We start from the raw sequence: 57,671 nt of genomic DNA on the forward strand, positions 1-57,671 counted from the left end.
TCGCTGCTTACTTTAAAAATATTGGTGGAGCCGCATTTGCTTTCATGCTTCCCGTTTTGGCTGGATTTATCGCCAATTCAATTGCTGACCGTCCTGGCCTTGTAGCTGGTTTTGTAGCTGGCTCAATGGCTTCATCAGGGATGGCGTTCGGAAAATTAGATGCTGCTAAAATGATTCCTTCTGGTTTCTTAGGTGCATTGGTAGGTGGTTTCGTTGCTGGTGGTGTAATTCTTTTGCTCCGCAAAGTATTCTCTAAATTACCTAAATCACTTGAAGGAATCAAAGCAATTCTCCTTTACCCACTTCTTGGAACATTTATAACAGGTGTTATTATGTTGTTCATCAACATTCCTATGGCTGACTTCAATGTTGGACTTAGCAACTTCTTGAACAGCTTAAATGGTTCATCTGCCTTATTACTTGGTCTTGTTGTTGGTGGAATGATGGCGATTGACCTCGGTGGTCCGATTAATAAAGCCGCCTATATTTTTGCGACAGGAACACTTGCTTCAACAGTTGCCTCAGGTGGTTCAGTAATCATGGCCAGCGTCATGGCTGGTGGTATGGTTCCACCACTTGCAACAACAGTTGCCGTTCTTTTGTTCAAAAATAAATTTACAAAAGAAGAACGTTCATCAGGTCTGACAAATATCGTAATGGGCTTGTCCTTCATTACAGAAGGTTCGATTCCATTTGCAGCATCAGATCCAGCTCGTGCGATTCCTTCATTCTTTGTTGGTGCAGCAGTAGCAGGGGGCTTAACCGGTCTTGCAGACATCAAATTGATGGCTCCACATGGTGGAATCTTCGTTCTTGCACTTACAAATAACCCCTTCATGTATCTCCTCTTTATTTTGATTGGTGCAGTTATTTCAGGAGTATTGTTCGGCGCATTGAAAAAATCAAAATAAAAATAAATTGGCAAAATAAAAAAGTAGCGTAAGCTACTTTTTTTTTACTAATAAATTTCAGTTCAAATTTCTGAATTGAAACATAATATTTTGTAGGCGATGTAAAATAACGATTATTAATTATTTAATACATTTTGTTTTGAAATTTTGTCCTTTAATAGTAATAAATAATTGCAAATATTAAATATTAACTAAAATATTAATAAATATATTAAAAAATTTGAAAAATATTAATTTATCGCTTGCGTTTTAAGAAAATTTTAAGTAAAATATAAAACATAGTAATTTTCAGACAATTTAACGAAATGAGACTTACTTAAAATCTGGATCAATTTTTGGAGGAAATAAATGAAAAAAGCTAAAATTATTGGAATTTCAGCTGTCGCACTATCATCTGCGGTACTATTGGCTGCTTGTGGAAACAATAGTAGTTCAACAAGTAAATCTAGTGATGGCCCAACAAAATATACTTATGTTTATTCGACAGACCCAACCACAATGGATTATTTGGCTACTAACCAAGCAGTAAATTCAACCATTTATTCGAATTTTGAAGATGGTCTTATGGAAAATGACCCGGATGGAAATTATGTTGGAGCACTTGCAAAATCTTGGTCTGTCTCTGCTGATGGAAAGACTTATACCTACAAGCTACGCAGTGGTGTCAACTGGGTACAAGCGGATGGCTCAACCTATGCACCTGTAAAAGCCTCAGATTTCGTAACAGGAATGAAGCACGCTGTTTCAGCAAAATCAACAATGCTCTACTTGGTTCAACCATTGATTGAAGGCTTGGATGACTATGTCAATGGTAAAACAAAAGACTTTTCAAAAGTTGGGATTGTGGCAGATGACAAAGCGGGAACAGTAAGTTATCATTTGACGCAGCCTGCATCATATTGGAATTCATTAACAACTTATTCGATTTTATTCCCTGTCAATGCTGATTTCTTGGCAAGTAAAGGAGAAAATTTCGGAAATGTATCATCACCGGATAATATTCTCTATTCCGGTCCGTATACCTTGTCAAACTTCACTTCTAAATCTGTTATTGAGATGAAGGCTAATCCATCCTATTGGGACAAAAAGAATGTTCACGTCAAATCAGTAAAATTGAATTACAACGATGGATCGCAACCAAGCGCTCTCTTCACTCAATTTGATAAAGGAGTGTATACACAAGCAACTGTCTATCCAAATGATTCATCATATAAACAAGTTCTCAAAAATTACAAAGATGACGTGACATACGGATTGACGGGTGCAACAACCTATAACATCACCTTTAACTTAAACCGTGAATCTTACAAATTGACGAAAAAGACTGATTCAGCTGAAAAAGAATCAACTAAAAAAGCAATTCTCAACCGTGATTTCCGTGCTGCCATTAGCTATGCTTTGAACCGCGAAGATTATCTTGCGCAGGTCTCCGGCAAAACAGGAGCGGTCAATAAAGTTCGTAATAGTCTTGTTCCAACAACATTTGTCAATATTGATGGTAAGCCTTATGGAGATACAGTTAAATCTACGCTTGACAGTCTTGATTCATCAGTTTGGAAAGACACAAATATCAATACAGGAAATAATTCGGCATTTAATCCAACCGTTGCAAAAGCAGAATTTGCCAAAGCCAAAACTGCTCTTGAAAAAGAAGGTGTTAAGTTCCCAATTCATTTGGATCTCCCACAAGATCAAAGTGGTACCTTGTTGATTAACCAAGCAAAATCACTGAAAGAATCGGTTGAGTCAACACTTGGTAAAGAAAATGTAGTCATTGATTTGAATCTTGCCGATCAAGATGCGTATTATGCAGCAACTTATATGGCAACTTCAGGGGCTCAATCAGACTTTGATATTTCATCTGCTTCAGGTTGGGGACCAGACTACATTGATCCATCGACTTACTTGAATATCTATGATAGTCGACATGGAGATATGCTTCAAACACTTGGTTTAATTGGCACAGACAGCCAACCATCTAGTGCATCACAAACTGTAGCAATCAAGGCTGTAGGGCTTGAAAAATATGATTCACTACTAGATGAAGCCGCTAAATATACTGATACAAAAGATTTAGACAAACGTTACACTGCATATGCTAAAGCAGAAGCAGAATTACTCAATAGCTTCATTCAAATCCCAGTTCAAGCCGATGGTGGACTTCCAGGTCTTTCAAAAACGGTTCCGTTCACTGGTGCATATGGACAAGCAGGAGTAATGAATCGGTCAAGTGGTCGTTTTAAATTTGTAAAATTACAAGACGATGTCGTTTCACAAACGCAATACGATAAAGCACTTAAAACATTTAAGAAAGCCAATGAAAAGGCTACTACACTTGATGAAACAAAAGACTAAATAATTTGTATAATTCAGATGCCTCCTCATCCCTCTTGGAGGCATTTGAATTGTTTTTGGAAAAATAAATTTTTTCAATAATTTTGAAAATTTAATATTAAAGTTTAGAAATTGAACTTTTAGGCATATTAGAGGAATTCATTATGTTAAGATATACGCTTGGACGCATTTTTCGAGGGATTGTTTCGATTTTTCTTGTGACGACATTGACTTATATGCTCGTTTACACGTTAATTCCACGCCATATGGTGTTTAATAACGATCCTAATTATAATAAAATTGCATCCGTCCCTGATAAGAGAACTGATTATGAAAATACAGTCTATGATAAAATTGGCTATATTGAATATTTAAATACACGAGAACTTTCTCAGAAGGCTGAGAAGGTGAACTCAACGGTTACGACGAAAGTTAACAAGAAAAATAAGGCGATTTTTGAGAAGTGGGCAAAGGAAGCAGGCTCAGGTTGGAAAATCCAACAGATGCCGAATTCAAAAGCATTTTTTGCTACCCGTGAGATACCTTTGTACGAACGTGTTGGACGATTTTACGGTCAAATGATTCAAATAGACCATATTTGGAATGTTCAAGACAAATCAAATCCTGATTTGAAACGTGGTTACCAATTGACAACAAAAGGTGGATTAGCGCTTGAAGCTAGTGGAACCAAATACAAATATCAACTTTATGTGGATGGTAAATTCCCTTATATTCACCAAAATGTCGTCCATCTTTATTTGGGTGAATCTTTCCCCACCTACGATGGACAAGGAATTTTGCAAGTTATTGAACAAGGCCAAGGCGAAACAGTCTTGAGCACTGTTCAATTTCCTAAAGGTGAAATGATGTCATCTGCTAATATTCATACGGCTCAATATCAAAGTCCAAGCAAAACAGATGCACCAACAAAAGCGAAATTTGGCGATGATCCCTATTCAATGACCCAAAATAATTATGCTGATCCATCAATGATTGGGACATCATTCTTAATTGGTACCATTGCCCTGGTAATTGTCTACGCGCTTGGAATTCCCTTATCGATATTATTTGCGCGGAAAAAGGGGACTTGGATTGACGGCATTGGAAATGGAATTATTATTTTATCCATTGCCCTTCCAAGTATTGCCTTTGTCTATTTCCTTCAATTTATTGGGGGAGGAATTGGCTTACCAACGCTCTTCCCTGATTTAGGAGCGCACAATATCCTTTCTTATGTTTTACCAGTGTTTATTTTGTCTGCCTTATCTTTGGGAGGAACAATTCAATGGATTCGCCGCTTTATGATTGACCAGTCTTTGAGTGATTACGTTCGTTTTGCACGGGCAAAAGGATTATCTGAACAACAAATTTCAAATGGTCATATTATGAAAAATGCGCTTATTCCGATTGTTCAAGGAATCCCAGGGTCAATAATTGCCTCGATTGGAGGGGCTACGGTTACAGAGACAATCTTTAACGTGCCAGGGATGGGTAAACTTTTACCGGCTGCAATTTTATCACATAATAATGCCTTGGTAGTAGGGTTGACTTTTATTTTCACTTCAACAGCGGTAATTGCTTTAATTCTTGGGGACTTGTTAATGACCATAGTAGACCCTCGAATTAATCTGTCTGTAAAGCGAGGTAAAAACAAATGACAAATAAACAGATTAAAGATTTATCACAAGATATGTTTGAACTGACAAAATATGATGAACTAGAATCAGAACGAATTGATTCTCCCGTTTATTCATATTGGCGCTCTGTATTCCGCAAGTTTTTTAGTTCAAAATTGACCATCGTGATGTTAATCATCATGCTCATTATCGTCTTGTTGAGTTTTATTCAACCCATGTTTTCAGGTTATAGTTTTATGAACACGGGCAATATCAATGATTTTTCGGCACGCTATAACCCACCAAGTTTAAAATATTGGTTTGGAACGGATTCAAATGGGCAAAGCTTATTCGATGCGGTATGGGCTGGTGCTAGAACATCCATTTTGATCGGCTTTTTGGCCACAATAATTACGACTATTTTGGGTGTTGTTGTAGGTGCCATTTGGGGGAACTCGCCGAAAATTGACCGGTTCATGCTCGAGGTTTACAATGTGATCAGTAATGTCCCCACTTTATTGATTGTCATGGTTCTATCCTTCTCTTTTGGGAATGGATTTTGGAATTTACTCTTCGCGATGACCGCAACCTCGTGGCTTGGAACAGCTTACTTCATACGAGTTCAGGTTATGATTATTCGCGACCGTGAATATAATTTGGCCTCTAAGACATTAGGAACAAAAACATGGCATCTAGTGACAAAAAATACTTTGCCATTTATGGTTTCAGTCATCATGACAATGGCATCGACATCACTTCCTGGGTTTATTGGTTATGAAGTGTTCTTGAGCTTCTTGGGAATTGGATTATCAGCTGATACCCCTTCATTGGGACGGATGATTTCGCAGTATTCAAACAATATGACCAATGATTCCTATTTGTTCTGGATTCCTGTTTTCATTTTGGCACTGATCACCATGGCACTCTTCTTAGTAGGACAGTCACTCGCAGATGCATCTGATCCAAAAACCCATTTGTAAAGGAGCGGATTATGACAGAAAAGAAAAAAATTATTGAAGCTAAAAATATCTCTGTTCAATTTCGCGTTCGTAATCGCTATTTAACAGCGATTCGTGATGTTTCGGTTGACTTATACGACGGCGAAGTCCTTGCCATTGTGGGCGAATCTGGATCAGGAAAATCCGTCTTTACTAAAACTTTTACAGGAATGTTGGAAGAAAATGGGCATATTTCTGAGGGAACAATTCTTTATAATGGACAAGATTTAGCGCAAATCAAGTCTAATGATGAATGGGCCAAAATTCGTGGGGGCGAAATTGCAACAATTTTTCAGGATCCAATGACTTCACTTAATCCGATTTTGACCATTGGTAAACAAATTGTTGAAGTGATTGAAAAGCATCAAAAGATCAAAGGTGAAAAAGCCAAACAAATTGCCATTGACCTCATGAAAAAAGTGGGGATTCCTGAAGCCGAAAAACGTTTTTCGGATTATCCATTCGAATATTCTGGAGGAATGCGTCAGCGGATTGTTATTGCAATCGCATTGGCATGCAAGCCGAAAATTCTGATTTGTGATGAACCGACGACTGCACTTGATGTGACGATTCAGGCTCAGATTTTGGACTTGATTCGCACTTTGCAAGAAGAATATCAATTTACGACTATTTTTATTACGCATGACTTGGGAGTTGTAGCCAATATTGCGGATAAAGTTGCGGTTATGTATGCAGGTGAAATTGTCGAGTACGGCAGTGTAGAAGATCTTTTCTTCGACCCAAAACATCCTTATACATGGTCTTTGTTGTCTTCGCTTCCTCAATTGGGACAAAAAGGAGAAGAGCTCTTTTCAATTCCAGGCACCCCACCCTCTCTTTTTAAGAAAATTAAGGGCGATGCTTTCGCCCCACGAAATCCATTTGCGATGAAAGTGGATTATGAAGTCGCACCTCCAAAATTTCAAGTGACGTCAAGTCATTGGGCCAAAACTTGGCTTTTAGATGAACGGGCTCCGAAAATTGAAAAACCAGAAATCATTCAAAATTTGCATGAAAAAATGCAAATCGTTGTGAAAAAACAACATCAGGAGGAACTCTAAAATGACAAAAGAAGTCTTATTAGCAGTTAAGGATTTAGAGATTACTTTCGGCGCAGGAAAGAAAAAATTTGTTGCGGTCCAAGATGCGAATTTTGAAATTTACAAAGGCGAAACTTTTTCCCTTGTCGGTGAATCTGGTTCTGGAAAAACGACAATTGGTCGGGCAGTGATTGGGATAAATCCTGTTTCTGCTGGTGAAATTGAATTTGATGGCGAGGATATTTCGGGCAAAGTTTCCAAGAAATTGAAAAATAAAATCACACGGGAAATTCAAATGGTTTTCCAAGATCCAGCGGCGTCATTGAATGACAGAGCAACTGTTGATTATATCATTTCCGAAGGACTTTACAATTTTAAATTGTTTAAAGATGAAAAGGATAGAAAAGAAAAAGTAAAGAATATCATCAAAGAGGTGGGACTGTTACCAGAACATTTGTCTCGATATCCGCATGAGTTTTCTGGTGGACAACGACAGCGTATTGGTATTGCACGTGCTTTAGTTATGGATCCTAAATTGGTCATCGCTGACGAACCCATTTCTGCTCTTGATGTATCTATTCGGGCTCAGGTCCTAAATCTATTAAAGAAATTCCAAAGAGAACAGGATGTCACATATCTTTTTGTGGCACATGATTTGTCTGTTGTCCGCTATATTTCGGATCGAATTGCCGTCATATATAAAGGAAAAATTGTTGAAATGGCTCCTACAGAAGAATTATTTATGCATCCGATTCATCCCTATACCCAATCACTCCTGTCTGCAGTGCCCATTCCAGATCCGATTTTGGAGAAGGACAAGCAATTGATTGTTTATGATCCAAGTCAACACGATTACAAAACAGATCAAGCCAGTTTTATAGAAATCCTTCCAGGACATTTCGTTTGGGCGAATCAGTCAGAGCTGACCGATTACCGTGAAAAATTGAAGATCAAATGAGAAAAATGGAACGAAAGTTCTATTTTTTATTGACTTTCATTAAATATGTAAGAAATGGAACTTACTTTTTGATATAATATAGTAGAAAAAGTTTTAGGAGGATATGCGTATGCACTTTAACCTACTCGCAATTTTTGAATTATCAGTCTTTTTCTTAAATATCATTTTGTCATTAATTATTATTTTTCGAGAGAGAAAAAGTACATCGGCGACATGGTCATGGCTTTTCGTAGTCAATATTGTTCCTATTTTTGGATTTATTTTATATATTTTAATTGGTCGTGGCATCTCTCATTATCGGATTTTTAAGGACCGCAAACAGTTTCAATTGGGTTATGAAAAACAAATTGCAAACGCAACGAAGGCATATTCTGACCCCAATTTTATGGAAAAAATGCGCAAAAATCATGCGATTGGTCAATTGATTAATATGCTTTATCGCGAAGAAAATTCAATTATTTCAACCAACACCTCTGTAAAAATTTTTGATGATGGACGTGAAAAATTTGATGCTTTATTAGTTGACATTCGTGAAGCCAAAAAATCAATCCACATGGAATATTATATTTTCCGAATGGATAATTTAGGAAAAGAAATCTATCATGCGTTGATTGACGCAAGTAAACGGGGGGTTGAGGTACGTGTACTTTATGATGCATGGGGTTCTAATAAAACTAAAATTAAAGATTTTGTTGAGCTAATTAAAAATGGTGGACACGTTTCTGAATTTTTCCCCTTGATATTACCCCTTATTAACCCGCGCACAAATTACCGTTTGCACCGCAAAATTGTTGTTATTGATGGTGTAATTGGCTATACGGGTGGGTTTAATGTTGGAGATGAATATGCGACTGTGACCAAAAAATTCGGCTACTGGCGGGATAACCATTTGCGCTTGACTGGCGATATTGTTTATTCAATGCAACATCGCTTCATTTTAGACTGGAATTCGCAACATCATCAAGAAATAAAAAAGGGAGAACCCTATTTTCCTGATGCTTTAAATTTGGGTCACGTGGCGACACAATTTGTAACCTCCGGCCCAGATGATGATCAAGAACAGATTAAATTGACTTATATGAAGATGATTTCAGGAGCAGAACGCGAAATTATCATTCAAACACCATATTATATTCCATCTGATGCGCTCCATGAGACCTTAAAATTAGCTCTTTTATCTGGCGTTCAAGTCAAATTGATGATTCCAAACAAACCGGATCACCCGCTTGTCTATTGGGCGACCTACTATAATGCGGCTGACCTCGTTAAAAATGGTGCAAAAGTTTATACCTATGAGGATGGCTTTATTCACGCGAAGAACTTAATCATAGATGGTGAGTATGCATCAGTTGGCTCTGCGAATTTTGATTATCGGAGTTTACAATTATGCTTTGAAGCAAACGTGGTTGTCTACGATTACGATTTTGCACAAAAATTAAGAAATAATTATTTGGATGATGTAAAAGTCAGTAGACCGTTGACACTCGAACGCTATGAAGAGCGTTCAATGTTTGTCCGTTTCAAAGAAGGTTTGGCTCGATTAATCAGTCCAATGCTTTAACATATTAAGGAAAAATGAAATTACCAATAGCATTTATAGAAAAATATGAAAAAATATTAGGAAAAAAAGAATTTCAGGAATTTCTTGCTTCTTTTGAGGAAAAACCTGTCAGCGCATATCGCTTGAATCCGTTGAAAGATTTGTCCGTGATGGCCAATCAGGACGCTGAAGCAATTGCTGGCAGTCCTTTTGGGTATTATGGAAAAGTAGCAGGGAAATCAGCCAACCATGTGATGGGACTCGTGTACTCTCAGGAACCAGCCGCCCAGATGGTTGGGGCTATCGCAGATGCAAAGCCAGGTCTAAAAGTATTAGATTTGTGTGCAGCACCGGGTGGTAAATCAACGCAACTGTTAAGTAGTATGGACAATCAGGGCCTCCTTGTATCAAATGAAATTTCGGCCAAACGCTCAAAGATATTAGTAGAAAATATTGAACGTTTTGGGGCTAGAAATGTGATTGTCTTAAATGAAAGTGTTGAAAATTTGGCAAAAATTTTTCCAGAATTTTTTGATTTAATTATACTTGATGCACCGTGTTCAGGAGAAGGGATGTTTCGGAAAGACCCCTCAGCAATTCAATACTGGAACGAGGACTACCCTGCACAATGTTCAGTTTTGCAAAAAGAGATTATTGATGAAGCAATGAAAATGTTGGCGCCGAGTGGACAACTCGTCTACTCAACTTGCACCTGGTCACGTGAGGAAAATGAAGACAATATTTCTTATATGTTGGAAAAATATCCAAATTTGAGTCTAATCCCATTAACGCACGAATTTGGATTAGCTGAAGGAATAAATATGTCAGAAGTGGTCCGTTGCTGGCCACATCATTTTCGTGGTGAAGGTCAATTTATTGCCAAATTACAAAATAAGACAATGGTTGCACCTCATATTTCAAAGCATCGGCTTAAAAACGATAAAAACAAAGGCAAAAATGCAAATACGGTTTCGAGCGAGCAGTATAAATTATGGGAAACTTTCGCTTTTGAAAATCTAAACATTCGGTTTGAACGTCAATTGTTGCAAGTTTTTGGTGATTATCTTTATTTATTACCAGCAGGACTTCCAGATTTAGGCAGGTTAAAAATAGCTCGGAATGGACTACATTTAGGAACATTTAAGAAAAACCGGTTTGAGCCAAGTTTTGCCTTAGGCCTTGCATTAAAGCCAAGTGAAGTAAAAAATAAAACAGAAATCAGCGACGAAGAATTTGTAATGTATGTGGCAGGGAAATCGTTCAAGAGTTCGTCAGAGTGCAGTGGTTGGACACAGCTTGTCATTGCTAATAACGGTCTAGGTTTTGCTAAACTTGTCAATGGGACAGTGAAAAATTATTTCCCAAAAGGTTTACGCTTTAAAATTTAGCCTTGTAAAAAGAAAGCGAGATAAATGAATTGGATAAAAAATTGAAAATCGTAATTATCACTGGAATGTCCGGAGCAGGAAAAACAGTTGCCATCCAGTCATTTGAAGACATGGGCTATTTTACGGTGGATAACATGCCACCAAATTTGATTGAAAAATTTGTTGAGCTTTTGAATACCCCGGATAGTAAAATTGATAAATTGGCTATGGTTGTTGATATGCGGTCTCGAGTCTTCTTCGATCATCTACGAGGGATTATCACTGAACTTACAGATTTACCGAATATTGATTTCAAATTGCTTTTTCTCGATGCCAATGATTTAGAATTGGTTGCGCGCTATAAAGAAACGCGACGAAGCCATCCTTTAGCAATCGACGGTCGGGTTCTCGATGGCATTAATTTGGAACGTGAAATTTTGACAGACCTGAAAAATCTATCCGAAGTAGTAATTGATACGAGTGATCTAACCCCACGTAATTTACGAGCTCAGATTATTCAAAAATTCTCGACCCAAACAACATCTACTTTCCGAGTTGAGATTATGTCTTTCGGTTTTAAATATGGTTTGCCTCTTGATGCCGACTTAGTTTTTGATGTGCGCTTTTTACCAAATCCTTATTATCTTCCTGAACTGCGTAACTTGAATGGTACTGATAAATCGGTTTATGATTATGTCATGGAACATCCGAAATCGGAATCCTTCTATCAAAATTTGAAAACTATGCTCACTCCTATTTTACCTGACTATCAAAAAGAAGGAAAATCAGTATTGACCATTGCCTTTGGCTGCACCGGAGGACAACACCGTTCTGTTGCTTTTGCTGAACGTCTTGCTAAAGAGTTTACGCAAAACTGGCACGTAAATATTAGTCATCGTGACAAAGATCGAAGGAAAGAAACGGTGAATCGTTCATGAGCAAACCAAAAATAGTTGTTATAGGTGGTGGAACTGGTATTCCAGTTGTTTTAAGAGCACTCAGAAATGAAGAAGTTGACTTAACTGCCATCGTAACTGTCGCGGATGATGGGGGCTCGTCCGGACGTATCCGCTCTGCGGTAAACATTGCCCCCCCTGGAGATTTACGCAATGTTTTAATTGCTATGTCAGACATGCCTAGATTCAATGAAAATATTCTACAATATCGTTTTGATGAATCAGACGGTGAATTTGCAGGTCACCCTTTGGGGAACCTGATTATTGCCGCGGTGGCTGAAATGCAGGGGTCAACTTATAGAGCGATTCAAACCTTATCCCAATTTTTCCATACTGATGGTAAAATATATCCCTCATCTGATATGACTTTAACCTTGCATGCAGTTTTTAAGGATGGTCATGAAGTTGCAGGGGAGAGTCATATCGCTGATTATAAAGGGCAAATAGACCATGTTTATTTGACTGAAACAAACACAGGCCAAAGTCCAGTTGCCTCAAGAAATGTAGTCAAATCAATTATGGAAGCAGACACGATTGTCTTGGGACCGGGCTCTTTATTCACTTCCATTTTGCCTAATATCGTCATCCCTGAAATTTGTGAAGCTCTGTGGAAAACGAAAGCACGAATTGTCTACGTTTGCAATATTATGACCCAACGTGGCGAGACAGAACATTTTACTGATGCTGATCACGTGCGCGTCATACATGAACACATTGGAACACCTATTATCGATACCGTGTTGGTGAATAGTGAGCGTGTACCAGAAGAATATATGAATACAAATAAATTCGATGAGTATTTGGTTCAAGTTGAACATGATTTTCATGCATTGCAGGCACAAAATGTCAATGTCATTTCGAATAATTTCTTAAAATTACGTGATGGAGGCGCATTCCATGATGGCGATGCTGTAGCCAAAGAAATTGTGGCAATTGCGAATCGAACAGAATTTGAATTATAAGAGTTGTTTACATTAGAAAGAGTTTAATCATGAGTTTCACAAGTGATGTCAAAAAAGAATTGACAGCAAATTTTTCGACAACAGGTGCTTTACTTGCCCTTGTCAGAATGAACGGTTCAATTGGTATTTTTGGCAAATTGACCCTTTCCATCACAACTGAAAATGCTGGTACAGCAAAATATATTTACAAAATGTTACAAGATCTGTACGAAATCCGGGCAGAAATCCATGTTCATCAAAAAACGACCCTTTCTAAAAACCGTGTATATACAGTCTTTTTGGAAGAAAATGTCAATGATTTGTTGGATGAATTGTCACTGGCAGACTCCCTATTGTTGGACAATGGGGTTCCCCCTTTTGTCATGAATGATAGGTTAATTCAACGGGATTACCTTCGTGGCGCATTTCTTTCATCTGGTTCATTGCATAATCCAGAGAAAGGTGAATATCAACTTTCAATTGCCAATGTTTATCAAGAACATGCTGAAGACTTGCAAAAAATATTTCAAAATTTTGAACTTAATGCCAAGATTATTGAGCGTAAGAATCGCTACATTCTTTATTTGACTAAGGCAGAAGACATCATGGATTTCTTGACTTTAATTGGTGCAATGCAAGCACGATTGAAATTTGAAGATGCCAAAATGATAAGAGAAATGCGCGGATTAGCTAATCGTCAATCCAATTTTGAGTCCGCAAATATTAGCAAAACGGTGTTAGCAGCTCAAGAAGCAATTGATGCCATCCATTTTCTCAATGCCAAGAAGGAAATGGTACAGTTGGCTCCTCAACTGACTGAAATTGCTCGGCTTCGCGTTGATTATCCAGAGGCATCAATTAGAGAATTAGGCGAATTACTCGACCCACCATTAGGAAAATCTGGTGTTAATCATCGACTCCGCAAAATTATTGAACTCGCTCAGGCATTAGAAGCAGCAGATAAAAAATCAATTTAGTTAACTTTAGGCTTGGATTTAGGGAGAATTAAGGGACATCAACTATAATATAATTATTCCAAAATAAATTTTTCATAAATACTCCTAAATAAAGAAATCCGTCGCGAGAACGGATTTTTTTTTGCTCGATTATAGGGGGGAAGAAGTTCACCTCTTATTTGAACCCCTGCAAGAAATAGCGGCTGATTAAATCGGTTCTTTTAAACAGTGTATCGGCCGTTAAACCCTTCATTCCTTCGATAAATATGTTCATAATAAACATAAAATCGTCAAAAGAATAAGTCGGCGCAATCTTTCCTTCCAATTGTCCTTTTTTAAATAATTCTTCATAAACTTGCATTTGAAGTTTAATCGTGTCCGCATCGAAAAAGTCAGGGCTCATCGTATATTGCGTCATCAAATTCTCGGAAAAAGTTGGTGAGTAATGTTCTAATTGTTTGAGTTTCATCTGCGTGATGGCTTGATATGTCGATTCAAAATCTAATTCTGAACCAATGATTTCATTAATATCTTCAGCCATATGCTCAAATGCCTTGACAATGACAATGTTCATCAGATGATTTTTATTCTTAAAATATTTAAAAAGTGTAACTTTCGAAACAACTGCATTTGCGGCAATTTCATCAATGGTAATGTCTTTAATTTCCTTGTCATTCAGCAATTGAAAAGTCACTTCTAAGATTGCTTTTTTCTTTTTTTCTGTTTGATTCATTTTTGTACCCACTTATAAAATTTTACCTATTAAAATTATAACTTTTTATTTGAACTAATTCAAACAAAAGAGTACAATGTGAACTATAAAAAGATATTAAGTTCAATTATCCTTTTAGCAAGTTGTTATTACTGACAGAACGAGATCTAAGGACAAAAAGTTCTGTATGGGGAGGGAAATATCATGGTAAATATTGTGGAAGTAAAAGCACTCCAAAAGAATTTTGGAAAATTTCAGGCCTTGAAAAATGTGACATTTGAGCTTCATTCGGGCGAGGTTTTGGGTTATGTCGGACCAAACGGAGCAGGGAAATCAACAACCATTAGGACACTTCTTGGTTTAATAAAAGCAACTTCTGGGCAAGCAGAAATATTTGGCAAAGATGTTTGGAAAGAGGCCATAGAGATTCATAAAAACATTGCTTACGTACCTGGGGATGTCTATCTTTGGCCCAACCTTACGGGTGGTGAAATCATTGATCTGTTTTTGGAGATGCACGGTGAATTTGATTCAGAAAAACGTGATGAGTTAATAAAAAAATTCGAGTTTGACCCAAAGAAAAAAGCACGTTCATATTCAAAAGGGAACCGTCAAAAAGTAGCATTGATTGCTGCACTGGCAAGTAAAGCCGATTTGTATATTTTTGATGAACCAACAAGTGGTCTGGACCCATTGATGGAAGCTGTTTTCCAAGAAGAAGTTGAACGTTTGAAAAAAGAAGGAAAAGCGATTCTCCTGTCGAGTCACATTTTATCTGAAGTCGAACGACTATGTGATAAAATTGCGATCATTCGTGCGGGTGAGATTGTTGAATATGGTACTCTGGAAGAAATGCGTCATTTGACCCGTTATGAATTTAAAGTTGAAACAACGACACCACCGCTCGGATTGCAAATGGTAGAAGCTGTTCACGATTTGAAGGTTAATGGAAATAAAGCAGTTTTCCAAGCTGATTCTGATAAAATTCAAGATATTCTCCAAGCTTTGTCGGATTACACGGTGGTCAAATTAGACAGCACACCACAGACCTTGGAAGAACTCTTCATGCATCACTATGCTCAAGAAAATGCATCACGTTAAGAGCTGAGGGAGAATTAAAATGAATAAACCATTTAATCATACATTGATGATGATGCGGACACTCTTCAAAAGGGATTGGATAAAATATCTCATTTGGGTCATTGCTCTCCTTGCCTATGCAGCTTCAGGCGCAGGTAAATTTGAACTGGCAATGAATTCAAAAGCAACCGCTGCCTCCATGTATAGTTTGTTTGAGAATCCGGCATTGGTTGCGCTCTTTGGTCCTACAGCCGTGAAACATGCCACGGATTTCACAGCAGCATCGGCTTTTGGTGGTATCATGCCTCTGATGACCGTCGTTGTATTCGCAGTTGTTTCTATTATCTACGTCGTCAATCGGACCAGAAAAGAAGAAGATGAAGGAATAGCTGAGCTACTGCGGAGTTTTCAAATCGGTAAATTAGCAAATACGACAGCAGTCGTTATTGAATTACTTCTACTCCATATTATAATGAGTTTAGCATTAGCCGGTTCTCTTGCTGCTCAACATGTTGCTGGAATGCCGCTGTCGAGTAATCTCCTCTTTTCCTTTTCAATCGGTGCGCAAGGCTTTTTGTGGGGAATCGTGGCTCTTGTCATGATGAATATTTTCCCAGATGCTGGTGGTGCGAAAGGGGCTTCGATTGGAATTTTAGGGACTTTGTACATCCTCAGAATGTACTCAGATATTAAAGCTGAATCTTTGAGTTGGCTCAATCCATTGTCTTGGTCTTACTTGACTGATGCGTATGTCAAAGATAATTGGCTCCCAGTCATCCTGACCCTCTTATTGGCTGCAATATTGCTAGCTCTTTCATACCTAATCGAAATTAATCGAGACGTAACCGCAGGTTATTTACCTGAAGGTAATGGAAAAGCTCATGCTGGTTTCTTACTCAAAACATTTACAGGATTTACATTACGTCAACAAAGAACAGCCACTATTGGTTGGTTGCTTGGAATCTTTGTCATGGGAATCACCTATGGTTCCATGATTGGGCAAATTGGCAATCTTATTGGATCTGCTGGTTCTAACAATTATATGTCACGGGCCATGGGCATTACAGAACACGCGACAGGAAATGTAATGACGCAGGATTTCTTGATGACGGTCTATTTGGTCATCTCACTTTTATCCGTCTGTTTTGCAGTTACCTCCTTGCAGAGAATTGTTTCTGAAGAAAGACACAATCGACTTGAACAACTCTATTCAATGCCTCTTTCTCGGACAAAATTATACCTGACATATACTGTGATTGCGTGGGTGCTTGGCGCTTTGGCTCAATTCATTGGAATCCTAGGAATCTATCTTGTTCAAATGGGAAACAAAAATGCGTTGAGTTTTGGCACGCTGTTGAGCGGTGGAATGGTATCTGCTATTGGAACTTTATTTATTCTAGGTTTGCTAGGCTTACTTATCGCATATCTTCCACGTCTGTCGAGTTTAATTTGGGCCTACATCGGCTTTAGTTTCTTTATTGGTGTCATCGGGAATATGCTCAATTTGAGCAACAATATCATGAATTTGGATATCTATCACAATTTGACAAAAGTAACGACCAAGACGGTACACGCATTGAGTAAAACAGCAACAGGTTATGACTTAAATGTTCATGTTAATTCACAGATTGTTGCGAATTGGTCATCATTCTGGATGATTCTCATTTTGTCACTCGTATTTGTAATCATTGGCTTAATTGGGTATCGTCGCCGCGACATCATCAGTGGCTAGTGAATAAAAAATTCATCTCAAGAGCCTAAATTAGTTCAGGATATTGAATTTGAATACAAAAAAACAGGTCTGTTCTACAAGTCGGAAATTATTTTTTCGACTGACAGAACAGAGCTGTTTTATTTTCCCAAAAATAATAAATAATGTATAAAAAGTTATTAGAAAATTGATAATTAATTTAAAATTGTGTTAAAATTTGAATAGATAAAAAAATAGAAAAGGATTGAGGATGGCAGACGAAAAAGCAGAAATTTATACCAATCGAGAAATTTCTTGGTTACAGTTTAATGAGCGAGTGCTAGAAGAAGCAGAACGTGTTAGTACACCGACTTTTGAACGGTTGCGTTTTTTATCCATTTACATGAATAACTTGGATGAATTTTATCGCGTTCGGGTTGGTCGGCTAAATGACCAATTAATTTTGGACAACGAAAGCTATGATACCCAAACAAAAACGAATGTCACGGTACAGTTTCGGACCGTTTTGAGAAAAACTAAGCGTCTGATCCCACGATTTGATCTGGCTTATGACAAATTGAATCAGGAACTCGCTAATTATGGGATTTCCCAGATTCAAGAAACAGAAAAATTATCAGATAAAGATGAGAACTTTCTTAAAAATATTTTCAAGTATAAAGTAGCTCCCCAAATGATGCCTTTCATTGTCGAAAAGAATCACCCCTTACCATTTTTCGAAAATGAAAAACAAGTTTTAGGAGTGACGCTTAAGACAAAAAAAGGAAATACTCGTTTTGGCTTTCTTCCAATTCCAGAAGATGTTGACAAAATTGTACGTATTCCTTCCAATCCAAAACGATTTATGCTCATCGAAGACCTCATCTTCAGATATGCCAATCGTATTTTTCACAAGTTTATAGTTGAAGGAAAAATGGTTTTTTCAGTCGTTAGAAATGCAGACATCGATGAGAGTGATGGTCTGTATGATTATGATCCTGATTTTTCAGAAACGATGTCCAAAATCGTTGAAGTTCGTAATTTTAGAGCGCCTGTCATGGTTAAATTTAGAGGCAATTCAGCTCCCAAAATGCTCAATTATCTAGCCCGTAATTTTGCACTTCGAAAGACTCAGTTTTTTAAATACAGTACCCCACTCGAATTTGACTACCTAGATGAATTAGAAAACTTATTTACTAAAAAGATGCACAAGAAGGCCTTTTATCCACCTGTAAAACCGGCCAATACTAAGTCTTTGGATGAATCGAAAGATATAATTGACCAATTACTTGAAAAAGATGTTCTTATGTCCTATCCATTTGAAAGTTTTTCGCCCATGGTTCGCTTACTCGAGCAGGCTTCAAAAGATGAGCGCGTCAGCCATTTATCGATGACCCTTTATCGTGTATCTAAACATTCAAAAATTGTGGCTGCTTTAATTGCGGCAAGTAAAAAGGGGAAGGACGTGACGGTCATCATCGAATTGAGGGCCCGCTTCGATGAAGAAAATAATATTGATTTGTCCGAAAAGTTAAATAAGGCAGGAATTAATGTCATTTACGGGCTACCCGGTTACAAGGTGCATTCAAAACTCCTTCTCATAGAGTTAAAAGACTACCGTTCAGTCTGCTTGATTGGAACGGGTAATTTTAATGAAACGACAGCCCGCTTTTATACAGATGTGGCACTAATGACCTCTGATAACAAAATTACTGCTGATGTCAAAAATGTGTTTACTCATATTGAAATTGGATCATTTGTTCAACAAAGTCGAGCCTTACTTGTTTCACCACTTTTAATGAAACCCAAATTAATTGAACTTATGGATGAAGAAATTGAAGCTGCTAAAAAGCACCTCCCTGCGAGGATCATCTTAAAAATGAATTCATTAACCGAAAAGGAGATGATGAATAAACTTGTTGAAGCCTCGAAAGCAGGAGTTAAAGTTGATTTAATCGTTCGTGGCATTTGCTGTCTAATTCCGGGCGTAAAGGGTGAGACAGAAAATATAAGGGTTCGTTCAATCGTTGGTCGCTATTTAGAACATTCACGAATTTTTGCTTTTGGTGATGGTCAACGGGAACGGAAATACTATATCTCTTCTGCCGACTTGATGACACGAAATTTGACTGGTCGTGTTGAAGCGGCATCACCTATTTATGACGAGGAGGGTAAAAAGAAGTTACAATTGATTTTGGATTTATGTTTGCAAGATAATGTCAATGCACGCATTCAAAATGCAAAAGGAAAATATGTTCCTGTTCGAGTAGGGAAACGAACAAAACTCGTCGACAGTCAAGCACGGCTGAATGAATTAGCTCATGCTGAAACTGTTGGCAAATGGATTAAAAAAATAGTCAATCAAAAATAAGTGAGGGAAAAAATGAAACGAATTGGCATACTAACAAGTGGCGGAGACTGCGCAGGACTTAATCCAGCAATATATGCAGTGGCTAAAGCCATTTATCGTAAAATAGATGATGTGGAAATCATTGGCATATTGGATGGTTACACTGGCTTAATAGATTTAAATACCAAGGTCCTGAAACCGAAAGACTTTGAGGGACTATTGACAAAAGGGGGGACGTTTTTACGATCGATTCGCCAATCCTTCAAGACGATTGATGTCAAAGACGAAAACGGTATTTCTAAAGCAGACAAAATTGTTAAGAATTATAATAAACTTGACCTTGATGCGCTCGTTGTCTTGGGGGGGAATGGGACACATAAAATTGCCAACCTCCTTTCTGAAAGAGGTTTAAATATCGTTGGTCTGCCCAAAACAATTGACAATGACATTTTCGGTACCGAAGAAACCTTTGGCTACGATACCGCAGTTCAAGTGGGCGCTGATTATATTGATCGAATCCAAACTACAGCTGCATCGCATTCACGTGTCTTTGTGGTCGAAATCATGGGAAATAAAGTAGGTTGGTTGGCCTTATCGGTTGGCGTTTCCGCGGGTGCCGATGCAATCATTCTGCCTGAAATACCCTATTCTGCGGAGAAATTGAATGACGCATTAAAAAAGACACTTAAAGAAAAAAATTATGCCATTGTCGTTGTCAGTGAGGGTGCATTTGCAAAAGAAGAGCGTAAGATGAAAAATAAAGAACGTTTGTCTGAGCGCAAGTTGGCAGGTTTTAATTCTATTGCAGATAAAGTAGGAGATGATATTGCGAAAGGACTTGGTATTGAAATTCGAACGGCTATACCGGGACACGTTTTGCGAGGTGGTGAGCCTTCAGCGCGTGACCGCAATTATACCATGCAACTCGGTGCCGTTGCCGCAGGTCTTATAGCCGATGAAGTATACGGTGTTACAGTAGCCAAGGTGAATGGGCGAATTTCGTTTAATCAACTCAGTGAAATTGCTGGGAAAGCAAAACCCGTTCCAGAAGATGACAGTCTTTTGCTCGCTGCGAGAAGTATCGGAATATCGTTTGCTGATTAATAAAATAAAAAAAATAGCCTTAAGGCTATTTTTTTAGTTGGTGATAACGATTGTACCAAATGTCAACATATTCTTTTGAAAAAGGACCTTTTTCGTTATTAATCCAATCCACAAGAATTTTTACATTCTCTTTTAAAATGTAATCTATTTCCTTTGGATAAGACATTTGTTTACGATGACGCTCATATTCTTCAACGTCGAGTAATTTTTTCTCGCCGTCTTTAAAAACTTTAATGTCAAGATCGTAATCAATGTACTTTAATGCTTCGTTATCAAGGATGAAGGGACTCGCTAAATTACAGTAGTAGCTGACGCCTTCCTCACGAATCATAGCAATGATGTTAAACCAAAACTTTTTGTGGAAGTAAACGATTGCAGGTTCGCGCGTAACCCAACGACGTTCGTCGGATTCAGTCACGAGCGTATGATCATTTACGCCAATAATAGAATTTTCATTCGTTTTCAGGACCATCGTGTCACGCCATGTACGATGGAGACTGCCATCATGTTTATAGCTTTGAATCGTGATAAAGTCGCCTTCTTTTGGAATTTTCAAGGCTTTCTCGCTTTCTCAATTCAAAGTTCTCACTCATCATTGTACCACTTTTTTCTTAATTTTAATAGTTCAAATGACATTATTTTCTAATTTATTTCAAATAATGTGAGCGCTGACAAAAACTCTTTTTTCAGGTGAGATTGACGAAATTTAAGCCAAGCAGATTCGTTTTTGATTGCATTGTAACGCTTCCTCAGGTGGTACATTTCTGGGATTTGATAAGTGGGATAGGTATGAAAGAACCGATCTACCATTTGCCATTCATAAGTGTAACCTAAAGGGCGAGCATGATAAATGATGCCCTTAATTTTTCTTGGCTCGTAGCGATGGTGTATGTGCCCAAAAACAACATCGGAAATATTTGGAAACCTCATAAAAATCTCATGGAATCGATCTGAACCCAAGAAAGCATTAAATTTTTCAAACTTTTCGTATCGCGTATTTATGATAAATTGATGATGTGGTACAAAGTGCATACTCACTATAATCCGTTTTGCATGTGTCAAGCCTGACAATACGTCATTGAGCTGCTGACAGATTTTTTCAGTTGTCAGAATATCGTCCAACGCACGATGGATTTTTCGGTCAAAATAAAAATTTTTCTTAAAGTTTTCCAATTTTTTCTGGCTCATTTTACCCTTTAAAAAAGAATAGTCATACCATCCAGCAAAACTGACGAACGCGGTTTGTCCAAACCAAAAAATCTGAAAATCATTCGCTTCGATTTCATTCTCAGTTAGTCCTACCATATCGTGGTTACCCAAATTTGAAGTAACCACAATTCCTGTTTCTGCTGACAACTCAACAAGATAGGGCACGGTTAGGCCATAGAAGTCATTGGACATATCCCCGGCAAAGTGGAGGTGGGTAACTTTTTCCTTGAGTAAAATTTTCTTAAAGAGGTCTAATTCTGGGGGGGTGAACTGATTAATATCCATGTGGAAATCAGAAATTATTGCAAGTTTTTGTGAATCATTCATAAAAAAATTATAACTGTTTCATGGAATTATAACAAGCTATTCAATTCTAGTTTAGATAAACTAGAGCAATTCATTTTGTCAGATAAAATGATAAAATAGGGACATGAATAATCTTAAAGCAGCCATTCAAGAATTGGCACGGGAATTAAATATTCAAAAAATCGGCTTTACCACGGCAGATAATTTCGAATACTTGCGCAAATCATTGGTTGAACAGAAAGAAGCTGGGCACACCAGTGGTTTTGAACATCAAAATTTGGACGAGCGTTTGCATCCAAAACTAGCTGTCGAAGATGCCAAAACTATTATCTCAATCGCTATTGCATACCCTAATAAGCCCTTGGGGCGTCCCGAAAAGACAGAATATCGGCGGGGCCAATTTTCACGTGGGTCTTGGGGAGAAGATTATCATGATGTCTTAGGCCGTAAACTAGATGCTCTAGCCAGAGGAATTGAAAAAATTGCTGGTGACTTTAACTATAAGGCAATGGTTGATACAGGAGCCCTTGTCGATGTTGCAGTAGCTGCACGAAGCGGTATCGGTTTTATTGGAAAAAACGGATTACTCATCAGTAAAGAATATGGCTCATGGATGTTTCTGGGTGAACTAGTCACCAATTTGGAAATTGAACCCGATCAACCAGTTGATTACGGCTGTGGGGAATGTACCCGCTGTGTTGACTTTTGTCCAACAAAAGCTTTGCTTGGAGATGGACGCCTTAATGCTCAACGTTGTTTGAGTTATCAAACACAGGCCAAAGGAAAAATGCCAGAAGAATATCGCGACAAAATCAAAACAGTGATTTATGGTTGTGATATTTGTCAAATGGTTTGCCCTTATAATAAAGGAATTGATAGTCATTTTCATCCTGAAATGGAACCCGACCCTGAATTGACTAACCCAGAATTGCTCCCCCTCCTTGATTTATCAAATAAGCAATTTGTTAATAAATTTGGCGCAATGGCAGGTTCTTGGAGAGGAAAAAATCCAATTCAGCGCAATGCCGTTTATGCGCTAGCCAATGCAAATGATAAATCGGCACTCCCAAAACTTAAAGAAATTGTGGAGCAAGACGTCAGAGAATATATGGTCGATGCAGCAGAATGGGCTATTGAACGATTAGAAAATGGCAAAAAAAGAATTCGTCCACGGAAATAAGAATCGTTATACGAAGCCCATCAATCTGTTTAAGTAAAGCTTGTTTTTTACTATTTTTATTAAAAAAACCTTCTAAGAAAATAAAGCATCAGGTTCGAAAAAACACCTTATACAAAGACAGTAGCGCGTTAATCTACTGTCTTTTTTAGTCATAATATGGTAAAATGGAGTTTATGGAACTATCTGAAATTAGAAATCTATTGGAAAAACATCATCAAAAAGTAGAGGATTTCCGCAATGCTTTGGACCTTGATCGGCTCGAAGAAGAAATCGCTCTTTTTGACAATGATATGGCCGATCCCAATTTTTGGAATGACTCAACTGCAGCTCAAAAAGTAATCGATGAATCAAACATCTTGAAAGCAAAATACGACAATTTTATGCACATGTCTGACCTTTATGAAGAGGCTGAAGCCATGCTTGAAATGCTTCAAGAAGAACCAGATGAAGAAATGCAAGAAGAACTTGAAGCAAATGTCGTTGAACTTGAAGAAGTCATCGAGAAATACGAACTTGAAATTTTGCTCAATCAACCTTATGACCACATGAATGCCATTGTGGAAATTCATCCAGGTTCTGGTGGAACAGAGGCACAGGACTGGGGATCAATGCTGATGCGGATGTATACACGTTGGGGTGAAGCACATGGATATAAAGTTGAAATCTTGGATTATCAGGACGGCGACGTTGCTGGTCTCAAATCGGTAACAATTCGCTTCAATGGTCACAATGCCTACGGCTTTTTACGTGGTGAAAAAGGCGTTCACCGTTTGGTTCGAATTTCTCCTTTTGATTCGGCAAACCGTCGTCATACCTCATTTACATCGGTTGATGTCATGCCTGAATTGGATAAGACTATCGAAGTCAACATTAGCAAGTCAGACCTCAAACGGGATGTCTTTCACGCTGGTGGAGCAGGTGGACAAAACGTCAATAAGGTAACCACAGGGGTTCGTTATACGCATATTCCAACAGGAATTGTCGTTCAATCAACTATTGACCGGACACAATACGGAAATGATGAAATTGCCCTTAATATGTTAAAATCTAAATTGGTTCAACTTGAAATGGACAAAAAACAAGCCGAAGTTGATGAATTACGTGGAGACCAATCAGAAATTTCTTGGGGAAGTCAAATACGTTCCTACGTTTTCATGCCTTATCAATTAGTTAAAGATACCAGAACTGGCTTTGAATCTGGTCAGATTGATAATGTGATGGATGGTGATATTGACGGCTTCATCAATGCATATTTGCGTTGGAAAACACTCTAATGTGTGTGAATTCAAGTGCAGAATGAAACACTTCTTTAACTAAATTGTTATAATAAAGAAATCAGTGATATGAATTGACTTACTTTATCGCTGCTTTTTTGATATAATTGTAACGTCCGTACTCAGCGAAGTATGGAGAATTTAGAGTAAACTCGACGAGTTTGCAAACGAATAAAACATTTTACTTGTCCCATTATTGATGGGAATGAGTAAAAATATTTGCATAGGAAAGGTACTCATGAGTATTATTAAACTAAGCAATGTGACAAAAAAATATTCAAATGGAACGACCGCTTTACGTAATATTTCCCTCGAAATTGAACCGGGTGAATTTACGTATATTGTTGGTCCATCTGGAGCTGGTAAATCAACTTTTATCAAGTTGCTTTACCGCGAACTGAAGATTGATAAAGGTTCAGGTCACGTTGCAAAATATGATTTAAGCAAGCTGAAAGGGCGCGAAGTTCCAATGCTTCGGCGTTCTGTCGGAGTTGTTTTCCAAGACTATAAATTGTTGCCTAAAAAGACAGTATTTGAAAATATTGCTTACGCAATGGAAGTTATTGGAAAAAATCCACGCGAAATCAAAAAACGGGTCAGTGAAGTTCTCGATTTGGTCGGTTTAAAACACAAAATTCGTTCGTTCCCTAATGAACTCTCGGGTGGGGAACAACAACGTGTAGCAATTGCTCGTTCAATTGCTAATGCCCCTAAAGTCCTAATTGCCGATGAACCAACTGGTAATTTGGACCCAGAAAATTCTTGGGAAATTATGAATTTGCTCGAAAAGATTAATCTTCAAGGCACAACGATTCTCATGGCAACACACAATAGCCAAATCGTAAATACGTTGAAACACCGTGTTATTGCGATTGAAAATGGACGTATTGTTCGTGACCAAGAGGAAGGAGATTATGGCTATGATGATTAGAAATTTCTTTAGACATATCGGTGAATCTCTTAAGAACATAAAACGTAACGGCTGGATGACCATTGCTGCCGTTTCATCAGTTATGATTACACTTGTCCTTGTTGGTGCATTTTTGTCAATTATCATGAATGTATCAAAATTGGCTACAGATATAGAAAATAATGTCCGTATCGTGGCATACATGAATTTGGACGTACACGACCAGGAACAAAAGGTGACTGATCCAAAAGATTCTTCCAAGCAGATAACGAATGCCGATTATAAAAAAGTTTATAACCAGTTGACGAAATTGTCGGATGTGAAGACCATTAAATTTTCTAGTAAGCAAGAACAATTGAATCAATTAACTGAATCGATTCCAACTTATAAATTATTTAAAGGGGATGCTAATCCGCTTTATGATGCCTACATCATCGAAGCAGATTCTCCAAACAAAGTTAAATCCATTGCGGCTCAAGTTCAAAAAATTTCTAGCATAAACAAAGTCAATTATGGTGGTTCAAGCACGACCAAAATCTTTGCTTTTGCAAAATCTATTCGACTTTGGGGAATTGGTTTGGCTGCACTTTTGCTTTTCATGGCTATCTTTTTGATCCAGAATACCATTCGTATTACGATCATGTCCCGTCAACGTGAGATTCAAATTATGCGTCTGGTTGGGGCTAAGAACGGCTATATTCGTTGGCCATTCTTCCTTGAAGGTGCATGGGTTGGCCTATTGGGTTCAATCATACCAAGTCTCTTGTTAGCATGGGGTTATAAAATTGCTTATAACAGCTTGCTTCCAAGTCTTCGACCACAACAATTGTACCTTTACTCACCAAGTTCATTTATTCCTCAAATTACAGGAATTATGGTTGTCATTGGTGTCTTGATTGGTTCATTTGGAGCCTTGCTCTCGATGCGCCGATTCTTGAGAATATAAAAGAAAAAAGCTTGCCTAGCGAGCTTTTTTTGTAATAAAAAAATCTCCTTTGGGAGATTTTTTATTAAATATTATAGTCATCATCTGACATTGATTCAACTTCGCCGAGGAGATAGGAGTTTCCAACTTGACTGAAGAAATCGTGATTTGATGAAGAAGTAGAGATTCCATTCATCACGACAGGATTAACGTCTGCGGCCGTATCTGGAAAGAGCGGATCTTGACCTAAATTCATCAATGCTTTGTTAGCGTTATAGCGGAGGAAAGTTTTGACTTCCTCGGTCCAACCGATTTCATCATAGAGCAATTCAGCATAGCGTTCTTCATTTTCGTACAATTCATAAAGTAAATCATACATCCAACTTCTAAACTCGTCTTGTTCAGCTTCTGAAAGTTCGTTGAACCCGAGTTGGAACTTATATCCAATGTAAGTGCCATGGACTGACTCATCACGTAAAATCAATTTAATGATTTCGGCTGCATTAATCATTTTGTTGTTTCCGAGGTACCAAAGCGGTGTGTAAAAACCAGAGTAGAAAAGGAAGCTTTCCAAGAAAACAGAAGCCACTTTTTTTTGCAAGGGTGTGCCATCTTGGTAGTAATGGTTGAGGATTTCAGCTTTTTTCTGCATGTATTCATTGTTATCAACCCAGTCAAACAGCTCGTCAATTTCGGCTTTTGAAAGCAGAGTTGAAAAGACGGTTGAATATGACTTCGCATGTACTGATTCCATGAAGATAATGTTGTTGAAACACGCACGTTCTTGCATGGTTCGTGCATCGTCAAGCATAGCCACATTTCCGTCTTGAGATTGAAGTGTATCAAGTAAGGTTAAGCCTGCAAAGACTTTGCTGTAAGTGTGGCGTTCCAAATCAGTCAATTTACCGCGCCAGTCATCAAGGTCATTTGAGACAGGAACACGTGTATCCAGCCAAAATTGGCTCGTTAATTTTTCCCAAGTGTATTTGTCAATGGAATCTTCAATTGAATTCCAGTTAATTGCAGCGTAATTTGCTGCACCACGTTTTGTATCGTAATTCATTAATATTTTCCTTCTCTTTGAAAGGCATCATCTTTTGTCATCGCAAACAAAGATTTACTCAGACTTCTAAGTTAGATGACACATGATTCACATTGATTTGCGCCCACTTCATCTTCGTCATCAGTAAAGGTACGGACGTAATAAATGGTTTTGATCCCTTTTTTGTAAGCATAGTTACGTAAAATAGAAAGGTCACGCGTTGTCATTTTATTCGTTGAAACTTTCCATTCATAGAGGCCTTCAGGCAAGGTAGAACGCATGAAGAGAGTCAATGAGAGACCTTGGTCAACGTGTTCTGTTGCCGCTGCATAAACATCGATTACGGCACGCATATCAGTATCGTAGGCTGATTTGTAGTAAGGAATTGTATCAGTAGCAAGTCCAGCAGCTGGGTAGTAAATTTTTCCAACTTTCTTTTCTTGACGTTCTTCGATACGATTTACAATTGGGTGAATTGAAGAAGAACAATCATTAATGTATGAAATTGAACCATTTGGTGCAACGGCCATTCGATAAGAATTATAAACCCCATTTTCCATTACAGAAGTCTTCAAAGCAGCCCAATCTTCAGGTGTTGGAACTTTGATGTCAGCAAACAAGGCTTTAATTTTATCAGAGGTCACATCAAAATAATCGTGCGTTAGGTATTTGTCAAAGTATGAACCATCCGCATAGGCAGAGCGTTCAAATCCAGCAAAACTTGCATTTTTTTCAATAGCCAATTCATTTGAAGCAACCAAAGTATAGTAGTTCAATAACATGAAATAAACACTCGTGAATTCAACGGCTTCTTTTGAATCATAATGAATATGATTATTGGCAAGGAAACTGTGTAAGCCCATTGCACCAAGTCCTATAGCATGCATTTGACCATTTCCCTTGCGGACTGTTGGTACAGTGTCCAAATTCGTTGTTTCAGAAATGAATGTCAAGGCGCGAACCATTGATTCAATAGATGTTCCAAAATCAGCACCAGATGTCATCATGTTCATGATGTTTGTTGAACCCAAGTTGCAGGCAACGTCTGTTCCGAGGACTTCATAAGTTTGGTCATCACTGAGGACTGAAGGCGTTTGAACTTGTAAAATTTCAGAACACAGGTTTGACATAGAAATAATACCATCTACAGGATTGGCTTTATTCGCTGTATCAATATTGATGACATAAGGATAACCAGATTCTTGTTGAAGTTTTGAAATTTCTTGTTCAACTGTACGAGCATCCAATTTTTTCTTACGAATCTTTGGATTAGCCACCATATTGTCGTATTCAGCGGTAATATCCACTTCAACATAGGGTTTGTTATAAACACGTTCTACAGTATAAGGTTCGAAGGTGTACATGGGTTCGCCTTTACGAACCAATTCGTAAAATTTATCAGGTACGGTTACTCCGAGTGACAAAGTTTTTACGCGAATTTTTTCATCCGCATTTTCTTTTTTTGTAGAAAGAAATTCCAAAATGTCGGGGTGGAAAATTGAAAGGTAAACGACACCTGCCCCTTGACGTTGCCCCAATTGATTGGCATAGGAAAAAGCATCTTCAAATAATTTCATGACCGGAACGACACCAGCCGCTACACCATCATAACCTTTAATTGGAGCACCAGCTCCACGCAAGTTTGACAAATTAAGGCCAACACCACCACCATTTTTAGAAAGTTGGAGGGCAGAATTAATTGTTCGGCCGATAGAATTCATATCATCTGAAATCTGTAACAAGAAACATGAAACAAATTCACCACGACGTTGACGACCAGCATTCAAGAATGTAGGTGTTGCAGGTTGGTAGCGGCGGTTGATCATTGAAAAAGCTAGATCGCGCGCTAAATTCTCGCTGCCATCTGCCATGTACAAGGCATTCATCAAAACCCGATCTTCAAAATCTTCAAGGTACATTTCGCCTTCGTTGTCTTTCATCGCATACTGATTGTAAAATTTGTATGCCGCCATGAAAGAATCAAAACGGAAGCCAAAAGCACCCAGCTCTTTGCGTAATCCCGTGATAAATTCTGGACTGTATTTACGGATAAAAGCTTCTTCAAGATAGGTATTTTCAAGTAACCATTCGATTTTGTCCATGTAAGTTTCCGCATGAAAACTGTTAGGTCGTACGTTTTCTTTAAAAAAGGCTTTGATTGCCTCACGGTCTTTTGCTAATGGAATTGAGCCATTAACGGGAATATTTATTTCGTTATTGAGTTCGAAATAAGTGACATCATTAAGTTCTTTGAGAGACATAGCTGCCTTTCTATCTATGTGAAATTATTTTCTAATTCATTTAGAAAATGCACTAGGAGAGCCGAAATCTATGCTCTCCTAGAATAATATTGTTCCAATGTTCGGACTTCATGGATTAATGCGGTGAAGTTCTAATTTTTGCTCCGGCATCCAATTTTTGAATTAGTGTTTGCACAAATTCGACATCCTTTGGAGTGCCATTAAATTCAAAATCATATAATATAGGAATTTGATATTTAGCGGATAATTCTTTAGCAGTATAAATGTAGATGCCTGCAAAATTTTTATTGCCTGTGCCAATGATACCTTTACAGAAAGCGGCATTTAAGCCCCATGCCATAAACTCAAAGACAGGATCGACGACGTCTTGACTCTGTCTAACAGTGGGGGTCTCTTCAGCATATGATGGTGTGATGAGAAGAAACGGTTCTGTTAGCTCAATGTCGGGTTCGTCAGCCGTAATTTCGACGGCAGTTACATTTTGAAGTTTGCTTATAAAGCGACGGGTTTGGCCCGTAAGACTAAAATAAACAATTTTCATAATTAAACCAATTTAGCGAGTTCGGAAGGACGGAAACCTGAAAAAGAAATTTCGTCTTTTTTGATAACCGGTGCTGCACGGTATCCCATGTCTAAAACAGTTTGGATAAATTCGGGTTTTTCATCAATGTTAATTTCATCAAATTCAACATCATGTTCATTTAACCATTTTTTTACCATTTTGCATTGCATGCAATTGTTTTTTGAATAAACAGTGACCATAAGTTCCTCCAGAAATAATTAATGTGATTTATTGTTAATGCGCATCCGGTAGTTTTATCTATCCTAAGATAAAAACATCTGGCGTGACCTCATGCGTTGGAGTCTAAAATAAGGGGCGACAGTTTCGGCGTATGTAAAATAAATTGTACTTTTATTTTAGTATAAAAAAAAACCTAAGTCAAGGTTTTTTTTCTACATCTAGTGTTTTTTATGTATTATTTTTAATTCAAACACTATATCTTGTGTTGTTTACTAAGGTTTAAGCCCCATGGTACGACACTTTCAACGTGTTTTCTAATGCGTGAAATATTTGAAGCGTGGCGTGAAATGATAATTGTTGCCAGGGCCAAAACAATGAGGGTAAAAATCAAATCGTAATGGTGCAAAATAAAGGAGAAAGCAGGGAAAATAGCAACACCAACAAGTGCGACTATTGCAGCGCTTATGCTTGAAAGTGAAATCATACTAAATAAATAAAGCATAATCACGAAAACGACTACCAAAAGTAACAAGAAGAGTGGATTGTAGCCTAATAAAACCCCAGCCGAAGTTGCCACGGCCTTGCCGCCATGGAAATGATCGAAGATGGAGAAAGTATGTCCCAAAACGGCACATAAACCAAAGACGAGCACCGGGAGAGCAGTATTGTGAAAAAGACTTGGCAGTAAAACGGCGACGGTTCCTTTCAATAAATCAAAGAAGAAGACGACAAGGCCAGCTTTTTTTCCAAGAATTCGGAAGGTATTGGTTGTTCCTGTATTTCCTGAGCCGAACTCATGTAGATTTTTCTTGAAAAAGATTTTGCCAATCCATAATCCGGCAGGAATAGACCCTAATAGGTAGGAAACGATAAGTAAAAGTACTGTTGTCATTTTTTGTCCTAATATCTGCTATCGAAATCACAAAGGTGATGTTGATAGTATTCTAAATTCTAAGTTTGCTCCTAATTATAGCATAAATATTGGAGAAAGCGGTGAAAAATCTTGGATGGTCTCAATCATAATCTTAAATTTCACAAAGTTTAAGGTTTATGACTAAACTTTGTTAATTATAAAAATTAAGAATAAAATGTGAGACAGAATCAATAGGTTCAAACTTGTAAAATGTGGCCGCCACAACCGCTGGAACATTTGCTTCAGATGGCACAGCTAGTGCCACACTAGTTTATACTTTGACGGCTGCTCAATATGCAGGCTTGACTCAAAAAGGAGATACGATTCAATCGCAAGTGACGGGGCTTGATAGGACGGATTCTACGACATTGACCATTGCCCCAACTTTTGCCAACGAAACTGAAACCATCCCACCAATCAATACTCCTATAAAGTTCAATTATCCTGCTAAAACCAATGTGACCAAAAAGGGAGAAACAACCAAGGAAAGGTCAGAAGAGAAATTTTACGCCCCTAAAAATATAACTTCATACAGTCGCGTCTCACACGCTAACCATCACCTCTTGCCAAAAACGGGAACAGCTGATTCGACAGATTTAATCGCAATCGGTACGAGTTTGATTAGCCTTGCAGGAACGGTTTTACTTGGTCGAAAGAGAAAAAGGAGATAGGGACAACAGAACGAAACAAAAAGCGAAACTTTTCCGCTTTTTGTTTCGTTTAATTAATTAAATTCAGACAATAGCTTCATTCAACTAAAAACATACTAAGAAAATAAATTAAACTTACTGGGAAACAGGGACAAACACATCGATAAAGAAAGTTCGATCATTAAGAATACTTAAGTTATCCAATGAGTTACAAATATAGAGAAGAAAGGAGAGAAAGGAGTAGAACTCAGTGGACAATATTTATTGAACTAAATAAGAGAGCTACAATTTTTCATTCGTTTAAAAAGTCTGCTTTGACAAACGTTTTTAAAGAGGTTAAAATAGAAAGGATGATAAATTTTTCCAACTGGTCGAGGCTTTTTGCTTAACGGGTTTGAAATAATCTATGGAGAACTTAATGGTTGTAGATATAAATAATTATGATGATAATGCTATCCAAATCCTTGAAGGATTAGATGCGGTAAGAAAACGTCCGGGTATGTATATTGGATCGACGGATGGAACAGGTTTGCACCATTTAGTCTGGGAAATCGTAGACAATGCAGTTGATGAGGCCTTGTCAGGCTTTGGTTCAAAAATTGCAGTGTCAATCAATAAAGATGGATCTTTGACGGTCGAAGATGAAGGACGTGGGATGCCTGTTGGAATGCATAAAACGGGTAAACCAACAATTGAGGTCATCTTCACGATTCTCCATGCAGGAGGAAAATTTGGCCAAGGAGGCTATAAAACGTCTGGCGGATTACACGGGGTTGGATCTTCTGTGGTCAATGCCCTTTCAGAATGGCTTGAAGTGGAGGTGACGCGTGATGGAGTTGTTTACCGTCAACGTTTCATCAACGGGGGACACCCAGCCACAGGGCTTGAAAAAGTCGGTAAAGCTGCCAAGTCGAAAACGGGAACAAAAGTCACTTTTAAACCAGATCGCACAATTTTTTCGACCGTTGAGTTCAAATATCAAACCATTTATGAGCGGTTGAATGAATCAGCCTTTCTACTGAAAAACGTAACTTTAAGTTTAAATGATGAAAGAAGTAGCGAAAGTGCTGAATTTCATTATGAAAATGGGGTACAAGATTTTGTTGCTTATTTAAATGAAGACAAAGATACATTAACACCGATTCTCGATTTTGAAGGGCAACAAGACGGTTTTGATGTTGAAGTGGCCCTCCAATACAATGATGGTTATTCTGAAAATATTTTGTCCTTTGTCAATAATGTTCGTACGAAAGATGGTGGCTCACACGAGGCTGGTCTGAAAACAGCATTGACTAAAGCAATGAACGAATATGCACGTCGGGTCGGTTTGTTAAAAGATAAAGATAAAAATCTCGAAGGCTCTGATTATCGTGAGGGATTGACCGCCGTCTTGTCTTTGCTGATTCCTGAGGAACATTTGCAATTTGAGGGCCAAACAAAAGATAAACTGGGTTCTCCCTTAGCCCGACCGATTGTCGATGCTGTCGTTTCTGAGAAACTGACCTATTATTTATTAGAAAATGGCGATTTAGCTCAAAATTTGATACGCAAAGCTTTGAAAGCTCGTGAAGCGCGTGAGGCCGCACGTAAAGCACGCGATGATTCTCGTTCTGGCAAAAAATCGAAGAAGGTTAAAGGATTATTATCCGGAAAATTGACACCTGCGCAGACTAAAAATCCCAATAAAAACGAACTCTATCTGGTCGAAGGAGATTCTGCTGGAGGTTCCGCAAAACAGGGCCGTGATCGGAAGTTTCAAGCCATTCTTCCATTACGCGGTAAAGTAATCAATACTGAAAAAGCCAAAATGCAAGACATTTTGAAAAATGAAGAAATCAATACGATGATCTATACTATTGGTGCTGGTGTCGGTGCTGACTTTACGCTTGAAGACCGAAATTACGACAAAGTGATTATCATGACCGATGCTGATGACGATGGTTCACACATTCAAGTTTTACTTTTGACTTTCTTTTATCGGTATATGAAACCTCTTGTCGAAGCTGGTCACGTCTACATCGCTTTGCCACCACTGTATAAAATGAGTGAGGGCAAAGGAAAAAAAGAAAAAACGGAATATGCATGGACCAATGGCGAATTAGAAGAAATGCGTAAACATTTCGGTCGTGGTGCAACATTACAGCGTTATAAAGGACTTGGAGAAATGAACGCGGACCAATTATGGGAAACGACAATGAATCCTGAAACAAGAACACTCATCCAAGTGACGATTGACGATGCCGCACAGACTGAAAAACGGGTTTCCGTTTTAATGGGAGATAAGGTTCCACCGCGACGTAAATGGATTGAAAATAATGTAAAATTCACATTGGAAGAAGATGGGATTTTTTAGTCTCATTGGCGGCGTTATTTCGTCAGTCCTGACAGAAAAGGAAAAATATGATTCAGAAATATGTTGTTTTTGATTTTGAGACCACTGGTTTATCTGCTCAAAAAAATGAAATTATTCAAATTGGGGCGGTCAAATATGATGAAGAAAATAATGAAATATCCCGTTTCAATCAACTTATTAAGCCTCAGCGCTCTTATGTTTCAGCTGATATTTCACGCCTGACAGGGATTTATAGTCGCGATCTGCTCAATCAACCGGTCATCAATGATGTTTTACCTGACTTTTTAAACTTTATTCAAGGACATTTGCTGGTTGCTCATAATGCACCTTTTGATGTTGGCTTTCTATACCAAGCCATTATTGACTGTCAAATTCGTGATGCGGAGCGATTTGAGGTTTATGATACATTGACTGAGGCTCGCCGTTTAATGAAAGCTAAATCGTATAAATTGGAAAATCTGAAGGATTTTCTGGGAATTTCAGTCCGCAGTCATGATGCTTTGAACGATTGCCTAGTCACTGGATTACTATATCAGCATTTGCAGAAAATTGAACATCCGCAAAAAGCATTGGTTACTAGCGATGAAGCGGAAGATGAACAATTGAGTCTTTTCACAAGTTTTCAAGATGAAGGAATCACAGAAACCCTAAGGCGAAAATTAGGCTTACCTTTAACGAAGGATTTGGTCTATTATAAGCAGGCGACAGATAAAAGCTGGCAGGTACTTGATGTCATCGGAATTTCCATAAGTCAAGAGTATTCAGCTGGTTTCAGCCTTTGCTTGACCTTATTTGACAATGAAAAAGTGAATATACATTCTGATTTCTTTGTCCAAATGCAAAAGAAAAATTTTGTGACCGATATCTCTGAAGTTTTATAAAAATAAGAAAAGAATGCTATTGAATGATTGTTAAAAGAAAAAAATTCGCGGAGCTGAGTCCACTTGAACTATACAAATTGTTACAATTACGACAAGAAGTATTTATTCTTGAACAAGAATGTTTTTATCAAGATTTGGATGATAAAGATCAAGCAGCCGAACATCTGTGGCTGGAAAATGAAGCGGGACAAATTTTGGCTGAATGTCGACTGATTGCAAAAGGTGTGACATTTAATGACGCCGTATCAATTGGTCGAGTGATTACAGCACCCATCGCACGTGGAAAAGGACTTGGGATCGTTATGCTTAAAGAGGCGATTAGCCAATTTGAAATTCAAAATGCTGAACTTGTAAAAATAGAGGCTCAATTTTATGCCAAGGCCTTTTATGAAAAACTAGGCTTTGAACAGATTTCAGATCTCTTTCTAGAGGATAATATTGAACATATTGTTATGCAATTAAAATTGTAATAAGCAACTTAGAAGTTAATGAGAGAAAGTTTAAGATGTCAAATATACAAAAACTTCCATTAGAGGATATTATGGGGGACCGTTTTGGACGATATAGTAAATACATCATTCAAGAGCGGGCCCTTCCTGATATTCGTGATGGCTTAAAACCTGTTCAACGGCGGATACTTTATTCGATGAACAAGGATGGGAATACATTTGATAAGGCTTATCGCAAGTCGGCTAAGTCGGTGGGAAACGTCATGGGGAATTTTCATCCCCATGGTGATTCTTCGATCTATGAGGCCATGATTCGACTGAGTCAAGATTGGAAAATGAGTGAACCTTTAATCGAAATGCATGGGAATAATGGGTCAATGGATGGCGATAGTCCCGCCGCCATGCGTTATACAGAAGCTCGATTGGCAGAGATTGCTGGCTATCTCTTAGCAGATATTGAAAAAGAGACCGTCACTACAGCATGGAATTTTGACGATACCGAAAAAGAACCAACTGTATTGCCGGCAAGTTTCCCCAACCTATTGGTTAATGGTTCAACGGGGATTTCAGCTGGATATGCCACGGATATCCCCACGCATAATTTAGCTGAAGTCATTGATGCGACCATTTATCTGATTGATCATGAAAATGCATCTTTGGAGAAATTGATGCAATATTTGCCAGGACCAGATTTTCCGACTGGTGCAATCATTCAAGGGAAAGACGAAATTCGTAAAGCCTACGAAACGGGAAAAGGACGGATTGTTGTTCGTTCTCGCGTCACTATAGAAACTCTTAAAGGAGGTCGCGAACAATTAGTGGTCACCGAAATTCCTTACGAAATTAATAAGGCGAACCTCGTAAAGAAAATTGACGATGTTCGACTAAATGCAAAAGTGCCAGGAATATCAGAAGTTCGTGACGAGTCCGATCGAGAAGGCTTGCGGATAGCCATTGACCTTAAAAAAGAAGCAGACAGCAAATTGGTTTTAAACTACCTTTTCAAAAATACGGATTTACAAGTCAATTATAATTTTAATATGGTCGCCATAGATAATATGACACCGCGCCAAGTCGGGGTATTACCGATATTAACTGCCTATGTCAGACACCGTGAAGAAGTCATTGTGAAACGCTCCAAATTTGACTTGACCAAAGCTGAAAAACGGCTACACATTGTGCTCGGACTGATTCGGATGGTCTCTCTTTTGGATGATGTTGTTGCAACAATCCGTGCATCGGAAAACAAGTCAGATGCCAAAGAAAATATCAAAGTAAGTTTTGACTTTACAGAAGAACAAGCTGAAGCCATCGTGACTTTGCAACTCTACCGCTTGACCAACACTGATATTGTTACTTTGGAAAATGAGCGGGACACACTAAACGAGCAGATTCTTGAATTAAATGCCGTTATTAATGACGAAAAAACGCTTTATAATTTGATGAAACGTGAATTGCGTGAGGTCAAGAAAAAATTTGGTAAACCAAGAAAAACTGAACTTCAAGCAGAAGTTGAAACCATCGAAATCGAGGCTCACGAATTAATTCTCGAAGAAGATACAGTCGTTTCCGTGACCAAAGCTGGTTATATCAAGCGAACATCGCCACGTTCTTTTGCGTCCTCACAAGTGGATGAAATTGGCAAACGTGATGATGATGCACTACTTTTTTATGGATCGGCCAAAACGACAGCGCATTTATTGATTTTTACCAATTTAGGAAATGTCATATATCGCCCCATCCATGAACTAACGGACACACGATGGAAGGATTTAGGGGAACATCTTTCTCAGTCATTGAATAATTTTAAGGCGGATGAAGAAATCATTGACGTGGAAGTGATTGAGGAATTTAAGGATCAAAATTTCCTCGTCGTCACAAAAAGAGGTCAAATTAAACAAATTGAACTGACAAGCTTTAGTCCGTGGCGAACTTATCGGACAAAATCTATGCCGTATGTCAAGCTTAAAATGGATGATGATGAGGTCATTTTTATTAAGCCTGTTTCATTTAACGAAGTCATGCTCATCAGCGAAAACGGATATGCTTTGCGTTTAAATTTGGATGAAATTGCGCTTGCCAGTCCAAAATCCGCAGGGTTCAAAGCCATGACGCTTAAAGAAGGAGATAAGCTTAAGTCGGCCTTTTTCACTAACTCAAACAGTTGGTACCTCTTAACGCAACGTGGCTTCATCAAACGTGTAAAAACCGAAGCTGTTCCATTAGCTGACCGTGCAAGTCGGGGGACCTTAGTCTTACGCCCGCTCAAAAATAATAACCACACTGTCTTTGCAGCTGGACGTGTTTATCAAACAAGAACAGACTTGTCGGCAGCAAGTGAAGAAGTCAATTTGTTGAGTGATATTTTAAACATTGACCAAGAGAAAATCACACAAATTTTATCAGTCATTAGTGATAAAAACAAAACGATTGAATTGGACTTGATGAGTCTGAATTTATCCGACAAAACAAGCAATGGACACCCAATTGACGATGAAATAGATCGGGTTCTTTCATGCTCAACTACAGATTAAATAAAAAACTTTCTTTTAAAAGAGAGTTTTTTATTTCGTTTCAAGAAATATTATTTCACGTATTAGGAGCTAATTCTATAATTCTGAAACATAAATACATCAAATTGTCATTTAAATTTAATGAAATAATATTTCTTAATGTGATAAAATAAAATCATAAATAAGAAATAATATTTAAGAAGGAGGAGAGATGGTTAACATAGATAATCTGATGACCGAAAAAAACAATCAAAACTCCAAACACCTTGATCAAATGAGTCTTCTTGAAAGCATTCAGGCCATGAATCTCGAGGACCAAAAGGTCGCACTGGCCGTGAAAAATGAGATTCCTACAATTGAAAAGGCGATTGAACTTGTAATTCATTCCTTAAAGGGGGGAGGCCGTTTAATTTATGTTGGGGCTGGGACGAGTGGTCGCTTGGGTATTCTGGATGCCGCAGAGTGTGTTCCAACATTTGGAATAGATTCTGATCAAGTGGTTGGGCTTATTGCTGGTGGATCAAATGCAATCATTAATGCGATAGAGGGGGCTGAAGATAGTGTTGAACTAGGGAAAATTGATTTGCAGAAAATAAATTTGAAAGCGAACGATACTGTCTTAGGTATTGCAGCAAGCGGTCGTACACCTTATGTTATAGGGGCATTAGATTACGCTAATCAAATTGGTGCTCACACGATAAGTTTGTCATGTAATAAGGGGGCGCAACTAAGTCATTCCGCAAAAGTAGCGATTGAAGTTGAATCGGGTCCTGAATTTCTGACAGGCTCAACGAGATTGAAAGCCGGGACGGCTCAAAAAATGGTTCTAAACATGATTTCGACCTTGTCAATGGTTGGGATTGGGAAAGTTTATAAAAACCTCATGGTTGACTTAAAACCTACAAATGAGAAATTAATTGAACGCAGTAAGCATATTATTATGCAAGCGACTGATTGTAATTATGATGTTGCGACACAAAATTTCTATGCAGCCAATGAAAATGTTAAAGTTGCAATTGTGATGATACTTACTGAAAAGACCAAAGCGGAGGCAGAAGAACTTCTGAATCAAACGAGAGGATTTATACGCCCAGCTATTACTAAGCAATAATGGAATGAGCTTAGTCTATTTAATTAAATCTAATAAATTATTAAAGGAGCGCATATGAACGCGATTATTCATTTCCTAGAGAAGTACTTGCAAGGTCCAATGGCAAAACTATCTCAACAACGTCACTTACAGGCAATTCGAAATGGTGTTGTTTCTGCATTACCATTTATTATTGTCGGTTCGATCTTCTTGATTATTGCGATGCCACCAGTTCCAGCAACTTGGGGAATTGCCAAATGGGCAGCTGCAAACATCACTCAAATTATGATTCCGTACCGTTTGACCATGTATATCATGACCATTTATATGACCTTTGGTATTGGGTATAATCTGGCTAAATCCTATAAAATAGATGCGCTTGCTGCGGGGCAACTTTCTGTTGCTGCTTTCTTGATGACGATTACTCCGATTGCTGATCCTAAATTGGGACAAATTTTACCAATGGCTAATCTTGGTGGTCAAGGATTATTCATGGGGATTATTACGAGTTTCTTCGCCGTTGAAGTATTACGCTTTTGTAAAGAAAAGAATTTTACAATTAAAATGCCAGAAGCAGCACCACCATTTGTTTCTCGACCTTTTGAAGCATTGATTCCAGTTGTAATTGTCATCGGAGTAATGGCACTCATTACAGTTGTCTTTAAAATCGATTTGAATGCCTTAATGATGCATTTATTTGCTCCAATCATTAAAGCAGGAAATACACCTTGGGGAATAATGATTCCAATTTTCTTAAATGGATTTCTTTGGGCTTTTGGTGTTCACGGTGCGGCGGTTGTTGGAGCAATTGCAACTCCAATTTGGCAAGTATATGTACAAGAAAATGCTGCTGCAGTAGCTGACGGTAAACCAATGCCAAATATCGCTCCTGAAACTTTTTATCAATGGTTCGTTTATATTGGTGGCTCAGGAGTTACACTCGGATTGCTTATTGCAATATTCATTGTTGCCAAATCAAAATTTGCGAAATCCATTGCAAAATTAGGTTTTATCCCGGGACTTTTCAATATTAATGAACCTGTTATGTTTGGTGCTCCTGTAGTTTTGAATCCCTTGTTAATTATTCCATTCATCATTAACCCTATGATTGGTGGACTTATGGCATATGGTGCGACGTCTCTTGGATGGGTAGGCAAGACTTATGTCACAGTTCCATGGACGATGCCAGCACCAATTGGAGCATTTTTATCAACAGGTGGAGACTGGCGTGCAATCATATTAGTATTAGTCAACTTGGCAATTGCTACAGTGATCTATATACCATTTGTTAAGATGTGGGACCAAAAATTGGTACAGCAAGAAGCTGGAGAAGATGTTACTGAAGAAGATGCATAATTTGATAAGACGGTGCTGAAATTCAGTACTGTCTTTCTTTTGGAGGGAACTAATATGAGTATTGCAGTAGGATTAATGTCAGGAACATCACTTGATGGTGTTGATGCTGCTCTTGTTGAAATAAAAGGTGAAGGAGAGACATTACAAGTAGAATTAATCGATTTTATTTGTTTGGCCTATGATGAAGGACTGAAAGATGAAATAAGAGATTGCATTGCTCTTGAAAAGTCAAATGTACAAAAAATTTGTAGTTTGAATTTTAAATTGGGGATGAAATTTGCGGATGCGGTAATTGAGGTTTGTCAAAAAGGAAAGATGCCCATTGGTTCAGTTGATTTTATTGGCTCCCACGGGCAAACAATTTGGCATCAACCAAAACAAGAAGCCAATCTTGTTTCTTCAACACTTCAAATAGGCGAACCATCTGTAGTCGCGTTTCGAACGGGAATAAAAGTCGTTTCCAATTTCCGAGTAATGGACGTGGCTGCAGGCGGACAAGGGGCCCCATTAGTCCCTTATTCGGAATGGTTACTTTATCGGGATCAAAATAAGAATCGGGTTTTTCAAAATATTGGTGGGATTGGCAATCTAACTTATCTCCCCAAAAATGGTCAACCAAACGAGATTCAAGCATTTGATACCGGGCCTGGAAATATGATTATTGATTATGCCTGTCAAAAACTCTTTGGTTTACAATTTGACGAGGACGGAAAAATTGCAGCAAGTGGAAAAATTAATCAAGACATGTTGAAAGAATGCATGTCGCACCCCTTTTTATTAAAAAATCCGCCAAAAACTACGGGACGAGAAGAATTTGGAGCACCATATGTTGACGGACTTCTGAAGAAATTTTCGAGCATACCCAAGGCCGATTTTATTAGAACAGTGACTATGTTCACTGCTCAATCAATAGTAGAAGCATATAAAGGATTCATTTTGCCAAAATCTGATATTGATCAAATCATCATTGGAGGAGGCGGAGCATATAATAAAGCACTCATAAAAATGATACAAAATGAATTAGGTACAGACATTGAGGTGATGACTCAAGAAGAATTAGGCTACTCGTCGGAAGCAAAAGAGGCGATTGCATTCGCTATACTAGCACACGTCACGCTTCATCATTTACCATCAAATCTACCTGGAGTGACGGGTGCTTTAAAACCAGTCATTCTAGGACAAATTACATCAGCATCATAAAAGAAAGAGGAAAAAGATGAGAGAATTAGGAATTTCAATCTACCCAGAACATTCAACGATTGAAAAAGATATGGCTTATATCAAATTGGCACATCAGTATGGATTTACTAAAATCTTTACCTGTTTACTTTCAGTAAATGGAGATAAAGAAGGAATACTTCAGGAATTTAAAACGATTATCTCCTACGCAAAGTCATTAAATTTTGAGGTTACCTTAGATGTTTCACCTCGGGTTTTTGATTCATTAGAGATTTCATATCATGATTTGTCTTTCTTCAATAATATGGGGGCTGATGCCATTCGATTAGATCAAGGATTCACAGGTCAAGAAGAAGCATTGATGACTTATAATCCCTTTGGCTTAAAAATTGAAATTAATATGAGTTCAGCAACTAAATATTTGGATAATTTACTTTCATATCAGCCTGATTTATCGCACCTAACAGGTTGTCATAATTTCTACCCACACCGGTACGCTGCGCTTTCTTATCCCTTTTTCATTGAATGTTCAAAGAAGTTCAAAGCACATGGTTTAAGAACAGCAGCATTTGTCAATTCTCAAGATGCGACTTTTGGTCCTTGGCCAATCATGGAGGGGCTCCCAACACTTGAGATGCATCGGAAACTTCCAATTCAAGTACAGGCCCAACATTTATTTATGACTCAATTAATCGATGTTGTCATTATTGGAAATGCATATGCTTCTGAAAAAGAGTTATCACGATTATCACAAGTTAATGCTTCAATGCCAACATTTGAAGTGGAATTGTATGATACAATAAGTTCAATCGAACGAAAAATCGTATTAGAAGAGCCACATTTTTATCGTGGAGACGTTTCTGACTATTTTATCCGCTCGACTCAATCCAGAGTAAAATATAAAATGGAAGAATTCCCACCAACGAATGTTAGTGAGATTCAACGGGGTGACATTTTAATTGAAAATGAACGATATGGGCAATATAAAGGGGAGTTACAAATTGCCTTGATGGATATGGAGAACTCAGGAAAGACAAATGTTGTCGGACATGTCAGCGAAGACATGCTCTTCTTGATTGATTATCTGAAGCCTTGGCAAAACTTCCAGTTCAAAATAAAGGAATAATAGAAAATTATGGAATATATCATTTCAGTCGATGCCGGAGGAACAAAAACGACGGCTACTTTATATGATTTAAAAGGAAAATCAGTAAAAGTAGTAACGACAGGATTTGGCAATGTGTTAATTAATTTTGAAAAAGCAGTTCAAAATATTAAAATGGCAGTTGACGAGCTTCTTGAAAATCAGAATCTCAAAAATTGTTTAGCTTTAGTTTTGGGAATTGCGGGTGTGACAACGGGCAATATGAAAGAGAGAGTTTTAAGTGAATTTGAAAAATTAACGTGTCTCAAACTCGTGATTAATGATGCTCAACTCGCTCACGCAGCTTTTTTTAAAGGTAATGATGGTCTTTTGACCATCGCGGGTACAGGATCCGTGAGCTTATTGAAAAAAGATCAGCATGAGATATTAACTGGTGGCTGGGGACATTTGCTTGGGGACGAAGGTTCAGGATATTGGATTGCAATAAAGGGAATGAAAGTCGCAATTCTTGAGAATGAAATAGGAGCAGATGATCAGCCTTTTTTACAAGCCTTACTCGATTTTTACCGATTAAATCAAATAGAAGATCTGAAAAAATTGATCTATTCTTCAACTAAAAAAGAAATTGCATCTTTTGCCATTGCGGTTGTAAAATTAGAAAATGATGGGAACACAGAAGCCCATAAAATCCTTTGTGATGCAGGAAATATGTTGGCAGAAATGACTAAGCTCGCCTTAAAAAAAGGAAATGTTGAATCAGAATTTCCGATAGCAGTAATGGGAAGTATTTTATTAAATGTTCCTACGGTAAAAGAAAACTTTTGTTTAGCTTTAAATCAAACGGAGAAATGTTTTAATATCATAAATGATGATGTTGCGCCAACCAAAGGGGGATACTATTTAGCCTTAAAAGAGTTACAAAAAAGCTAAAATAATTGTGATATAATAATGAAGACGAAAGACAGAAGGGAGGCCAAATGAATACATTTTTAATCATCAGACAACAATATCCATCATTTAGTCCAGTTGAAAAAAAAATAGCAAACTACATTTTGGATAAAGGCGATGAAGTCCTCACATTAAGTGTGCAGGAAATGTCTAAACGAACACAGACCAGTCCGGCTGCCTTGGTTCGTTTTAGTCGAGCGATTGGACTTGATGGTTTTGCTCAATTAAAACAGAAATTATCAGCCTCTTTGGCCAGCATGGATCACCCAGATGATTTTGAAGAAGTTCAACAAAATGAAGAAGTGGCCTCAATCAAAAGTAAAATACGTACGAGAATGAGCAACATGATTGAGCAGACAAACGATGTTTTAAATGATGAAAGTGTTGAAAAAGCTGCTGCCATGCTTGATCACGCATCGATGATCTTTGTTTATGGTGTTGGTGCATCGAGTTTAGTCGCACAGGATATTTTTCAAAAATTTACCAGAATCGGAAAAAATGTCTTTTTTTCACAAGATTTACATCAGTTTTCATCCTCTTTAGTTGCCTTCAAACGGAATGCTGTTTTTATAGCTATTTCAAATTCAGGAAAAACGAAAGAATTAATTACACTCGCAACAATTGCAGAAAAATTTGATATTCCAGTTATCGCTTTGACGAGTAAGGATAAGTCTCCTCTTGCAATGGCAAGTGAAATTGTCTTGAATTCAACTTCTGGTGATACTTTTGTCATGAGAACGGCTGCAACAATGTCACTGATGGCACAATTATACGTTGTTGATATTTTATTTTATAGCTATCTTTCAAACAATTACAATGAAAGCATTGCTGGGATACAAGCGACTCGAGACATTATAAAAAACCTAGAAGAATAAAAAAGAATCAGAAATAATCTGATCCTTTTTATTTTCCAAACGTGTTTACCAGACGGTCGACACCAGTTTTAATGGTTTCATAAGGCGATGCGAGATTGAGTCGTGCATGCAGCTCTCCTTCCACGCCAAATGAGCTTCCTTTATTGAGCATAACCTTTGCATCCTTAATTAATATCTGATGAAGTTGAGTATCAGTTAGGCCATAGGAGGAGAAATCTAGCCAAACTAAATAGGTTCCTTGAGGCTTCATTATTTTAATGGCTGTTTTATGGGTCAGTTCAGCCATAAGGTAGGATAAGTTGATTTGAATTTGCGCTTTCAAGGCACTCAACCAGGGTGTCCCATAACGGAAGGCAGTTTCAGTCATCATTAATCCTAGACTGTTGATTTCATGCTGATTATTTACCAAACGTTGATGCAAATATTTTTTTCTTAGGTCAAGATTTTCGATGATAGCAAACGCGCATTTTGTTCCTGCTAAATTAAATGTTTTTGTGGCAGAAGAAATGATAATGGCAAAATTCTTAAATTCAGGGGAGAGCGTATTGAAAGAGTGCTGTTCAGTGCCGTCCCAAATTAAATCTTGGTGAATTTCATCAGCGATTAAAAGCACATGGTACTTTTGACAGAGTTTTCCAATTTTGAATAATTCATCTTTTGTCCAGACGCGTCCACCAGGGTTGTGCGGGCTACATAAAATGTAAAGTTTAATTTGACCACTTTTAAACAGGTCTTCCATTTCTACAAAATCAAAGAAATAGAGGCCCTCTTTTTCAATGAGTGGGGAGCGAAAGAGTTTTCGTTCATTAAGTTCTATCGTCCTGGCAAAAGGAGGATAAGCGGGGGAATTGATTAGTATGCCGTCATTTTTTTGTGTGAATGACTGTATGGCTAGACCAATTGCTGGCACAACACCTTCGACAAGAATGATGGCTTCTTTATCAAATGTATAGTGATGTTGCTTTTCCTCCCAGTATTGTATGGCATCAAATAAAGTATGTGCGGCATAAGTGTAGCCGTATATTTGCTGATCCGCATAGGAATGAGCAGTCTCTTGTAATTCAGGAAAAGCAACAAAATCCATGTCGGCAATCCATAAAGGTATCAAATCTTGCTCGTCTTCTTGAGCTTTCGTTTTGATGGCATTCGTTTTGGAACGGTCAATTCTAGTCATAAAATCAAATTCGGTCATTTCGTCTCCTTTTTTACTATTATAAACGATTCACTTTCTTATTCAAGCAGCTTTTGTTTTTTTTTTGATGATGAAAGCTCAAATGGAATGTAAAAACATTGTATTCTGATAATAGAATACAGAAAGCTTGAAAGAGATAGACTTAAGCATGAAAGGTGTGTGTGAGTACAAATTTCATATTTGACAAGAAAAAGTGTTGATTTTTCACTTGTTAGAGACAGATATTTGCTATAATAAGGAATGAAAAAAATTGTTTTTAAGCATTACTTTTCAACCAAATTAGGTGAGATGCTTATGCTATCAGATCGGGAAAGACTTTATTTGTTAGAATTTGTGGACCGAAAACATTTGGAAAAAATAATTGGTCGCCTTGGGGTTGAAATTTCCGCAGTGGAAGAAAAAATACCATTACAGGATCAAGTAGAAAAAGAAGTGAACGCCTATTTTTTAGGTCAATTGAAGACTTTCACTCTGCCAATTGGATTCATTGGTACAGAATTTCAAAAAGCGGTTTGGAATCAAGTCTGCCAAATTAAGTATGGTCAAACTTCGACTTATCAACAAATTGCCTACAAAATGGGTAATGCTCATGCTGCACGTGCCATCGGTGCTGCGAATGGTCGAAATCATTTTGCGATCATTGTGCCATGCCACAGATTGTTGCATGCGGATGGAAGTTTAGCCGATTATGCTGGAGGTTTGTGGCGAAAAAAATGGCTTTTGGAGCATGAAGCAGACGATCCACAAGCAAACAAAGGAGATTAAATGGACATTAAACTTTCCGTTGAACGAAATGAGGCAGGTCGAATTATCGAAGTTTTTTTTGATGATACACATGAAAAAATGACTTATGATCAACTCAATGCATTGAAAGAAGAAGAGTACTTACTGACTAAAGGGACACGTTTTCAGCGCCAAGTCTGGCTTGAGTTGCGGAAAATTCCGCGTGGGCAGACCATTACCTATCAAGAAATGGCACAACGAGTGGGATCGCCAAAATCACAACAAGCGGTTGGACAAGCTCTGGCACGTAATCCGTTACCAATTATCCTCCCTTGTCATCGTGTGACGCGCAAGGATGGAAGCCTTGGCGGGTTTATGGGGCAAGATAACCGACAAGATATAAAAATGGAAATTTTGTCTTATGAGCAAGAACATTTTGGATCGACGCTCACTTTATTCGCAGACCAGCCATAAGCTAGGAAAAGACTAGCTTTAAAAGCTCAAAGTGTGCTATAATTAAACTTATGAAAAAATTAATTTCGGGTCTTTTGATTCTCGTCGGAATCACTCTGGATCAACTTTTTAAGAATTGGATTGTAGCGAATTTTTCACTCGGACAAGTGAAGACATTCATTCCCAATGTGCTTAGCTTGACCTATCTGAAAAATGACGGTGCTGCTTGGTCATCATTTTCTGGTCAACAGTGGTTTTTCATGCTGTTAACACCCCTTGTTTTGATTGTTGCAGCATATTTTTTATGGAAATATGCCGATAAAAACTGGTATTATTGGGGGCTGACACTTATTATCTCTGGTGCACTAGGGAATTTTATTGACCGAATAAGACAAGGTTATGTAGTGGATATGTTCCAAACAGAATTTATGAATTTTCCAATTTTTAATATCGCCGATGCCCTATTATCAGTTGGTTTTGTCATTTTGTTTATCGCCATCCTAACAGATGAAAGTGAAAAAGGGTCAAAAGCGCAAAAATAATCCTGTCAGTACTGACAGGTTTTGATTTCTCGCCGAAATAGAATTAAATAAAGGAAATAGATTTGCAAATCATTATTAACGAAGAAAACAATATGCAAAGGCTTGATAAAGCTTTAGCGACACAAACAGACCTTTCTAGGACATTGCTGACAGAATTAATTCGTACGGATAAAGTCACAGTAAATGGCCAAATTAAAAAAGCGAAATATAAAGCAAAAACTGGGGACCTTATCGAGTTTGAAGTTCCTGAAGCAGAAGTTTTAGACCTCCAAGCAGAAAATATCCCACTTGAAATTGTTTATCAAGATGCTGATGTGGCTGTGGTCAATAAACCACAAGGAATGGTTGTTCATCCTGCGGCAGGACATGCTTCTGGCACGATGGTTAACGCATTGATGTATCACATTAAAGATTTGTCAGGGATTAACGGCACCATTCGTCCTGGTATCGTTCATCGCATTGATAAAGATACTTCTGGTTTGCTGATGGTTGCTAAAAATGATCAAGCTCACGAAAGCTTAGCTGCTCAATTAAAAGCAAAGACCAACAAGCGCCGTTATATTGCCCTCGTGCATGGCGTGATTCCAAGTGATCGGGGAACAATTGAGGCGCCAATTGGTCGTAGTCCAAAAGATCGCAAAAAACAAGCAGTGGTTGCAGACGGACGACCTGCCATCACACATTTTGAAGTTCTTGAACGATTTGACCGCTACACCCTACTTGCGCTTGAATTAGAAACAGGTCGAACGCATCAAATTCGCGTGCATTTGGCTTATATTGGTCATCCAGTTGCCGGGGATCCACTGTACGGACCAAAAAACACACTCACACCAAACAAAGGTCAATTTCTACATGCAGAAACCCTCGGTTTTGAACATCCAAAAACTAAGGAACATTTAGAATTTCATGCTGAATTGCCAACAATTTTTCAAAATGCTATTAAAGAATTACGAAAAAATAACTAATATAAAAGAACTCCCAGGAGTTCTTTTTTGATGGGTTGATATAGGAGCAGTTATACCAATTTATTTATGTTAACTATACCAATTATATATATTCATTGTTGACAAAGCGGACAACTTATTATATAATGCTTTTTGTAAACAAAATACAACTTGATAAATGAACTATACCGATTATGGTATAAGAGGAGAAAAAAGAGATGTGTGGTATTGTTGGTGTTGTTGGTTCACGAAACGCAACAGATATTTTAATGCAAGGACTTGAAAAACTTGAATATCGCGGCTATGATTCAGCAGGAATTTTTGTAACAGGAAAAAATAAAAAATCGAAATTGGTTAAATCGGTAGGTCGCATTGAGACACTTCGTGAGAAAATTGGTATTGATGTGGCTGGCACAACAGGAATTGGTCATACTCGATGGGCAACTCATGGTAAACCAACTGAAGATAATGCTCACCCACATGCTTCAACTTCGGGTAGATTTGTTCTGGTGCATAATGGCGTAATCGAAAATTTCGTTGAATTACACAACGAATATTTGACTGATGATATTTTCAAAGGTCAAACTGATACCGAAATTGCGGTTCATTTGATTGCTCTATTTGTTGAAAAAGATGGGTTGACCACACTTGATGCTTTCAAAAAAGCATTGGGCTTAATCCAAGGGTCATATGCTTTCGCATTGATGGATGCCAATGAGCCCGATACAATATACGTGGCAAAAAACAAATCACCACTGCTTATCGGTTTGGGAGACGGCTATAATATGGTCTGTTCTGATGCCATGGCCATGATTCGTGAAACTTCGGAATTCATGGAAATCCATGATCAAGAACTGGTTATTCTCAAAAATGACTCTGTCCTAGTGACAGATTATGCTGGTAATAAAATTGAACGTGATTCATACACGGCTGAGCTTGATCTTTCCGATATTGGAAAAGGAACATACCCTTTCTATATGCTCAAAGAAATTGATGAACAACCAACTGTAATGCGCCATTTGATTTCAACTTATGCTGATGCAAATGGTAAAATGAAAGTGGCACCGGAAATTGTTGAATCTGTTCAAAAGGCCGATCGGATTTATATTATTGCTGCTGGTACATCTTATAATGCTGGTTTTGGTGCAAAGACGATGCTTGAAGAATTGACGAATACACCAGTCGAACTTGGTTTAGCAAGTGAATGGGGCTATGACATGCCCCTCCTGTCTGCACATCCTTTCTTTATATTCCTTACACAATCTGGAGAAACAGCAGATAGTCGTCAAGTGCTTGTCAAAGTCAATGAACTCGGTTTACCATCACTGACAATCACAAATGTTCCGGGCTCAACCTTATCCCGTGAAGCCACCTATACATTGCTGATCGGTGCAGGACCAGAGATTGCTGTTGCATCTACTAAAGCATACACAGGACAAATTGCCACGCTTGCTTTCTTGGCAAAAGCAGTTGGCGAAGCTGAGGGCAATACAAAAGCCTTTGAATTTGACTTGGTGACTGAGTTGTCATTGGTCGCTCAATCCATCGAGGCCACATTGTCTGAAAAAGAAAAGATTGGTGAAATTGTTGCAAAAAACCTCTTGACAACGCGCAATGCTTTCTATATTGGCCGAAAACAAGATTATTTTGTTGCTATGGAAGCAAGTCTAAAACTCAAAGAGATTTCTTATGTCCAATGTGAAGGTTTTGCAGCTGGTGAATTGAAGCACGGAACAATTTCTTTGATTGAAAAAGGTACACCGGTAATCGCCTTAATTTCGAACAATGAGAAAGTGGCCCTCCATACACGTGGAAACGTCATGGAAACTGTTGCGCGTGGTGCATCGGCAATAATTATTGCTGAAGATGGAGCAAGTCGAGCAGACGATGATATTATCGTTAACGCTGTTCATCCTTACTTGTCGGCCATCTCGATGATCATTCCAACGCAATTAATTGCTTATGAGACATCCTTCCAACGTGGACTTGACGTCGATAAACCTCGTAATCTTGCGAAAGCAGTTACCGTTGAATAAGTTATGATTTGATAGATAAAAAAAGGGCATTGCCCTTTTTTATTTGTTTTAGAGTTTAACAGTAAAAGTGGTTCCTTTTCCAATGACTGAAACAACGTCAACTTTCCCCCCCAAATCAGTTACATTTTTCTGAACGATAGCAAGTCCTAAACCAGTTCCTGGTACCTGTGAACGGCTTTCATCTGCTCGATAGAAGCGGTCGAATATTCTTTCTTTTTGAATCTCGGTTAAGCCATGACCATTATCAGTAACCGAGAAAATCAGGCGACCTTTAACGGAAGTCAGACTGACAAAAATTTTGCCGCCTTCTTGAGTATATTTAATGGCATTTTCAATAAGATTTTCAAAAATACTATGAATCATCGGCTCATTCGTTTTGATTTTTACTGGTTCAATTTGTGTTTCAAGTTGCAACTGACGCTCTTGGATTTGTGGCATCGAAAAGTTTAAAATACCTTGAATTAGAAGCGCAGCATCTAATTTCTTTTTCTCCACACGATGATTTTGTTTGGTTAAGAGCAGAGTATCATGAACGAGGTTCATCAATCGGTTGGTTTCTTTATTAATAATTGCAGCAAAATTTTGACGTTCCTCTTTTGAAAGATTGTCATTTTCAAGAAGTTCTGCAAATCCTTTAATTGAAGTAAGGGGAGTTTTAAGTTCGTGACTCACATTGGCAATGAAAGTGTTATGTGCTTCCAATGTTTTTTGATAACGAGTAATGTCCATCATGGTCACGATAAAACGATTATCTAGTTCTGGCAAAGGTGTAATTCTGACCTGATAATAGGCGGATAATTGTTCAAAGTAAAAAACTTTTTCCTGGATATCAGGATGCAACATTTTATCAACCAAGAAACGCAAAAATTCGGCATAAGGACTAAATATATCCAAGTTTTGTGTATCGGAAAAATCATTTTTGAATACCGCATTTGTTTTGCGGATGCTACCTTTACCATTGTATACAAAAATAGGGAATGAAAAGAATTCAATGAATTCATAGAGGTTTTCTTTTTTCTCAGCATGTGACAAAAGTTGACGTTGAATGGTTTCACCGAGATGATTTAACGCGACCGAGATACGGTCCGTATCGTCCCCAATTAAATAGGACTGAGTAAGAGGACTTCGTTCAATATTTTTAATTTTCGCGATGATATTTTGAGTGAAGACATAGTTTCGCCGACTCCGTTCAACGGTAATCACACCAAATGTCAAATAAATGAGAAGGGCAAAGAAAATAATTAATGAATTAATGAAGAATGTTTGCGTCCGGTCTTGTGTCACCTTCAAATAGCCCTTTATTTGGCCATCTTCGTAAATTGGCGAGGTTAAAATAATAGAACCAGAAGACAACTGCCGTGAGTAGGGTGCCCCCTCGGCAATTTTCAATGTGTCATCATTTTTAACATTGGATTTAAAAACTTCATAATTCGATGGTAATTGCGCATTAGGATTTTTTTCTAGAAATAATTGGACACGATTTGAAGCATCTAAAGCACGATTGGTGTCATTTCCTAAGAGATGCTGATTGATCGCGATTAGTAAAGCAATATTGACAACAATATAAACAATCGTAATAATAATGATATTTCTGCGTTTAATCTTTTTCATCCGTAAAAGTGTACCCAAACCCTCGTTTAGTTTTAATATATTCGTTATCTAATTTTTTTCTTATCTTTGAAATGAGCACATCAATGGTCCTTGTTTCCGCCACATCCGAAATTCCCCAGAAATGTTTTAATAATTCTTCTCTGGTGACAACCTCATCCTTCCTTTGAATGAGGAGTTCTAAGATTTCAAATTCTCTTTTGGTCAAATCCAGAAGATGGTCATCAAAGCTAACTTCTTTACGATGATAATCCAGAGTTAACCTTGAATTAGAATAAAGCGATATTGCCGAATTTGTTTCTTCTTTAAGTACTGGCCTGCTTTGATTGTACATCTGTGAGCGTCGAATAAGTGCGTTTCCTCGAACGACGATTTCTTTCATTGGGGTCGATTTATCAAGGTATTCATCAGAACCTGCTTGAAGTCCTAATAGCTTGACTTCATCATCATCGCGAGCCGTTAATATTAGAATTGGAGTAAAGTTGCCTTTTTTTCTTAAAATTTCGGTAACCTCAATTCCGTCATATTCGGGCATCATCAGGTCTAATAAAATTAAATCGAATGGTTTTTTTCGTGCCAAATCAAGCGCTTGCTTACCATCAGACGCGGTTGTAACCTCAAAATCATGTTGCCTAAAATTATAAGAAAGAAGAGTGAGGATCGATCGATCGTCATCTGCAATTAAAATTCTTTTCATAGCCCAATTATATCAAAAAACTTGTCTATCCGTCGAATTCTTTTTTACGAAATAAGCTGATTTACAATCTGTTTACATTAAGTCCATTAAAGGATACAAAACAAAAAGTACCTACTATTCTAAAGCAGATACATTTACTGTGCGGGGGTGCTAGACATGAGCTAAAACTCCTTATACTATTTTTTCGAGATTTTGAACAGCCTCTTCGATGGTTGCCCCATAACCACTAATGTTAAAATTATCAGTCAAGTAGGCTTCGAAGGTGTTGTTTGCAGTATTGAGTACGAGATTGTACTCAAAACTTTTATTTTTATTTGTGAATGTCATTTTGCATTCTCCTTTCTTTTTACTAACGAAAGGGCTATAACTATTCCAAACGAAATTCCTAAATACTATTGTAACACAATAGATACGAAATATCAATTTATCTGTATATTGTGTTTTATTGTGGCGCTTACAGTTTCTTGATTACAAATAACTTGAGCGATGAATTTTGCATTTGAAAATAACCATGTGATAGTGGTTTTTATCTTTAAGATTGCCTTAATTGTCTTTCTTTTTTTCATAGCAATGTGATATAATAAAATTACAACAAACAAAAAAAGTCCAGGGTATAAAATTAGGTCCCACGGTCACTTACGATGAAAAGGAGCTTACAAAAATGAATGATTTTATCATTGTAACCAGTAATGAGGTAGCGGGTTATCAAATTACAGATGTTTTTGGTGAGGTCTTCGGACTAACGACACGCTCAAGGAATATGTTCTCTAGTGCTGGACAACAATTAAAAACGGTTGTAGGTGGAGAAATTAACGGCTACACAAAACTTCAACATGAAACGAGAGAAATGTCGATAGAACGAATGAAAGAAGAAGCAATTGGAAAGGGAGCAAACGCAATCGTAGCAATGCGCTTTGATTCATCCACATTTCAAAACGTTGATTCAGTTGTCGCATATGGAACAGCTGTGAAAATCGAAAAAAAACACATATAATTCACAGCCACCATTTGTGATATGTTATGAATGTGTAATCAATTATTTTTTTCAAAGCTAAAGACATTTATTAGAAAAACCGCACTTTTTGTGCGGTTTTTCTATGGAGGCGAGGGGACTTGAACCCCTGTCCAAACACCTTGCTACATCAACGTCTACAACTATAGGGCTTTCTAAAATTTAATCAACCATCAAAGTCAACCTCAAAGAGCAATGATTGACGATTCTTATGAATCTCTTATTTTACGCTAAGAAAACGTAAAATCGTATCTGACTAAAAGTTTAGACCTTCAAATGACCATCAGTGAATCAAAATCGGGCACGCAGGCTGTTTTTTAGGCAGCGAATGCGTAATTGTTTGTGTTATTTTTTGCAGTTATATTTCTGCGACAGATTATCCTGGTGTCAGCAGCAGTTGCAGTTCATGCGCGACAATGCCTGTCGAATCCGAAACGCCCCCGTTTCGTATAATATATTATAGCATATTAAGGCAATTATTTTATTGTTTTAAAAAGAAAACAATAAAATAATTGCAAGGAGATAAAAAAGCTACACTGCCAGTAGCTTTAAAATTCTTCTTCATCAATTTTTTGAATTTCACGGAGCTGTTCAATTAAATCTCGGTCATCTTCGTATTTTTCAATCAATTGATCTAATATTTGATTGCGAATAACATAGTTGGAGAACAAATGCAATTTTTCTTCATAACTTTCCAAAACTTTTTCTGTACGCTTGATATTATCGTACACGGCTTGTCGACTGACATTGAATTGCTCAGCGATTTCGGCCAAACTATAATCATCGGCATAATAGAGTTCAATGTAATTCATTTGTTTATCGGTTAATAAGGTCGCATAAAACTCAAAAAGAGTATTCATGCGATTCGTTTTTTCAATTTCCATAGGATCCTCACCAAATTTTGATGCTATCGGTTAGATATTTTCAAAATATTATGTTCTTTACTATTGTATCATAAAAGTTGAACATTTTTGGTGGCACCATTAAACAACGGATCAGGGGTCATATTTTGTAAGTTGGAAATTTTCAATCATTTGAATAATTTTTTGAGCATATGTTGGATCGGTAGCATAACCTGAGGCGTATAAGGCATTGGCAGCGGATTTGTAATCTTTTGCGGCGATGACAGAAGCATACTGTTTAGAATTCCAGCTTGTTCCCTTGGTCATTAATGTCGTGTGAGCATCTACCGATTCAACGTCAGAAGCGTATGTTCGAAACTTGCCTGAGATAGTTAGCCATTGACCTGAAACGTATTCCTGTGTCTCTAAATTGACCGAGGGAACATTTCCATAAGCCTTGATTCCAAAGAGGTTGTGATATTGACTGGCTAGTTTAGATTGTCCAAAATTGGATTCAAGGCTTGCTTGGGCAATTACAATAGAGGGGAGAACACCACTTTTATGATAAGCAGCCTGAGCAAGTGGAACCATTTTTTTTATGAATTGGGCTTCGATTTCTTGTTGGGTTGGAGCAGTTACAGTTGTAGAACGTTGCTGTCCTTTCAATTGATCACTTGAAATTTTATAAATAGAAAAAATAATCAATAAAGCGAGGACCAATTGAGCAAGCCTTTTGGACAATTTTGTCTTTTTAACTCGTTTTTTTCGATTTTGTTTTGGCATATGGACAGTTTAACATAATTTTGATTGGCTATGGAGAAATATACCTGTTTCTGATAATTTCTCTAAGAAATTTAATGATAACGCTTTATTTTTTCAGTTTAATTTAAGAAAAGTTAATTAGAATAGTCAAGTAGAGAACAAGAAAAAGTACCCATTACGGTGATTGGGTACTTTTTTGTTTATTCCGGGCTGTTTAATCTCTTTTTCTCGCTTTTTTAAGGAGTATTAAAATCAAACCAACCATAATAAAGGAACCGGTGATAGCCAAAATCGAATCAGTCTGGCTTTCGCCCGTTTGGGGGAGGACTTTTGCCATGATCGGTGCTTTTGTATGCTTACTTAAGACCATTGTAGGTTTTGTGATTTGTGTTGGATGGGTTAGTGGAATTGGTTGAGTCGGTGGTGTAACAACAGGTGGAGTAGGCTTTTCAACTAATTGATAAACATAGGTGACTTCTGTAGTCATTCCAGCCGCATAAGAACCGTCAGCATTGGTTGGCTTTTTAGCGAGAAGAAGTTGATAGGTTTCTCCATTATAGGTAATGGTTTGAGGAGACAATTCAGTATTCCAAGTGGTATACGTTGGCGCTGTTTCATTATCAAGCCAAGACTTAGTCATTAAATCAGAGTCCGTCTTGATGGTTGTTCCATTGGTGTCAACATAGTGAACGAGAAGCGAGCCACTAACTTCTTTAGGTGCAGGTGTTTCATTTTTTTGATAAACATAGGTGACTTCTGTGGTCATTCCAGCCGCATAAGAACCGTCGGCATTGGTTGGTTTTTTAGCGAGAAGAAGTTGATAGGTTTCTCCATTATAGGTAATGGTTTGAGGAGACAATTCAGTATTCCAAGTGGTATACGTTGGCGCTGTTTCATTATCAAGCCAAGACTTAGTCATTAAATCAGAGTCCGTCTTGATGGTTGTTCCATTGGTGTCAACATAGTGAACGAGAAGCGAGCCACTAACTTCTTTAGGTGCAGGTGTTTCATTTTTTTGATAAACATAGGTGACTTCTGTGGTCATTCCAGCCGCATAAGAACCGTCGGCATTGGTTGGTTTTTTAGCGAGAAGAAGTTGATAGGTTTCCCCATTATAGGTAATGGTTTGAGGAGACAATTCAGTATTCCAAGTGGTATACGTTGGCGCTGTTTCATTATCAAGCCAAGACTTAGTCATTAAATCAGAGTCCGTCTTGATGGTTGTTCCATTGGTGTCAACATAGTGAACGAGAAGCGAGCCACTAACTTCTTTAGGTGCAGGTGTTTCATTTTTTTGATAAACATAGGTGACTTCTGTGGTCATTCCAGCCGCATAAGAACCGTCGGCATTGGTTGGTTTTTTAGCGAGAAGAAGTTGATAGGTTTCCCCATTATAGGTAATGGTTTGAGGAGACAATTCAGTATTCCAAGTGGTATACGTTGGCGCTGTTTCATTATCAAGCCAAGACTTAGTCATTAAATCAGAGTCCGTCTTGATGGTTGTTCCATTGGTGTCAACATAGTGAACGAGAAGCGAGCCACTAACTTCTTTAGGTGCAGGTGTTTCAACGAGGTCATAGAAATAAGTAACTAAGACGGTTTCACCAGCGAGGTAAGAACCATTGGCGTTAGCTGGTAAAAGTTGTTGATCTAAAGTGTAGGTCTTGCCTTGATAGGTGATTGTTGTAGGGGAATAGGTCGTATTTAATGTCGTGTAAGTGGGTGCAATTTCATTGACTTTCCATGTTTTTGAAGGGAGACTCTGAAGTGGCGCAATTTCATTGCCATTTTTGTCTTTGTAGTTGACATTAACTTGGCCAGAAACATCAGGTACTGGTAGCGGAATGATTTCAGTGGCGAGTCCTTGGTTAAAGGAGCCATATGACGTAGCATCAAGAACGTAACTTCCTGCTCCGCTCACTTTAATGGTGTAGGTGACATACTTATTTCCGACTCCACAAGCATACACGATGATGGTAGTTGGTTGTGCAGTGTCGTCGGCTTTAAATGTCCAAACGGGGTTCCCGTGCTCACCATAGACAGTTATTCCCTGAGCTAGAACATAAGGTTGTCCATTACCTGGAACTGTTTTTTGAGGTTGCCCCCAACGGACAATTCCATTGGTTGAACCAGTAATTCCATTGGTCTG

The 57,671-nt window shown here is 37.9% G+C and carries 51 protein-coding genes and 1 other RNA gene (2 of these 52 cut by a window edge); 36 read left to right on the forward strand and 16 right to left on the reverse strand.

Annotation, left to right across the window (positions count from 1 at the left end):
• The 11 genes from RT41_RS02195 to whiA form a co-directional block, all read left to right on the forward strand.
• On the forward strand, nt 1-911 hold the end of the coding sequence (locus RT41_RS02195) for a PTS fructose transporter subunit IIABC (RefSeq protein ID WP_096817317.1). 1,003 nt of this gene lie to the left of the window's left edge; only the last 911 of its 1,914 coding nucleotides appear in the window; the start codon falls outside the window, past its left edge; the stop codon is at nt 909-911.
• 348 nt (nt 912-1,259) lie between these two features.
• Nucleotides 1,260-3,266: a peptide ABC transporter substrate-binding protein gene (locus tag RT41_RS02200; protein WP_096817105.1), complete on the forward strand. Its 2,007-nt coding sequence runs from the start codon at nt 1,260-1,262 to the stop codon at nt 3,264-3,266.
• A gap of 143 nt (nt 3,267-3,409) precedes the next feature.
• Nucleotides 3,410-4,903, forward strand: coding sequence for an ABC transporter permease (locus RT41_RS02205; RefSeq protein ID WP_096817107.1), 1,494 nt, complete (start codon nt 3,410-3,412; stop codon nt 4,901-4,903).
• A 32-nt stretch (nt 4,904-4,935) separates the two neighbouring features.
• Nucleotides 4,936-5,841 carry an oligopeptide ABC transporter permease OppC gene (gene oppC / locus RT41_RS02210; protein WP_425435544.1) on the forward strand — a complete coding sequence of 302 codons (906 nt, stop codon included), beginning with the start codon at nt 4,936-4,938 and terminating at the stop codon, nt 5,839-5,841.
• 11 nt (nt 5,842-5,852) lie between these two features.
• A complete protein-coding gene (locus tag RT41_RS02215) occupies nt 5,853-6,920 on the forward strand; it encodes an ABC transporter ATP-binding protein (protein WP_096817112.1) in 1,068 nt (355 codons plus the stop codon).
• Nucleotide 6,921: 1 nt separating this feature from the next.
• Nucleotides 6,922-7,857 carry an ATP-binding cassette domain-containing protein gene (locus RT41_RS02220; RefSeq protein ID WP_096817114.1) on the forward strand — a complete coding sequence of 312 codons (936 nt, stop codon included), beginning with the start codon at nt 6,922-6,924 and terminating at the stop codon, nt 7,855-7,857.
• Between the two features lie 109 nt (nt 7,858-7,966).
• The gene (cls, locus tag RT41_RS02225) at nt 7,967-9,418 is read left to right on the forward strand and encodes a cardiolipin synthase (RefSeq protein WP_096817115.1); all 1,452 of its coding nucleotides are present in this window, start codon (nt 7,967-7,969) and stop codon (nt 9,416-9,418) included.
• Between the two features lie 14 nt (nt 9,419-9,432).
• A complete protein-coding gene (locus RT41_RS02230) occupies nt 9,433-10,785 on the forward strand; it encodes an RsmB/NOP family class I SAM-dependent RNA methyltransferase (protein WP_096817117.1) in 1,353 nt (450 codons plus the stop codon).
• 29 nt (nt 10,786-10,814) lie between these two features.
• The gene (gene rapZ / locus RT41_RS02235; protein ID WP_096817119.1) at nt 10,815-11,702 is read left to right on the forward strand and encodes an RNase adapter RapZ; all 888 of its coding nucleotides are present in this window, start codon (nt 10,815-10,817) and stop codon (nt 11,700-11,702) included.
• Complete coding sequence (locus RT41_RS02240; RefSeq protein WP_096817121.1) at nt 11,699-12,682, forward strand: gluconeogenesis factor YvcK family protein; 984 nt, start codon at nt 11,699-11,701, stop codon at nt 12,680-12,682. Before rapZ ends, RT41_RS02240 begins: the two co-directional genes overlap by 4 nt.
• A gap of 29 nt (nt 12,683-12,711) precedes the next feature.
• Nucleotides 12,712-13,638, forward strand: coding sequence for a DNA-binding protein WhiA (whiA, locus tag RT41_RS02245; protein WP_096817123.1), 927 nt, complete (start codon nt 12,712-12,714; stop codon nt 13,636-13,638).
• A gap of 154 nt (nt 13,639-13,792) precedes the next feature.
• Here whiA and RT41_RS02250 read toward each other — a convergent pair whose 3' ends face one another.
• Entirely contained in the window at nt 13,793-14,350 is a 558-nt protein-coding gene (locus tag RT41_RS02250) for a TetR/AcrR family transcriptional regulator (protein ID WP_096817124.1), read from the reverse strand.
• Nucleotides 14,351-14,533: 183 nt separating this feature from the next.
• On the opposite strand from RT41_RS02250, the gene RT41_RS02255 reads away from it, so the two are divergent.
• The 4 genes from RT41_RS02255 to RT41_RS02270 all read left to right on the forward strand — a co-directional run bounded on the left by RT41_RS02255 (nt 14,534) and on the right by RT41_RS02270 (nt 20,550).
• Entirely contained in the window at nt 14,534-15,430 is an 897-nt protein-coding gene (locus tag RT41_RS02255; RefSeq protein ID WP_096817126.1) for an ABC transporter ATP-binding protein, read from the forward strand.
• A gap of 19 nt (nt 15,431-15,449) precedes the next feature.
• Complete coding sequence (locus tag RT41_RS02260) at nt 15,450-17,141, forward strand: ABC transporter permease (protein WP_096817128.1); 1,692 nt, start codon at nt 15,450-15,452, stop codon at nt 17,139-17,141.
• 229 nt (nt 17,142-17,370) lie between these two features.
• The gene (gene ppk1 / locus RT41_RS02265; RefSeq protein WP_096817129.1) at nt 17,371-19,467 is read left to right on the forward strand and encodes a polyphosphate kinase 1; all 2,097 of its coding nucleotides are present in this window, start codon (nt 17,371-17,373) and stop codon (nt 19,465-19,467) included.
• A gap of 12 nt (nt 19,468-19,479) precedes the next feature.
• Nucleotides 19,480-20,550 carry a 6-phosphofructokinase gene (locus tag RT41_RS02270; RefSeq protein ID WP_096817131.1) on the forward strand — a complete coding sequence of 357 codons (1,071 nt, stop codon included), beginning with the start codon at nt 19,480-19,482 and terminating at the stop codon, nt 20,548-20,550.
• A 25-nt stretch (nt 20,551-20,575) separates the two neighbouring features.
• Here the strand turns inward: RT41_RS02270 and ntdP are convergent, their stop codons facing one another.
• Together ntdP and RT41_RS02280 are read right to left on the reverse strand one after the other, a co-directional pair.
• Nucleotides 20,576-21,106: a nucleoside tri-diphosphate phosphatase gene (gene ntdP / locus RT41_RS02275; RefSeq protein ID WP_096817133.1), complete on the reverse strand. Its 531-nt coding sequence runs from the start codon at nt 21,104-21,106 to the stop codon at nt 20,576-20,578.
• Nucleotides 21,107-21,192: 86 nt separating this feature from the next.
• The gene (locus RT41_RS02280; RefSeq protein WP_096817135.1) at nt 21,193-22,086 is read right to left on the reverse strand and encodes a metallophosphoesterase; all 894 of its coding nucleotides are present in this window, start codon (nt 22,084-22,086) and stop codon (nt 21,193-21,195) included.
• Between the two features lie 103 nt (nt 22,087-22,189).
• Between RT41_RS02280 and queG the strand changes: the two genes are divergently transcribed.
• From queG to ftsX, 4 genes are all read left to right on the forward strand, one after another.
• Entirely contained in the window at nt 22,190-23,245 is a 1,056-nt protein-coding gene (gene queG, locus RT41_RS02285) for a tRNA epoxyqueuosine(34) reductase QueG (RefSeq protein ID WP_096817137.1), read from the forward strand.
• A 173-nt stretch (nt 23,246-23,418) separates the two neighbouring features.
• On the forward strand, nt 23,419-24,519 hold the full coding sequence (gene prfB / locus RT41_RS02290) for a peptide chain release factor 2 (protein ID WP_054639247.1): 1,101 nt from the start codon (nt 23,419-23,421) through the stop codon (nt 24,517-24,519).
• Nucleotides 24,520-24,757: 238 nt separating this feature from the next.
• Complete coding sequence (gene ftsE / locus RT41_RS02295; RefSeq protein WP_096817139.1) at nt 24,758-25,450, forward strand: cell division ATP-binding protein FtsE; 693 nt, start codon at nt 24,758-24,760, stop codon at nt 25,448-25,450.
• Nucleotides 25,443-26,375, forward strand: coding sequence for a permease-like cell division protein FtsX (ftsX, locus tag RT41_RS02300; protein WP_096817320.1), 933 nt, complete (start codon nt 25,443-25,445; stop codon nt 26,373-26,375). Before ftsE ends, ftsX begins: the two co-directional genes overlap by 8 nt.
• 64 nt (nt 26,376-26,439) lie before the next feature.
• Here the strand turns inward: ftsX and nrdF are convergent, their stop codons facing one another.
• The 5 genes from nrdF to plsY form a co-directional block, all read right to left on the reverse strand.
• Nucleotides 26,440-27,417 carry a class 1b ribonucleoside-diphosphate reductase subunit beta gene (gene nrdF / locus RT41_RS02305; RefSeq protein WP_096817141.1) on the reverse strand — a complete coding sequence of 326 codons (978 nt, stop codon included), beginning with the start codon at nt 27,415-27,417 and terminating at the stop codon, nt 26,440-26,442.
• Nucleotides 27,418-27,488: 71 nt separating this feature from the next.
• Entirely contained in the window at nt 27,489-29,657 is a 2,169-nt protein-coding gene (nrdE, locus tag RT41_RS02310; RefSeq protein WP_096817143.1) for a class 1b ribonucleoside-diphosphate reductase subunit alpha, read from the reverse strand.
• A gap of 115 nt (nt 29,658-29,772) precedes the next feature.
• A complete protein-coding gene (gene nrdI / locus RT41_RS02315; RefSeq protein ID WP_054639246.1) occupies nt 29,773-30,198 on the reverse strand; it encodes a class Ib ribonucleoside-diphosphate reductase assembly flavoprotein NrdI in 426 nt (141 codons plus the stop codon).
• A gap of 2 nt (nt 30,199-30,200) precedes the next feature.
• The gene (gene nrdH, locus RT41_RS02320; protein ID WP_096817145.1) at nt 30,201-30,419 is read right to left on the reverse strand and encodes a glutaredoxin-like protein NrdH; all 219 of its coding nucleotides are present in this window, start codon (nt 30,417-30,419) and stop codon (nt 30,201-30,203) included.
• Between the two features lie 233 nt (nt 30,420-30,652).
• A complete protein-coding gene (plsY, locus tag RT41_RS02325) occupies nt 30,653-31,291 on the reverse strand; it encodes a glycerol-3-phosphate 1-O-acyltransferase PlsY (RefSeq protein WP_054639244.1) in 639 nt (212 codons plus the stop codon).
• Between the two features lie 233 nt (nt 31,292-31,524).
• Here plsY and RT41_RS02330 point away from each other — a divergent pair, with 233 nt between their 5' ends.
• From RT41_RS02330 to RT41_RS02380, 11 genes are all read left to right on the forward strand, one after another.
• Nucleotides 31,525-31,983 (forward strand): LPXTG cell wall anchor domain-containing protein, encoded by a 459-nt coding sequence (locus RT41_RS02330; protein ID WP_054639243.1) that lies wholly within the window; start codon nt 31,525-31,527, stop codon nt 31,981-31,983.
• A gap of 397 nt (nt 31,984-32,380) precedes the next feature.
• Nucleotides 32,381-34,315 carry a DNA topoisomerase IV subunit B gene (gene parE / locus RT41_RS02335; protein WP_096817147.1) on the forward strand — a complete coding sequence of 645 codons (1,935 nt, stop codon included), beginning with the start codon at nt 32,381-32,383 and terminating at the stop codon, nt 34,313-34,315.
• Between the two features lie 47 nt (nt 34,316-34,362).
• Entirely contained in the window at nt 34,363-35,196 is an 834-nt protein-coding gene (locus tag RT41_RS02340; protein ID WP_054639242.1) for a 3'-5' exonuclease, read from the forward strand.
• Nucleotides 35,197-35,219: 23 nt separating this feature from the next.
• Nucleotides 35,220-35,666: a GNAT family N-acetyltransferase gene (locus RT41_RS02345; protein WP_054639241.1), complete on the forward strand. Its 447-nt coding sequence runs from the start codon at nt 35,220-35,222 to the stop codon at nt 35,664-35,666.
• 35 nt (nt 35,667-35,701) lie between these two features.
• The gene (parC, locus tag RT41_RS02350; RefSeq protein WP_096817149.1) at nt 35,702-38,179 is read left to right on the forward strand and encodes a DNA topoisomerase IV subunit A; all 2,478 of its coding nucleotides are present in this window, start codon (nt 35,702-35,704) and stop codon (nt 38,177-38,179) included.
• Between the two features lie 190 nt (nt 38,180-38,369).
• On the forward strand, nt 38,370-39,269 hold the full coding sequence (murQ, locus tag RT41_RS02355) for an N-acetylmuramic acid 6-phosphate etherase (protein ID WP_096817151.1): 900 nt from the start codon (nt 38,370-38,372) through the stop codon (nt 39,267-39,269).
• A 54-nt stretch (nt 39,270-39,323) separates the two neighbouring features.
• The gene (locus RT41_RS02360) at nt 39,324-40,604 is read left to right on the forward strand and encodes a PTS sugar transporter subunit IIC (RefSeq protein ID WP_054639240.1); all 1,281 of its coding nucleotides are present in this window, start codon (nt 39,324-39,326) and stop codon (nt 40,602-40,604) included.
• Between the two features lie 54 nt (nt 40,605-40,658).
• Entirely contained in the window at nt 40,659-41,804 is a 1,146-nt protein-coding gene (gene anmK, locus RT41_RS02365; RefSeq protein ID WP_096817153.1) for an anhydro-N-acetylmuramic acid kinase AnmK, read from the forward strand.
• Nucleotides 41,805-41,820: 16 nt separating this feature from the next.
• Complete coding sequence (locus tag RT41_RS02370; protein WP_096817155.1) at nt 41,821-42,909, forward strand: DUF871 domain-containing protein; 1,089 nt, start codon at nt 41,821-41,823, stop codon at nt 42,907-42,909.
• 9 nt (nt 42,910-42,918) lie between these two features.
• A complete protein-coding gene (locus RT41_RS02375) occupies nt 42,919-43,818 on the forward strand; it encodes a BadF/BadG/BcrA/BcrD ATPase family protein (RefSeq protein ID WP_096817157.1) in 900 nt (299 codons plus the stop codon).
• A 47-nt stretch (nt 43,819-43,865) separates the two neighbouring features.
• On the forward strand, nt 43,866-44,711 hold the full coding sequence (locus RT41_RS02380) for a MurR/RpiR family transcriptional regulator (RefSeq protein ID WP_096817159.1): 846 nt from the start codon (nt 43,866-43,868) through the stop codon (nt 44,709-44,711).
• A gap of 28 nt (nt 44,712-44,739) precedes the next feature.
• Here the strand turns inward: RT41_RS02380 and RT41_RS02385 are convergent, their stop codons facing one another.
• Entirely contained in the window at nt 44,740-45,903 is a 1,164-nt protein-coding gene (locus RT41_RS02385; protein WP_054639237.1) for a MalY/PatB family protein, read from the reverse strand.
• A 240-nt stretch (nt 45,904-46,143) separates the two neighbouring features.
• On the opposite strand from RT41_RS02385, the gene RT41_RS02390 reads away from it, so the two are divergent.
• From RT41_RS02390 to glmS, 5 genes are all read left to right on the forward strand, one after another.
• Entirely contained in the window at nt 46,144-46,668 is a 525-nt protein-coding gene (locus RT41_RS02390; RefSeq protein WP_096817161.1) for a methylated-DNA--[protein]-cysteine S-methyltransferase, read from the forward strand.
• Nucleotides 46,669-47,100 (forward strand): methylated-DNA--[protein]-cysteine S-methyltransferase, encoded by a 432-nt coding sequence (locus tag RT41_RS02395; protein WP_096817163.1) that lies wholly within the window; start codon nt 46,669-46,671, stop codon nt 47,098-47,100. It abuts the gene before it with no gap.
• 50 nt (nt 47,101-47,150) lie between these two features.
• Nucleotides 47,151-47,621 carry a signal peptidase II gene (gene lspA, locus RT41_RS02400; protein ID WP_096817165.1) on the forward strand — a complete coding sequence of 157 codons (471 nt, stop codon included), beginning with the start codon at nt 47,151-47,153 and terminating at the stop codon, nt 47,619-47,621.
• A gap of 92 nt (nt 47,622-47,713) precedes the next feature.
• The gene (locus RT41_RS02405; RefSeq protein WP_180752674.1) at nt 47,714-48,586 is read left to right on the forward strand and encodes an RluA family pseudouridine synthase; all 873 of its coding nucleotides are present in this window, start codon (nt 47,714-47,716) and stop codon (nt 48,584-48,586) included.
• Nucleotides 48,587-48,783: 197 nt separating this feature from the next.
• Nucleotides 48,784-50,601 carry a glutamine--fructose-6-phosphate transaminase (isomerizing) gene (glmS, locus tag RT41_RS02410; protein WP_054639234.1) on the forward strand — a complete coding sequence of 606 codons (1,818 nt, stop codon included), beginning with the start codon at nt 48,784-48,786 and terminating at the stop codon, nt 50,599-50,601.
• Between the two features lie 48 nt (nt 50,602-50,649).
• Here glmS and RT41_RS02415 read toward each other — a convergent pair whose 3' ends face one another.
• The 3 genes from RT41_RS02415 to RT41_RS10425 form a co-directional block, all read right to left on the reverse strand.
• Nucleotides 50,650-52,212 carry a sensor histidine kinase gene (locus RT41_RS02415; RefSeq protein ID WP_096817168.1) on the reverse strand — a complete coding sequence of 521 codons (1,563 nt, stop codon included), beginning with the start codon at nt 52,210-52,212 and terminating at the stop codon, nt 50,650-50,652.
• Nucleotides 52,199-52,906: a response regulator transcription factor gene (locus RT41_RS02420; RefSeq protein ID WP_054639233.1), complete on the reverse strand. Its 708-nt coding sequence runs from the start codon at nt 52,904-52,906 to the stop codon at nt 52,199-52,201. Before RT41_RS02420 ends, RT41_RS02415 begins: the two co-directional genes overlap by 14 nt.
• Nucleotides 52,907-53,077: 171 nt before the next feature.
• Entirely contained in the window at nt 53,078-53,233 is a 156-nt protein-coding gene (locus RT41_RS10425; RefSeq protein WP_180752671.1) for a hypothetical protein, read from the reverse strand.
• A gap of 334 nt (nt 53,234-53,567) precedes the next feature.
• Here RT41_RS10425 and RT41_RS02425 point away from each other — a divergent pair, with 334 nt between their 5' ends.
• Nucleotides 53,568-53,900: a heavy metal-binding domain-containing protein gene (locus RT41_RS02425; protein WP_054639230.1), complete on the forward strand. Its 333-nt coding sequence runs from the start codon at nt 53,568-53,570 to the stop codon at nt 53,898-53,900.
• A gap of 101 nt (nt 53,901-54,001) precedes the next feature.
• On the opposite strand, the gene ssrA is transcribed toward RT41_RS02425, so the two are convergent.
• The 4 genes from ssrA to RT41_RS02445 form a co-directional block, all read right to left on the reverse strand.
• Nucleotides 54,002-54,360, reverse strand: a transfer-messenger RNA (tmRNA) gene (gene ssrA / locus RT41_RS02430).
• 106 nt (nt 54,361-54,466) lie between these two features.
• Entirely contained in the window at nt 54,467-54,802 is a 336-nt protein-coding gene (locus tag RT41_RS02435; RefSeq protein WP_096817170.1) for a putative DNA-binding protein, read from the reverse strand.
• 111 nt (nt 54,803-54,913) lie between these two features.
• A complete protein-coding gene (locus tag RT41_RS02440; RefSeq protein WP_096817173.1) occupies nt 54,914-55,543 on the reverse strand; it encodes a glycoside hydrolase family 73 protein in 630 nt (209 codons plus the stop codon).
• 193 nt (nt 55,544-55,736) lie between these two features.
• A protein-coding gene (locus tag RT41_RS02445; protein ID WP_180752672.1) for an LPXTG cell wall anchor domain-containing protein crosses the window boundary here: on the reverse strand, nt 55,737-57,671 show its 3' portion. Its footprint extends 132 nt past the window's final position; 1,935 of the gene's 2,067 nt are visible here — the last part of the coding sequence; the start codon falls outside the window, past its right edge; the stop codon is at nt 55,737-55,739.

The organism is Lactococcus fujiensis JCM 16395 (genome assembly GCF_002441655.1).
GTDB classification, from domain to species: Bacteria; Bacillota; Bacilli; order Lactobacillales; family Streptococcaceae; genus Lactococcus; species Lactococcus fujiensis.

What these genes read in the sequence shown, in the direction of transcription:
- plsY (WP_054639244.1), bottom strand. Translation starts at nt 31,291, where the DNA reads ATGACAACAGTACTTTTACTTATCGTTTCCTACCTATTAGGGTCTATT.
- RT41_RS02200 (WP_096817105.1), top strand. Translation starts at nt 1,260, where the DNA reads ATGAAAAAAGCTAAAATTATTGGAATTTCAGCTGTCGCACTATCATCT.
- RT41_RS02420 (WP_054639233.1), bottom strand. Translation starts at nt 52,906, where the DNA reads ATGAAAAGAATTTTAATTGCAGATGACGATCGATCGATCCTCACTCTT.
- RT41_RS02260 (WP_096817128.1), top strand. Translation starts at nt 15,450, where the DNA reads ATGAATAAACCATTTAATCATACATTGATGATGATGCGGACACTCTTC.
- whiA (WP_096817123.1), top strand. Translation starts at nt 12,712, where the DNA reads ATGAGTTTCACAAGTGATGTCAAAAAAGAATTGACAGCAAATTTTTCG.
- oppC (WP_425435544.1), top strand. Translation starts at nt 4,936, where the DNA reads ATGTTTGAACTGACAAAATATGATGAACTAGAATCAGAACGAATTGAT.
- RT41_RS02230 (WP_096817117.1), top strand. Translation starts at nt 9,433, where the DNA reads ATGAAATTACCAATAGCATTTATAGAAAAATATGAAAAAATATTAGGA.
- RT41_RS02375 (WP_096817157.1), top strand. Translation starts at nt 42,919, where the DNA reads ATGGAATATATCATTTCAGTCGATGCCGGAGGAACAAAAACGACGGCT.
- RT41_RS02405 (WP_180752674.1), top strand. Translation starts at nt 47,714, where the DNA reads ATGCAAAGGCTTGATAAAGCTTTAGCGACACAAACAGACCTTTCTAGG.
- parC (WP_096817149.1), top strand. Translation starts at nt 35,702, where the DNA reads ATGTCAAATATACAAAAACTTCCATTAGAGGATATTATGGGGGACCGT.
- RT41_RS02270 (WP_096817131.1), top strand. Translation starts at nt 19,480, where the DNA reads ATGAAACGAATTGGCATACTAACAAGTGGCGGAGACTGCGCAGGACTT.
- cls (WP_096817115.1), top strand. Translation starts at nt 7,967, where the DNA reads ATGCACTTTAACCTACTCGCAATTTTTGAATTATCAGTCTTTTTCTTA.
- RT41_RS02240 (WP_096817121.1), top strand. Translation starts at nt 11,699, where the DNA reads ATGAGCAAACCAAAAATAGTTGTTATAGGTGGTGGAACTGGTATTCCA.
- ppk1 (WP_096817129.1), top strand. Translation starts at nt 17,371, where the DNA reads ATGGCAGACGAAAAAGCAGAAATTTATACCAATCGAGAAATTTCTTGG.
- murQ (WP_096817151.1), top strand. Translation starts at nt 38,370, where the DNA reads ATGGTTAACATAGATAATCTGATGACCGAAAAAAACAATCAAAACTCC.
- anmK (WP_096817153.1), top strand. Translation starts at nt 40,659, where the DNA reads ATGAGTATTGCAGTAGGATTAATGTCAGGAACATCACTTGATGGTGTT.
- RT41_RS02395 (WP_096817163.1), top strand. Translation starts at nt 46,669, where the DNA reads ATGGACATTAAACTTTCCGTTGAACGAAATGAGGCAGGTCGAATTATC.
- RT41_RS02440 (WP_096817173.1), bottom strand. Translation starts at nt 55,543, where the DNA reads ATGCCAAAACAAAATCGAAAAAAACGAGTTAAAAAGACAAAATTGTCC.
- parE (WP_096817147.1), top strand. Translation starts at nt 32,381, where the DNA reads ATGGTTGTAGATATAAATAATTATGATGATAATGCTATCCAAATCCTT.
- RT41_RS02250 (WP_096817124.1), bottom strand. Translation starts at nt 14,350, where the DNA reads ATGAATCAAACAGAAAAAAAGAAAAAAGCAATCTTAGAAGTGACTTTT.
- RT41_RS02385 (WP_054639237.1), bottom strand. Translation starts at nt 45,903, where the DNA reads ATGACCGAATTTGATTTTATGACTAGAATTGACCGTTCCAAAACGAAT.
- RT41_RS02380 (WP_096817159.1), top strand. Translation starts at nt 43,866, where the DNA reads ATGAATACATTTTTAATCATCAGACAACAATATCCATCATTTAGTCCA.
- RT41_RS02425 (WP_054639230.1), top strand. Translation starts at nt 53,568, where the DNA reads ATGAATGATTTTATCATTGTAACCAGTAATGAGGTAGCGGGTTATCAA.
- RT41_RS02435 (WP_096817170.1), bottom strand. Translation starts at nt 54,802, where the DNA reads ATGGAAATTGAAAAAACGAATCGCATGAATACTCTTTTTGAGTTTTAT.
- RT41_RS10425 (WP_180752671.1), bottom strand. Translation starts at nt 53,233, where the DNA reads ATGACATTCACAAATAAAAATAAAAGTTTTGAGTACAATCTCGTACTC.
- RT41_RS02340 (WP_054639242.1), top strand. Translation starts at nt 34,363, where the DNA reads ATGATTCAGAAATATGTTGTTTTTGATTTTGAGACCACTGGTTTATCT.
- nrdF (WP_096817141.1), bottom strand. Translation starts at nt 27,417, where the DNA reads ATGAATTACGATACAAAACGTGGTGCAGCAAATTACGCTGCAATTAAC.
- nrdI (WP_054639246.1), bottom strand. Translation starts at nt 30,198, where the DNA reads ATGAAAATTGTTTATTTTAGTCTTACGGGCCAAACCCGTCGCTTTATA.
- RT41_RS02370 (WP_096817155.1), top strand. Translation starts at nt 41,821, where the DNA reads ATGAGAGAATTAGGAATTTCAATCTACCCAGAACATTCAACGATTGAA.
- ftsE (WP_096817139.1), top strand. Translation starts at nt 24,758, where the DNA reads ATGAGTATTATTAAACTAAGCAATGTGACAAAAAAATATTCAAATGGA.
- RT41_RS02220 (WP_096817114.1), top strand. Translation starts at nt 6,922, where the DNA reads ATGACAAAAGAAGTCTTATTAGCAGTTAAGGATTTAGAGATTACTTTC.
- nrdE (WP_096817143.1), bottom strand. Translation starts at nt 29,657, where the DNA reads ATGTCTCTCAAAGAACTTAATGATGTCACTTATTTCGAACTCAATAAC.
- nrdH (WP_096817145.1), bottom strand. Translation starts at nt 30,419, where the DNA reads ATGGTCACTGTTTATTCAAAAAACAATTGCATGCAATGCAAAATGGTA.
- lspA (WP_096817165.1), top strand. Translation starts at nt 47,151, where the DNA reads ATGAAAAAATTAATTTCGGGTCTTTTGATTCTCGTCGGAATCACTCTG.
- ftsX (WP_096817320.1), top strand. Translation starts at nt 25,443, where the DNA reads ATGATTAGAAATTTCTTTAGACATATCGGTGAATCTCTTAAGAACATA.
- RT41_RS02415 (WP_096817168.1), bottom strand. Translation starts at nt 52,212, where the DNA reads ATGAAAAAGATTAAACGCAGAAATATCATTATTATTACGATTGTTTAT.
- RT41_RS02205 (WP_096817107.1), top strand. Translation starts at nt 3,410, where the DNA reads ATGTTAAGATATACGCTTGGACGCATTTTTCGAGGGATTGTTTCGATT.
- RT41_RS02360 (WP_054639240.1), top strand. Translation starts at nt 39,324, where the DNA reads ATGAACGCGATTATTCATTTCCTAGAGAAGTACTTGCAAGGTCCAATG.
- RT41_RS02390 (WP_096817161.1), top strand. Translation starts at nt 46,144, where the DNA reads ATGAAAAAAATTGTTTTTAAGCATTACTTTTCAACCAAATTAGGTGAG.
- RT41_RS02280 (WP_096817135.1), bottom strand. Translation starts at nt 22,086, where the DNA reads ATGAATGATTCACAAAAACTTGCAATAATTTCTGATTTCCACATGGAT.
- RT41_RS02215 (WP_096817112.1), top strand. Translation starts at nt 5,853, where the DNA reads ATGACAGAAAAGAAAAAAATTATTGAAGCTAAAAATATCTCTGTTCAA.
- glmS (WP_054639234.1), top strand. Translation starts at nt 48,784, where the DNA reads ATGTGTGGTATTGTTGGTGTTGTTGGTTCACGAAACGCAACAGATATT.
- RT41_RS02255 (WP_096817126.1), top strand. Translation starts at nt 14,534, where the DNA reads ATGGTAAATATTGTGGAAGTAAAAGCACTCCAAAAGAATTTTGGAAAA.
- prfB (WP_054639247.1), top strand. Translation starts at nt 23,419, where the DNA reads ATGGAACTATCTGAAATTAGAAATCTATTGGAAAAACATCATCAAAAA.
- queG (WP_096817137.1), top strand. Translation starts at nt 22,190, where the DNA reads ATGAATAATCTTAAAGCAGCCATTCAAGAATTGGCACGGGAATTAAAT.
- RT41_RS02345 (WP_054639241.1), top strand. Translation starts at nt 35,220, where the DNA reads ATGATTGTTAAAAGAAAAAAATTCGCGGAGCTGAGTCCACTTGAACTA.